Here is a 57,671-nt window from a genome sequence, read left to right as displayed (position 1 = left end):
GCGCGAGCCCGGCTTCGCGCAGGTTTGCGCGGACCGTCTCGTCGCCCATCCCGCCCTCGCCCCAGAGCGGCCAGCCGACGGACACCGTCCGCCCGCGGCGCGCGCCGACGTCGACGAGTTCGTTGCGGTGGGCGGCATAGGCGTCCATGAACGCGTTGGCGGTGGCGTAGTCGCCCTGCCCGGCGTTGCCGAACGCCCCGGCCGTCGAGGAGAAGCAGGCGAACAGCTCGAGAGGCTGGTCGGCGGTTAGCTCGTCCATGTTGACCAGGCCCGCGACCTTGGGCGCGAGCACGCGCTCGACGTCCGCGACGGTCTTGCGGAGCAGGTACCGGTCGTCAACGACGCCGGCGGAGTGCAGGACCCCGGTGAGCGGCCCGTGGGTCGCCGAGATGTGCGCCAGCAGCCTGGCCACCGCGGCCCGGTCCGCGACGTCGGCGCGCTGGTGGTCGACGGTCAGGCCGGCCGCCCGTAGTTCGTCCAGCGCTTGGCGCTGCTCGCCGGTCAGCTCGGACCGGCCGGTGAGGACGACGGTGGCGTGGCCGACCGAGGTGCCGATGTCCCGCGCCACGATCAGGCCGAGACCGCCAACACCGCCGCTTATCAGGTAGACGCCGTTCTCCCGCCACGGCTGGCTGTCCACTGTGGGGGTCAGTTCCGCCCAGCGCTCGACGAGCCGCCGACCGTCGCGGTGCCGGACCACCGGTTCGAGCGCCGTCGTCGCCTCGGCCGCCAGGCGTCCGGCGACGACGGCGGGGAGCGCACCGTCCAGGCAGTCGACGAACTGCGCGTGCAGCAGCGGGTTCTCCAGGCTCGCCGTCTTCAGCAGGCCCGCGAGTCCGGCGAGACAGGCGAGACGCGCGCGGTCGGCGGGTCCGCCGACGACGGCGACCTGCAGTAGCACGGGCCGCCGTACACCCCCGGCCAGGATCCCTCTGACCAGTTCGAAAACCTGCCGGGCCGCGTCGGTGTAGCGGATGTCCAGCGTGCCGTCCGCGAGCTCCGCGAACCGGCAAACGGCACCGGGGGGCAACGCGGCTCGCAGCTCTTCGCGTTCCCGGGCCGCGAGGCGGCCTAAGACGACGACGTGGTGCTCGGCGCGGGCCTCAGCCGGGTCGGCCACGCGGGTCTCCCAGACCGGGCGCAGCAGCACCAGGTCACCGTCGGGGCCGGTGGACGTCTCGGGAAGCACCCTCGGGCCGTCCGTCTCACCGTCGAGGTCGAACCAGCAGCGGTCCTTCGCGAACAGGTACCCCGGCAGACTGATCCGCCGCGCGGCCGGGGCCGTCTCCCAGCGCACCGCGCCGCCGTCGGCCCACTCACGCAGCAGCCGGTCGGGGACGCCGTGGTCGAGCCAGTCGGCCAGTACCGAGTCGGCCACCTGCGCCGAGACTCCGTTCTGGACGGTGCCGCGCACCCACGGACCGGACCGCCGCGGATCGGCGACGAACGACTCCAGCACGTCGCCGGCCTCGGCCAGCGACGTCATCGCGAACGCCAGCCGCTCCCGCAGCGCCACGCGTCCGACCTGGAGCGTCCACGCGACGTCGGCGAGCGCGTCCTCGCCCAGCTCCGCCAGCCGCCCGCGCAGCCGGCGAGCCTGCTCGACCAGCTGCTCCTCGCTCTGCGCGGACAGCACCAGCACCGCCGGACGGCCCGCGGGGACCGTCCGCCGGGGTTCCGGCCCCTGGTACTCGGAAACGATGAGGTGGGCGTTCGAGCCGCCCGCGCCGAACCCGGAAACCCCGGCGATGCGCGGGAAGGTCCGCGCTTCGCCGTCGATCTCCACCGTCGGCCGCTGCCACGGCACCACCCGCTGCTGCACCTCGAGCGACATCCCGGCCACATTGAGGTGCCGGTTCAGGGTGCTCGAATGCAGGCTGGGCACCAGTTCCCCGTGCTTGAGCTGCAGCAGCACCTTGGTGAGCCCGGCGATGCCCGCCGCGCTCTCCGCGTGCCCGATGTTCGACTTGACCGAGCCGATCGCGCAGTGCGGCGGCAGGCCGTGGGGCCCCTGCAGCGCCCGGGTCAGCCCGGTCACCTCGATCGGGTCGCCGAGCGCGGTGCCAGTGCCGTGCGCCTCGACGTAGCTGATCGCGCGGGGGTCGACATCCGCGGCCTCGAGCGCGGCGGTGATGACCTCGCACTGCGCGACCGGCGACGGGACCGAGTAGCCGGAGGTGCGGCCGCCGTGATTGAGCGCGGTGCCCTTGATGACGCCGTAGACATGATCGCCGTCGGCGATCGCACGCTCCAGTGGCTTCAGCAGAACGGCGCCGACGCCCTCGCCGGGCACGTAGCCGTCGCCGCCATCGCCGAAGCTGCGGCAACGCCCGTCACTGGAGAGGAACCGGCGCTGGCTCAGCAGCACGTACTTGTTCGGGTGGGAGGTGATGTTCACCCCGCCGGCGAGCGCCGCGTCGCACTGGCCGCTCTTGATCGCCTCGCAGGCGAGGTGAATGGCCGTCAGCGAGGACGAGCACATCGTGTCCACCGTGATGCTAGGGCCGTGGAAGTCGAAGAAGTACGAGACCCGGTTGGAGACGCTGGAGCCGCTGCCGGACAGCGCGGTGGCGTGGCCGCGGTCCTGCGCCTGCGCGCCGTAGAGTTGGTACTCCTGGTACATCACGCCGACGAATACGCCGACCCGGCTGGCCGCGCGGCTCAGCCGGTCCCCGGTGTACCCGGCGTCTTCGAGCGTGTGGTGGGCGCATTCGAGAAACAGCCGCTCCTGCGGGTCGAGCAGCTCGGCCTCGGCCAGCGAGATCTGGAAGAACAGCGGGTCGAAGCGGTCGATGCCGTCGAGGAACCCGCCCCAGCTGCCCTTCGACGAGCCGCCGATGTCGGCGTAGCGCCGGTGGTTCCAGCGCTCCGCGGGCACCTCCCGGATGCAGTCGCGGCCGGATCGCAGGTTCTGCCAGAACTCCTCCAGGTCCGCCGCTTCCGGGTAGCGGCCACTGACGCCGACGATTGCGATGTCGGTGGGCGCGTGCTCGACGTCGGGAGCCGGCGGCGGCACGCTCGCCAGGACACGGGTGTTCACCCCGTTCAGCTCCGCGAAGACCCGGCCGTGCTCGTCGAACAGGGTGACGTCGAGCCGGGCCGACGACCCGCTTCCCGGCTGGTGCCTGATCCACGCGAAAGCGGTCGCGGGGGTGGCGGAAACCGATGCGACTTCGTGCACGGCGAACGGCAGGGCGGGGTCGGCGGGCAGTTCGCCGGTCCGGTACGCGGCCAGCGTCAGGCCGATTGTGGCCTGCAGAGCGCCATCGAGGATGCTCGGGTGCAACCGGTAGCGGTCCAGCGGTTCGGCCCCAGCCGGCAGGCGCAGCTCGGCCAGTACTTGGGGACCGCCCGCCGCGTCGCGGCCCGCGCCCAGCGACACCACCGACCGCAGAGCCGGGCCATAGTCCATGCCGACGCGGGCGTAGAGGTCGTATACCTCGGCGCCTGTGATCGTCTGCTCGGCGCAGGTCCGGCGCACCTCGGCCAGCGAGGGCGCCGTCGTCCCGGCAGAGTCCGCCGTCCGCGCGCGGCCGCTGCCGCACAGCGTGCCGTCACCGGCTTCCAACCGGTACTCCCAGCGGCCGTCGCCCCGCGACTCGACCGTCACCCGCACGTCCAGCCCGTCCGGGCCGCACACCGCCGGCCGCAGCCAGACGACGTCGTACAGCCGCACGCGGTCCGCGTGCTCCGCACCGGCGGCGGCCACCACCGCCGCATGCGCCATCTCCAACTGCGCGACCGCAGGGAGCAGCCGGTCGTCGCGGATCCGGTGGTCCCGCAGGAACGGCTCGTCGCCGCTGAACCGCGCATGGCCGACGACGCCGCCGGCGCCGGTTTCGACCCGGTGCACCATCGGGTGCGTCGCCGGTACCCGGTCCAGGGTGGCGAGCCACCCGGCGGCCGCCTGCACGGTCCGGCGTTCGAGCAGGGCGGCGGCCGTCACCGACGGCCCGTGGCGGTCGGCGAGCCGGGCGGCCAGCCGGGCGAGACCGGTGACGTCGAGCCCGAACTCCGCGAACTCGCCGCGCGGGTCCACCTCTTCGGCCGGGACGCCGAGCTGCGCGGCGATCTCCGCGACCAGCGCGTCGGCTTCGGCTCCGGCTCCGGCTCCGGCGAATTGCGCGGGAACCTGCCCCCGCAGCCACTCGGCGAGATCCGCGATCGACCGGTACTCGAAGACGACTGTCGGCGAGAGCTCCAGGGCCAGCCGGTTCTCCAGCTCGGGCACCAGCGAGACCAGCTGCGCCGAGCTGAGACCCAGCTCGTAGAAGCTGCTGTGCACGTCGACCTGGGCCGCAGGCAGCTCCAGCCGCGTCCCGGTCAGTTCGCGCAGCACGATCAGGGGGTCCTGCGCCGTTGTGACCGGGGCGGACACCGGTCCGCCCGAGGTCACGCCGACCGGGGCCGGGCCACCCCGGACGTCGAGGGACTCCACCGCCCGGACTCGCTTGGCCACCAGCTGCTTGATCTCGGCGATCTGCCGACCGGTCTCGTCGTAGAACTCGACGGCCAGCCGGAACAGCTCGTCGTCACGGCGCGCCGAAGCCGCCGGCACGCGCACGAAGCAGCGTGAGCCCAGCGGTGCGATCGTAGCGAAGGACTCGAACACCAGCGGCAGGTAGAGGTCGTCGCCCTGGTGCTGCTCGTGCAGCATGTGGATGCCCACGCCGCCGCCGAGCAGCCCCGCTTCGAATAACGCCGGGTGGAAGAGAAAGCTGGAGCTGCCGCCGGGGTGCGCCGGCGGCAGCTCCAGCGCCGCGACCGAGTCGTCGGTGCGGTGGTGCACTTCACCGGCGACCTTCATCAGTCCGGAGTGGACCAGCTCGCGCTCGCGGAACCAGGCGTAGACCTCGGCCATCGGAAGGAGCCGGTCGGCGCCGGTGAGCGGGAGGGCCAGCCGCCGCCCGGCGAAGTCCGGCGCCTCCTGCCGGTGCGCGGTGACGACCGCGTGGAGGATCTCTTCGCTGTCCTCGGGACGCCGGCTGCGAACCTCGATGCGGCAGCCGCCGGCCAGCGCCGGGCTGCCCTCGACGGTGGTGATGACCCGCTCCCCGGGCGCGGCGACCAGCGGTGCGAGGATGGTGAGGTTACGCAGCTCCACTTCGGCCAGTGCGTGCCCGTTCCGGACCAGTACCTGCAGCACCAGGTCGACGTAGCCGACGCCGGGAAGCAGCGTGCGACCGCGTACGACGTGCCCGCTCAGCAGCGGGTTGTCGGCGGTGACGGTGAAGGTCTCGCGGAAGGTCGACGAGTTGGTCGTACGCATCTCATCCCCAGGAGTCGGAGTCCGTCCCGGAAACAGCGTCGGCGACGTCTCTCGGGTTCTCGGAAACACGAGCAGGCCCGCGGAATTCCGCAGGAGAAATGGTCGGAAAACCAATTCAAGGCATGCTTTTTCACGCCACCTGGCGTCAGCCGACGGCGTCAGTTAATGAAACGGTGACCGCGCCCAGCGGCCACGGGTCAGCTCAGAGAAACTACGCGCTGTACAAGGCGGGAAGTGCCCACCACGCCGAACAGCGCACACACCGATGTCAACATCGAGAAAATCCCCCGTTTGCCTGAGTCATTATTCGCAGTCCGGCAGGCATCAATCACCATCCCCAGTGAGGTGATTGCATCTCAGTATACGGATCTTTAGGCCTGCCGACTATATGAATTCTGTACGGGAAGCTGCCGCCATCATAAGGGATGATGGAGCTCCGCCGAATGACCTTGCAGCGAACCTGACTACCTCTGCAATGACCTTACAGCGAACCTGGCTACCTTTACAAGGCTAACGCCGTCTTGCAGAATCACCGCATCGCATCGCCCAGGTCGCGCGAGGATGAAATAGGTTCACTCATTTCGAGAAGTTCGGAAGCGATACCACTCTGCCACCCCGGGTGCCGAGCGCGACACCGACCGTGATCACCCGGCTCCGTCGACATCGACTCAGGATTTCTTGTATCGACATCAACTCGGGCTTCCTTGTACCATTGCACCGGCGCCGCCAATCAATTGCCTGGCGTTCCTGTGTTCTTACGCACAGTTAACCGGCGCCGCTAATCAATTGCCTGGCGTTCCTGTGTTCTTACGCACAGTTACTCGACACGCCTCCGTCTGGACATCGCATTGCTCAGCGAGAGAAGAAAGAAGCGCGTGGAAAACATCGAAGAATTTGACGTCATCGTGGTAGGAGGCGGCCCTTCGGGCTCGACGCTGGCGGCGCTCGTGGCCCAGCAGGACCATTCGGTGCTCGTGCTCGAGAAGGAGAGCTTCCCGCGGTACCAGATCGGGGAGTCCCTGCTGCCGTCGACGGTCCACGGCATCTGCCGGCTGACCGGCGCGGCGGACGAGCTGGCCAAGGCCGGCTTCCCGCTGAAGCGGGGCGGCACGTTCCGCTGGGGCGCCAACCCGGAGCCCTGGCAGTTCACGTTCTCGGTCTCGTCCAAGATGGCGGGCCCGACGTCCACCGCCTACCAGGTCGAACGGTCCAAGTTCGACAAGATCCTGCTCGACAACGCCCGCCGCGTCGGCGCGCGGGTGCAGGAGCAGTGCGCCGTCCTGGACGTCATCGAGGACGGCGACCGCGTCACCGGCGTGCGGTACACCGACGCCGACGGCGTCGAGCGGCGGGCCATGGCGAAGTTCGTCGTGGACGCCTCGGGCAACAAGAGCCGGTTGTACAACCGCGTCGGCGGCAAGCGTGAATACTCGGAGTTCTTCCGCAGCCTGGCACTGTTCGGGTACTTCGAGGGCGGCAAGCGGATGCCCGAGCCCAGCCGCTTCAACATCCTCTGCGTCGCCTTCGAGAGCGGCTGGTTCTGGTACATCCCGCTGAGCGACACGCTGACCAGCGTCGGCGCCGTGGTCCGCCGCGAGATGGCCGAGAAGGTGCAGGGTGACCCGGAGAAGGCGCTCCAGTCGCTGATCGCCGAGTGCCCGATGATCTCCGATTACCTGTCCCCGGCCGAACGGGTCACCGAGGGCGACTACGGCCAGATCCGCGTCCGCAAGGACTACTCCTACCACCAGACCGAGTTCTGGCGCCCGGGCATGATGCTCGTCGGCGACGCCGCCTGCTTCGTCGACCCGGTGTTCTCCTCGGGCGTGCACCTGGCGACCTACAGCGGCCTGCTGGCCGCCCGGTCGATCAATAGCGTGCTGGCCGGTCAAGTCAAGGAGGAGGCCGCGATGCAGGAGTTCGAGGCGCGCTACCGCCGCGAGTACAGCGTGTTCTACGAGTTCCTGGTCTCCTTCTACGAGATGCACCGCGACGAGAACTCCTACTTCTGGCAGGCGAAGAAGCTCACCAACACCGCCTATCCCGAGCTGGAGTCCTTTGTGAATCTGGTCGGCGGCGTCTCCTCCGGGGAGAGCGCGTTCACCTCGGCCGAGGCGCTGGCTGAGCGGATGCATTCGCATTCTCAGGAGTTCTCCGACGCGGTCGGCAAGATGGCCGACGGCAGCGACGGCGGCTGGGGTGACATGCTGAACTCGTCGGTCGTGCGCGAGTCGATGGCCGAGGGCTCCCGCGTCCAGATGCACGCGCTGCTCGGGGAGGACGCCGAGCAGGAGCTCCCGCTGTTCGCCGGCGGCCTGATCCCATCACCGGACGGCCTGAGCTGGGTGCACGCGCCGACCGAGTGACCTGCATCTGACGTAATCACCTTGCAACAGGGACGAGAGGAGCGGCACGTGCGGATCGGAGGGAACGTTGCCCTGGTCACCGGGGGCACGTCGGGACTGGGCCTGGCGACGGTGCGCACCCTGCACGAGCGGGGTGCCTCGGTGGTCATCCTCGCCCGGTCCGCACAGGGCAAGGAGATCGCGAACGAGCTCGGCGAGCGCGTGGCGTTCTCACCCGGCGACGTGACGCGGGAGGCGGACGTCAACGCCGCGATCAATCTCGCCGATAGCCTGGGCACGCTGCGGATCGTGGTGAACTGCGCGGGCACCGGCAACGCGGTCAAGACCGTGGGCAAGGACGGCCCGTTCCCGCTGGCCGCCTTCGACGACGTCGTCAAGGTCAACCTGATCGGCACCTTCAACGTCATCCGCCTCGCCGCGGCGAGGATCGCGAAGGCCAGCGAACAGGGCGAGGAGCGCGGGGTCATCGTTAACGCCGCCTCGGTGGCCGCGTACGACGGCCAGATCGGGCAGGCCGCCTACGCGGCTTCGAAGGCAGGCGTCATCGGCATGACCCTGCCGATCGCTCGCGACCTCGCGTCGCTGCGGATCCGCGTGGTCACCATCGCCCCGGGGCTGTTCCACACGCCCATGTTCGCGCCGCTGCCCCGGGCCGCGATCGACGCGCTTGGCCGACAGGTGCCGCACCCGGCGCGGCTCGGCGACCCCGCGGAGTTCGCTTCGCTCGCCGCACACGTTGTGGAAAACCCCATGCTCAACGGCGAAACGATTCGGCTCGACGGCGCCCTCCGCATGGCGCCGCGCTGACGTCCGCCCGGGGCCCGGCCGCGCCGGGCCCCGGGGACGTTCACCCCGGCGGCGCGGCGGCCGCTTCCTTGGCCCGCCGCTGGTCCCCGCTCAGCGTCTGCAGCGGCTTCTCCTTGATCAGCACCACGGCGAGCACGGCCACCAGTGCGATCGGCACCGCCACGCGGAACAGGTCCGCAGTGGCCGCGCCATAGGACGCCTGGAAGACCGGCACCATCTCCGGCGGGAGCGAGGCCAGCGCGGGCACCTTCACGCTGCCGTCGCCCGTGACTCCCGCCCCAAGGCGCTCTTGCAGCAGCGTCGTCACCCGGCTGGCGAGCACGGTGCCCAGCGCGCCGACACCGATCGCGCCACCGAGACTGCGGAAGAAGCTCACGGTCGACGTCGCCGCGCCGAGGTTGCGCCCGGCGACCTCAATCTGCGCGGCCAGGACCAGGTTCTGCAGCAGCATGCCGATGCCGACGCCGAACACGATCATGTACATCGCGAGCACCAGGAAGCTGGTCTGGGAATCAATGAAGCTGAACAGCAGCACCCCAGCAGCCATCAGCACCGCGCCCGCCACCAGGAACCGCTTCCACCGGCCGTGCTGGGTGATTTGCCTCCCGGTGACGGTCGAGGAGACCAGCAGGCCGAACACGAGCGGCAGGGTCATCAGCCCGGCGACCATCGGCGACTTACCGAGGCTGATCTGCAGGTACTGCGAAAGGAACGTCCCGCTGCCGAACATCAGGATGCCGACCACGACGGTGGCGACCGTGGCCAGGGTGATCGTGCGGTTGCGGAAGATGCTCAGCGGGATGATCGGCTCGGCCGCCCGCGACTCGACGAACACCGCGAGCGCGAGCAGAACCAGCCCGGCGCCGACCAGGACGGCGGACTGCCAGGAGGCCCAGGCGTACTTGTCTCCGGCCAGCGTCGACCAGATCAGCAGGGCGCTGACCCCGGCGACGATGAGCGCGCCGCCGAACCAGTCGATCTTCACTGGGCGGCGCAGCACCGGCAGGTGCAGGGTTCGCTGCAGTAGGACGGCCGCAGCGACCGCGAGCGGCGCGGAGATGAAAAAGCAGTACCGGGGGTCTAAGGAACATCGGAACCGGATCGTGCGCTAAGCCCTCTCAGAGCAGGTCAGCGCTGCACAGCTTCTCCCAGCCCCCCGTTGGAAGCAGCTAGCCGCAGATACTCCATGATTATCTGCGATAGTGTCGGTGCCGTCCTGGGAAAATGCCTCCGCCGGGCGGGGCCAGACTCCATGGTTATCTGCGATAGAGCGCGAAGGCGTCGTGGGAGGGGTCCACAAGATCGGTGTCGAGCGGTCGGTCCTGGCGCTCAAGGACGCGATCGAGGGGTTTCTCGCCGGGGTGTCCAATCCCCACACGGCGCGGGCCTACGCCACGGCGTTGCGCGCTCTGACCGAGAAGTTCGGTCCCTACACCCCCATGACCGTGTTCGAGGGGGAAACCGCGGCTGATCGAGTCTCCGCCTGGTTCATCGAGCGGTGGGGTTCGGCTTCGGCCGCCACGGTCAACGCCCGGCTCAACGCGCTGTCCTCAGCTGTCGGCTGGTGGCGGGATCAGGGCTGGATCATCGAGGACCCGTTGCGCCGGCTCAAACGTCGGCCGGTCGAGGCCGACCGCACCCGTTCCCTGAATCGCGGCGAGGTCGCCGAACTGCTCGGCCGGGAAGGGATCGCGCTACGCGAGCGAACGCTGTGGCGGCTGCTGTACGAGTCCGCAGCGCGGTCTTCGGAAGTTCTGGGCCTGGATGTCGATGAACTGGACCTGCGCAACCGGCGGGCCCGGGTACGGCGTAAGGGTGGCGCGGTCGACGTCATCGTCTGGCGCACCGGCACCGCCCGGCTGCTACCCCGTCTGCTGGACGGGCGCCGGACGGGGCCGGTGTTCACCACCGACCGGCGGGCCCGGGTGGAACTGCCGCCGGCCGACGTCGACGCTGGCAGCGGGAAGGCGCGGCTGTCCTACCGGCGGGCGGCCGAGCTGTTCGAGGCCGCCACCGGCGGCTGGACACTGCACCAACTCCGGCACTCGGCGCTGACCCACGCGGCCGAGGACGGCGCCAACACCTCCACCCTGCTGGCCTACTCCGGGCATACCTCAGTCGTCTCACTGGCCCGCTATGCCCGGGTCTCCGGAGAAGCACTCGCGCGCTGGCAGGCCGGACGCGATCCCGCCGCCCGCAGGCGCTGAGGAACGCGCACTCTCAGCTGTCGATTCGCCGGATGGGAAGGATGGCCCTGAGCATGAGCGAATGGCTGGGTGCGGAGGACTTCCCCGAGCGCCGGCGCGCGGCGCTGCTTCGGCGCTACGCCTGGCTGGCCCAGAGCGAAGATCTTGTGGTGGTGACTGCTCTGGTGGCAGCCCGCGCGGTGGAGCTGTCCCGATCCTCGCCATCAGCGAGGTCCACAACCTGGAACAGGATCTTCAACAGGTCCTGCGGCGCGTCCCGCATGAGGTTGTGCCCGCTGTCCAGCGCGTACGTCCGCCACGAGGGGTCTTCACGCAACCGCTGGTAGACGGGGGTGAACGGGGATTGGCCGTCCCAGCCCGCGGCGTACACGTAGTCCCTGCGGCGGATGTGCGCGAGGTCGCTGGTGAGCTGGAGTGGCTGGAGCAGCGAGGCCAGTGGGTGGGGCGTGGCCCGTGGGTCGAAGAAGGGCAGCGGCCGTACCGCGTAGCCGGTCTCCACCACGTCCATGTACCATCGGCGCTCCTGGTCGGAGACGAGGGTCCAGGAGGAGTCGCCGGGCTCCGGCACCATGGCGTCCAGGTACACCAGGGCATTCACCCGTTCGGGTGCGCGGTCGGCGGCACCAGTGATCACCATCCCCCCGTAGCTGTGGCCGACCAGCACCGCATCCTGAATGTTTTCAGCGGCTAGCACACTGGTCACGTCCTGGATGTGCGTGTCGAGGTTCACTCCGCCGTGCAGCAGATGGCTGCGCTCGCTGAGCCCGGTCAGCGTCAGCGGGTAGACGGCATGCCCCTGCGCGCGAAGCTCGCCGGTGAGCTCCTCGAAGCACCAGCCGCCGTGGCACATCCCTGGGATGAGCACGAAGTTGCCCATGATCTTTCTCGCTTTCTCTTGTCGGATTTGGTGTCTGGTGGCTCGTGAGGCGCTGCCCGGGAGAACGTCGACCGCATGCGCGGTGTGTGTCGGGTCGCCGGTGTCAGACGCACGTCTCAGTTGTGTGCCGCGCCGGGCCGGGGTGCGCCGGGGCGTGTGCGGCCTCCGGCGATGGCGATCGCGGAGGCCGCGGCGCACAGGATCGCGGTCCACGCCAGGGTGGCCTCGGTCGAGGTGTGATCGGCGACCATGCCGGCGATCCACGGCCCGGCGGTCTGCCCGGCCGCGAACACCGTGGTGAAGGCCGCCAGCGTGGCGGTCCAGTCGGCGGGCGGGACGTTGCCCTTGATGAGGGCGGTGATGGCGGCGGGAACGCCCATGAATGTCGCCCCGTAGATGATCGCGGAGGCGAGGATGACCGGTGGCGTGGGTGCTGCCAGCGCCAGCGCCGCTCCGCCGGCCAGGATCGCGAGCAGGGTGGCCAATGCCCGGGTGGCGGCCCACTCGGCGGTGGGGCGGCTCCACAGCGCGGGCGCCGCAACGACGGCCAGGCCCAGCGCCGTCCAGGTGAGCACCACCTGCCCGAGCGAGGCGTGTTGGTCGGCGAGGTAGGCGGACAGGAAAGTGATGTAGGTGATGTACCCGGCGGCGAACAGCAGGTAGGCCAGGGCGGCCCCCCACAGCGGGCGCACGCGGACCCGGCCGGCCGCGGCGGCATGCGCGTCCTCGCCCGTGCTCGCCGCGCTCCAGCTCGCCACGGTCGCCAGTGCGGCAGCGACGGCCAGGCCGACCCAGGCCAGGCGCCAGTGCTCCCCCAACGCGGGAATGCTCACACCGCTGACAACGATGCCCAGCCCAGTGCCGGCGAAGTACACGGTGATGGGCGCGCTGGAGGCCGCGCGGGCGGCGACGCGCGAGGCGATCACGCCGCCGGCGACGAACACCACCGCCCCCGCCGCTCCGGCTGCGGCCCGCGCGGCCAGCAGCGCCGGGTAGGCGTCGCTCGCCGCGGTGGCAGCCAGCGACACGGCCGTGAGTGCCATCCCGATGCGGAAGGCGGCGGCGGTGCCCCAGCGGCGCACGACCGCGGCGGTCACCAGCGCGCCGAGGAGGTAGCCGAGCCCGTTGGCGGTGCTCATCGCCCCCGCCTCAGCCAGAGTCCAGCGCAGGTCCTCGCGCATGGCCGGCAGGAGCAGGCCGTAGGCGAAGCGCGCGAGCCCGAGCGCCGAGGCGGTGCCGAGCGCCAGCCGGCCCGCCTGCCACACCGCCCAGGGCTCCGCCTTCAGCGCCGTCTGCGTCATCGGTCCCGTCTCTCGGCGGCGCCATCGCCGCGAGGGGTCGCGTCCCGCACGTCCGAGACGTTCCGGATTCGCGGTGAGGCGAAAAGGTCTGGCATGACACTCCAAAGATAGAACCGATCGGTACGAACTCGGATGCTAGCAGCAGAACGAACCGACCGGTACGATCTATGGCATGCCAGTTCCCAAAGGCTCGACGATCGACCCAGAGCGCACCCGAGCGGCCATCCTCGAGACGGCCACCCGAGAGCTGTACCAGCGCGGCCTCGACGGCATCGGCGTTGCCGAGCTGTGCACCCGCATCGGGGTGTCTAAGGAGACGCTCTACCGGCACTTCGGCACCAAGGACGGCCTCGTGGAGGCCATGCTGCAAGCGCGCAGCGAGCGGGTCACGAGCTGGCTGGCCGAAGCCGCCGCAGCCGCCGGGGACGCCCCCGGCGAGCAACTCGCCGCGGTGTTCGACGCCCTCCAGCGGTGGTACGACGACCCGGTCTTCCGTGGCTGCGCGATACTGAACGCGGCCGCCCAGCACCACGTCGACGCCGTTCGCACTATCACCGCGCGCCACCTGGGCCACTACCTCGACCTCCTGACCGGCATCGCCAGCCGTGCCGGAGCCGTCGATCCGCCCGTCCTGGGACGACAGCTGCTCATGCTGGTCGAGGGGGCGACCGTCGTTGCCGCGTATCACGACACAGCCGGCGCCGGCGAGGCCGCCCGCAAGGCCGCGCTCACCCTGCTGTCCGCCGCCGCTCGCCCCAGCCTCCAAGACTGGCCTTCCTAGCTTCCTGTCTCAGCCGCCGATGCCCCGGTCAGGGTGAATGTGAGCTTGTCCCCTGAAGTGTGTAAAGGCCCTTCTTGGTAGATGGAGAGCCTTCTTTACCTGTTTTACTTGATCCTTCCCGGATAGGCGATGTCGAGTTCGATGAGTGCTTCACGCCAGCCGATGGTGCGTTGACCTTCGATGAGACGTGCGGTGCTGGGCGAGTTCTTGATCTTGCCGGTTTTCTCCTTGTGGGCTGCGCGTTCGCGGGCGCGTTTGTCCTCGATGTTGATGATGGCCAGCCAGAGGAGTTTGACCACGGCGTCGTCGCCGGGGAAGTGTCCCCGGGCCTTGGTGACCTTGCGCAGTTGATAGTTCAGGGACTCGATGCCGTTGGTGGTGTAGAGCAGTCGGCGCACTCCGGGGGTGAAGGCGAAGAACGGGGTGAAGCGGTCCCAGGCGGCTTCGAACACGCGGCCCGCCTGCGGGTACCTCTCGCCCCAGATGGAGGCGATGAAGTCGGCCAGGGCCTCGAAGGCCGCCTCCGCGCTGGGCGCGGTGTAGATCTTCTTCAGCTCGGCGGCCACGGCGGCCCGGTCGCGGCGGGCCACCGGCCGCAGTGCGTTTCTGATCAAGTGCACGACGCAGGTCTGCACGATGGTGTAAGGGAAGGCGGCGTGGATGGCGTCTTCGAAGCCGTTCAGGCCGTCGGTGCAGGCGATGAGGATGTCGCGCACGCCGCGGTTGCGCAGGTCGGTCATGACCGCGCTCCAGAACCGGGCGGACTCGCCGGCGGTGGCGTGGTCGAGCGGGGTCTTGGCGAGCCAGATGCCCAGCACGTGTTTGTCGCCGTCGGTGTCGATGCCGACCGCGAGGTAGGCGGGTTTAGCCTGCACCGTGTGGTTGTCGCGCACTTTGACCACGATGGCGTCCAGGAACACCACCGGATAGACCGCCTCCAAGGGCCGGGCCTGCCAGGTGCGGACCTCCTCCAGCACGGCGTCGGTGATGTTGGAGATCGCCTCATGCGATAGTTCGACCTCATAGATCTGGCGCAGGTGGTGCTGGATGTCGCGCACGCTCATGCCGTGCGCGTACAGGCTGATGATCATGTCGTCCAGGCCGCCGGAGACACGCCCGGCCCGCTTGGGCACCAGCACCGGCCCGCTTGGGCACCAGCACCGGCCCGCTTGGGCACCAGCACCGGCCCGCTTGGGCACCAGCACCGGCTCGAAGGTGCCGGCCCGGTCCCGCGGCACGGCCAGCCGCACCGGGCCGACGCCGGTTTGCACGGTCTTGCCGATCCTGCCGTTGCGGGAGTTACCCGTCCCGTTGCCGGCCGGATCGTGCTTGCCATAGCCCAGATGCGTCGACAGCTCGGCCTCCAGCGCGCGTTCCAGCACCGCCTTGACCAGCTCGCCCAGCATCGAGCCCTCGCCGGTCAGCCGCAGCCCGCCCGCTCCGTCACGCGAGCGCGTCAGCAGCAGGTCCAGCACCTGATCGCCGAGCAGCTCCCGCAGTGGCACCTCGCCTTCGAGCAGGGGTTTTTTCCCCGCCGTGACGAGCAGCCCGTGCCGGGCCTCCCGTCTGCTCGTGGTCGAATGTGGTGGTCAGAGCCGATGTTCCCCGTGTGTTCGTCATGATTGACGCTCCCCCCGAAGCGTTAAGATGATCTACCTTGACCATCTACCTACAGTGATCACTTCCACACTTAGAGTGATACCCCCTCATCGCGTCAAGGGCAGGTGGGATCTGCCCGGCGAACGCGCCCCAGGTGAGGATCTCCGGTCGTGTCCAATGCCCGATCTTCACCGCGCCACGCCCGAAAAGCTGGGATAACCACCCCGCAAAGCGCATCAGCCACACACTGGAATTTCACTGTTAGAGCAGGTCGGAGCCACTATTCGGTGAGCTTTGGCTGATCGATGTGGGGTGGTTCGATGAGTTTGTCGAGGCGTGAGATGGTCGCTGGACTGGGGGCGGTGGCGGTCTCCGCTGTTTCACCGCCGGTGATTCCGCCATCACCGGCGCCGCAGTTGCCGGAGGCCGAGCCGCTGATCGTTCCGGCCGGTCGTAGGCCTGACCAGCTCGCCAGGGATGAGAGCTTCTGGGGCACTGTGGCACGGCAGTACCGGGTCAGCCCGGACTTCATCAACCTGGAGAACGGCTACTACGGGATCATGCCTGAGCCGGTGCGTCAGGCATATCACCGCAACGTGGACCAGCTGAACGAGCTGAACTCCCACCTGCTGCGCACCTCCTACACCGATCGGGCCACCCAGGTCAGGAAACGCATCGCGACCGTCCTGGGTGCCTCCCATGAGGAGATCGCCCTGACCCGTGGTGGCACCGAAGCCCTGCAGAACCTGATCGGCGGCTACAACCGGCTGCGGCCGGGCGACGCGGTGATGTACGCCGACCTCGACTACCACAGCGCGCGGTACGCCATGAACTGGCTGCGCGGTCGGCGCGGGGTGAGCGTCGAGCGGATGGCCATCCCCGAGCCGGCGACCCACCAGGTCGCACTGGACACCTACGCCCAGGCGCTACGCGACCATCCACGGGTCAAGTTGCTGCTGCTGAGTCATATGAACAACCGCACCGGACTCGTCCTGCCGGTGGCAGAGATCGTCACGATGGCCCGTGACAAAGGCGTCGACGTGATCGTCGACGCGGCCCACTCCTGGGGGCAGCTCGACTTCACCATCGGTGACCTCAAAGCGGATTTCGCGGTGTTCTCCTTGCACAAGTGGATGGGGGCGCCGCTGGGGTCGGGGTTCCTCTACATTCGCAAGAACCGCCTGGCCGACATCGACCCTGCTTTCGCCGACGAGACCTACTCCGGCCGCGACATCCGCTCGCGGGTCCACTCCGGCACCATGGACGTCGCCCCGATCCTCACCGTGGGCACCGCCCTGGACTTCCACGACACCTTGGGTGCCGCGGTCAAGCAGGCGCGGCTGCGCTTTCTGCGCGACCGCTGGGTGCACCAGATGATCGACATTCCCAACCTGGAGATCCTCACTCCCGAGGAGCCCGCCATGTACGGGACAATGACCGCGTTCCGGATCACCGGACGTACCTCCGAAGCCGACAACGTCGCGATCACCAAGGATCTGATGGACAGGCATCGGATCTTCACGGTGCGCCGCGGCGGGCCGGTGCGGGGCGACTGCGTCCGGGTGACGCCGGCGCTGTTCACCTCCCGCGATCAGGTCGATCTGCTCGCCGTGGCGGTGCGCGAACTGGCCTCGCGGATGCGCCATTGAACGCGCCGACCATAGCCATGTCACGAGCCGGGAGGATCCGTGCTCGCCGGTTCGCGGCACGTTCGGCGGCACCCTGCCGTGATCATGGGTGCCACAGGTGGCGGCCCCGCCATCGGGCGGGACTGCCACCTGCTCGACCACGCCTGTCCGAGGTCCTTTGTCGCGCTCAGGATCTCACCGGGGTTTTCGGTTGAGCCACCGGGAACTCCCGCACGGTACTACGCCGGCGTCGGAGCGGTCTGCGGTGAGGTCGCCAGGCGCCCCGATCGATCCAGGGCCTTGACGGCCACGGCGCAGCCGAGGCCAATCAGGGCCAGGGCCAGCCACGGCAGGCTGGGCAGGCTCACTTGCGTGCCCAGATCAAGTGCCCACCCGGTGAGCAGGTTTCCGATGGCGATGCCGATGCCGGCCAGGGTGCTGTAGAGCCCGTAGTACGTGGCCACCATGCGCGAAGCACCGACGGTGACGATGGTTGCCATCTCGAACGGGTAGATGATCATGGTGGCTAGGCTGAGCAGCACCGTCGTACCGAGGACCGGAAGCAGCAGGAGGGCGTGGGTGATGCCGCCAACCGGTGTGGTGGCTGCGCTCGCCAACGGTGCGGCCAGCGCCAGTGGAGTGAAGGCCAATCCCGTTAGCACGAGTCCCCAGGTGATGGCCTGGGGTGGCCGCCAGCGCCGGGCCGCCCACGCTGTCATCCGTGCCTGGCCGGCAATGGTCATGAGGCCGGAGACCACAAAGATGAGCGTGACGCCGAGTTCGCTGGCCGTCACCCGGCGGATCTCCAGCGGCAGGCTCAGGTAGACCTGAAAGTTCAGCACGTAGGAGCCGATCATGGCCAGGGAAAACAGCAGGAAGGGGCGATTGGTGAGCGCCTCGCGCCAGTCGAGCAGCACCGCTCGCCTTTCCTGCGGCTGCTCCTTGGCCTGCGCCGGCAAGGCCCGCATCTGGGCGATCGTCAAGGCGGCGAACATCAGTCCCGCGACGAGGCAGACGAGCTTGAACGCCATGCCGTTAAGTACCAGGCCAATAAGGGGCCCGATCAGGATGCCGAGCTGGTAGAAGGCGTTGAACGCGGCGAACGCCTCGACCTTGCGCTCGCCCGCCTCCTGGGCCAAGTAGGCCCGTACGGCGGGGTTGAACAGCGCGCCGGCGAACCCGGTCAACGCCGAGGCAACCACCAGAGCGAAGAGGGAATCGGCCATCGCCAGCAGCAGGAACGCAACAGTACGCAGCCCGCATCCGGTGACGATCATGGGTTTGTAGCCGAGCCGGTCGGCGAGGGTGCCGCCGACCAGGAACATGCCCTGCTGGCTGAGGTTGCGGATACCCAGGACCAGGCCGACCAGCGCAGCCGGCAGCGCCAGCGTCCCCGACAGGTGACCGGCCAGATAGGGCATCAGCATGTAGAAGCCGGTGTTGATGGTGAGCTGGTTGACCAGCAGCAGTCTCACCGGCCGGTCGAAGGAGCGGGCCAGGGCCAGCGTGCTTTTCATCGCTGCGCCCCTTCGGTAAGGCGTGCCTCTTCGACGCCGTCTCCCGCGAGGGTGGCCGGGTCGAGCACGGTCACGCATCGGGTCCAGCGCGTCAGCTCACGCTCAGCCGGATGGACGATCTCGTCGGGGTCCATCGCCGGAGGCGCGCCGAGCAGGCCGTGTTCGGCGCAGTAGTCGTCGTTGAACACGGTGTCGAAGTAGCGGTGCGGGCCGTCGGGGAAGATCGCCGCTATCCGGGTGTGGCTGGGCAACGCGCGAGCCAGCCAGGACGCCACCAGCGCCACCGCCCCGACACTCCAGCCGCCGGTGGCGTAGCGCAGCACGGCCAGCCGCCGGCAGGCCCAGACCGCCTCCGCGGGCCCGACCCAGTGGACCTCCCCGAAGGCCTCGTACGCCACATTGCGCGGGAGGATGCTGCTGCCCAGGCCACGCATGAGCCGGACGCGCGCGGGCTGGCCGAAGATGGTCGAGCCGACCGTGTCGACGCCCACCAGCCGCAGGTCGGGGTAGAAACGCCGCAGCGCCCGGTAGACGCCGGCGCTGTGGCCGCCGGTGCCCACGCTGCACACCAGGACGTCGATCCGCCCGAGCTGACCGGCCAGCTCCATGGCCAGCCCCGCGTAGGCGGCGACGTTGTCGGGGTTGTTGTACTGGTCGGGGCAGTAGGCGTCCGGGTACTCGCCGAGCAGTTCCCGCACGCGTTGCCGGCGGGCCTGCTGCCAGCCGCCCACCGGGTGCGGCTCGGTGACGGTGACCACTTGAGCTCCGTAGGCCGACAGCAGCCGGTGCATCAGCGGTTCCATGCCCGGGTCGGTCACCAGCGTCACCGGGTGGCCGTGGACGATACCGGCCAAGGCCAGGCCCAGCCCGAAGGTCCCGCTGGTGGACTCCACGATGGGCGCTCCCGGTCGCAGCAGGCCGCGCTCGCGCGCCCGCTCGACGATGTAGAGGGCGGAGCGGTCCTTGATCCCGCCGGGGTTTCCGCCCTCCAGCTTCGCCCAGAACCCGTGCCCCCGACCCGAGAAGATCTCGGGAACCCACAGCACCGGGGTGTTGCCGACCACGTGCTCGGGAGTGTGGCAGGTGGCCCCGGTGATCAGCCGGCTGAGCGAGGTGATGGCGATCTGCGATGAATTGAGGGTGTGTGTCATGATCCGTTTCCCATGGTTGCGATGTGGTCGACTCGCTTTTGGGCACGCGGAAGCGACGGCTCACGCCGATCGTGTCGAGCTTGAGTCGTTGCCGAGCGGCCCGGTGGGCCGGCTCTATACGCGGGAAACGGATTTGAGAACGAGCAGCACGGCCCCCGGCGGCGGGTCCGCCGGCCGCGAAGATCGCTGGGTGGGCGGTGGTGAGGGTGTCGCGGGAACCTCGGTGCTCATCGGGTCGCCGGCGGCGGGACCGGTCTGCAGCGAAGGACGCACGTCGGTGATCTGCGCCCCGGCGGCCGCGCCACACAGGCGATGATCATGATCGATGGGAAGGCGAGGGCACGGTTCATGCTCGCTCGGCACCGCGGCGGGGGGTTCGGTGTTCGAGCCACCGGCGGAGATCGCCGTCTGCGCGCCGGGCGCGTGGTGGTGCGCCGCGTGAGCGTGAGCGGCGACGTACAGCGCCAGATGGATCAGCACGACGATGCCGAGCACGGTCAGGCACAGCGTGAAGGCGATGCCTCCGCGCTGCGCGACTCGCCGCATCGACCCGATCATGACCACAAACATACATTACTACGAGTGATCGTTCGACTACGGGGTGTGATTCAGCGCTCTTGGGGCGTCCCTGGGCGCGGCAGGCCCGCAGAGCAGCTGCGACGGCCTCGCAGGGGGCAGACCTGCAACGCCCTTCGGTGATAGACGGCGCAAAACACCGGCAGGCATCGATTAGTTATTGAAGCCTGAGCTGGGATTCCCCCTGGTTTTGAGAAGCGAGGGATAAGACGTCGGCGCCTCCGCCGCCTCGGGCCGGGGCGAACATCAATGGCTGGAGGAGGTCAGTGCCGAGCGAAGAAGTCCACGACGAGCGGGGCGGAATCCGTCAAACCGATTGAGACATCAGGCTACTTGTAGCGTCTGTACTGAGGTCTCCGTCTGAAGAGTCATGGATGGCTTGTTGATCCACACGCGGGTGGGCAGTGGCGGAGGGCAGGGCCGACGGCCGCGGAACCGCTCGGGATGGGCCAGGAAGGCAGCGTTCAAGGTGGCGGCCCGCTTGGCGTGGATCTCAACCGCGGAGCCGTCGTGCACCGATGCCGGGGTGTGCATTCCGATACCGGAATGACGGTGCTCGTTGTTGTAATACTGGAAGAACTGGCCACAAAAGACGCCTGCGTCTTCGATGGACCCGAACGTTCCAGGAAAAGCGGGACAATACTTGAGTGTCTTGAACTGCGCTTCCGAATACGGGTTGTCGTTGGAAACGCGTGGCCGTGAATGGGACTGGTCGATCCCCAGCAGGGCGAGCAGGCCGGAGACGGTGTTCGATGTCATCGAGGTACCACGGTCGGCGTGAATAGCGCCCGGAGCGACCCCTCCGTTGGCCTCGATCGCGTGCTCAAGAAATTCCTTGGCAAGGATTCCGGTCTCCGTCGGCCAGATCTCCCACCAGACAGTCTTACGAGAGAAGATATCGATGATGACGTACAGCAGATAATAGACGCCGCGTGAAGGTCAGGGCTCCGGCACATTGACGATTCGGTCTGCCATGGGTCGATTTTCACAGGGCGAATAGGGTGAGCAGACGGTGTGAGGCGTAGCCGTGTCTGCGGCGGGCCTGAGCCATGTTGATGTGACCTTTCTGCCGGAACGCGCCGATCACGAGGTTGCGGATGGCGGCCATCACATGCGGGAGTTGCCCGGTACGCACTTGACTGGCGTCTTCGCGGAAAGTGACGTCACGAACGTAGTGCTCGCGGTTCTCCACGCCCCAGTGCTGTCGGGTGTAGTGGTTGAGGTGGGCCGGTCCGGCCAGGCCGGCGGGCAGGCTGGTGATCCCGAACGTCACCTGTTTGCCGGTGCGGGTTTCGTCCAGGCCACCGCGGTAGCGCAGGATCCGGAAGAACTGGGCCGCACCGGGGAAGTCGATGCCCTCGGCGTCGGCCGTGCGCAGGGTGCGGGTCTCGGTCCGTCCGTGGCCACGATCGGACATGGTGTGGCTGCGCGTGGCGAAGTCGGCATCGACGCCGGTCAGCGCACGCTGGGCCGCCGCCAGGAGCGTCGGTTGATTCGCCTTGAGCGTCAAGATGTAGTGCGCGCCCAGGTCCTGGGTCAGATGGCGGGCCGTCTCTCGAACGGTATGAAGCGCATCGGCGGTCAGTACCATGCCGCTCAGGTCGATTTCGGCCAGTAGCGGTGCCAGTTCGGGCACCTCGGTGGTTTTGGCCCCGATCCGGCGCTGCGCCGGCACGCTCCCGCTGGCGTGGTCGAACAATGACAGCAGGTTGACCCGGCCGCCGCCGGGTAGCCGGGCACCGCGTATGGCCTTGCCGTCCACCGCGGCTGATGGCAGCACTCCGGCCGGGGGCTGTCGGCGGTCGCGCTGAGCGGCTCGGCGTGCCTCGCGTTCACGCGCTTGCCCTTGGCCACTGTCATGGCCGCGGGTCGGTCGTCGGCCGTCGGGCTCGCGCGACTGGGCCAGGTACGCGGCGGTTTGCCGGTCGACATCGTTGCCGTTGACGTCGGCCGGTACCCGGCGGATGGTCCGCTCGCTGGGTGGGTGACATAGCCCGGTGAACGGGTCGCGCCGGCAGCCCAGGGAGGCGAGCAGATGTTGCGGCGCTTCGGCGGCCCAGTCGCAGATCGCGGTGATGGAGTCGCCGCCGACCGCGGCGGTACCGAAGGTCATCACCGCCAAGATCGTCTCCAGGGGGTGCCGGATCTTGTACGCGCATCGGCTGTCTTCGATCACGCGAAAGCGGATCAAAAGTCCCGGCTGTGGTGAGTCCAGCGGGGCTTCATCGATAATCTGGCCCTCGCTGGAAGCGGTGATCGGCGATGATGGGGCGAGGGGCACGGTTCCTCCGAGGATCGCACGGCTTAAGACACCGCTGATCTTCGGGAATCGTGCCCTTCTCCGTGCCGTGGTTTGGGCAGTTATTACCCGGCCTGCAGGCCGACTTCGACCTCACGTCCGCCGCGGGCAAGAATCAAACCCGGTCAAAACCTCGATGTGCCGGGGCCCTGCTTCCACAGGAGCTTACGATGCGAATCCAGGTTGAAGGAATAATCGCTGGCGTCTACGCCATCCTAGTCCTTGCCGCAGCGGCCCATGCTCTTCCTCATCTCGGAAAGCGTGGAGGACTGGAGTTCGCTATCATCCTCTTCGTTGCGGCACCAGCGAGCTTTCTAGTCAGCTGGCTGTTCGAAAGATTCCGACTGTCCCTCAGCCCAGGACCCGTACTCGAATGGGTGCTCGCCAACGGCGACAAGGTGCTTTGGCTCTTAATGACCGTAGCGGGTCTCCTCCAGGCCATATTGCTGCTCTTCGCCATCCGATGGCTGCGCGGGATCGTGGCCGGTTGACCGATTCGGCAGGCCGGTCGAGCATGACTATTGCAAGTCGGCCTGTCGGTAAGAGTGCTGCAATGAAGTACATTCCGGAGCCGTCGTCCCAGGTCACGCAGGGTTTGTGTGTCGAGCGGTCAGGGGGCAGACCAAGTACGCCGGAAAGGGCTAATAGGGCTGGTCAGGCGGTGGAGGCGGAAACCGGGGTTTCGGCTGTGGATAGCCGTGCCCGGCGTGGGGCCGGATTGGTTCCCGCAGCGGTCTGGCTGCGCTGACCTGGTCAGACGCCGTCTCGGGAACCGGACAGAGTTCGAGTTCTGATCGGTCAGAACTGTCGCGTGTACCAGGTAGCAAGATCCTTACTGACAGGCCTACGCACAGGCGCGCGAGACCCGCCGTGGCCCGGCCGGTCCCGGGAGGGGAGCCCGGCCGGGCCACAGGTCTCGTGTTCTCAGCCGAGGGCCGTGTCGATGCCGGTAAGCAGGCGGCCGGCGGTCTTGACCCACTCGCGGCGGTGGCCGCTCCCGTGGGGGTCGGAGGCGACATCGTCGTGGTCGGCCTCCTGCCGCTGTCGGGCGGCGAACTCACGCAGAGCCTCGGTCAGTACGAAGTAGGCGTGCTCGTCCTCGTCGAGGTCGAACGTGACGGTGTGCGGCCGGGCAGGCGGATCGGTGGGCTGCCGGTCAAGGCCCCGCGCCCACCGCTCGCCGTCGGAGATCTCGCGCTCGGCCAGCGCTGCGACGCGGGTCGATGCGGTCGACCGGGCCACGCCCATCGCCTCGGCGAGCTGGCCGTGCGAGCCCTCCAGGTCGCGGTGCTGGCGCACGGCGGCGTCCCGTAGCCCCTCCAGGCGCGGCAGGATGCGCTGATCCAGGGCGCGGATCAGGCCGCGCAGCGCGGCCTGCTGGTCCTCGGTCTCCTCCTCGTCGACCGGGGGGTGACTCTCCAGCCGGGCCAGCAGCAGCAGCCCCCAGGCCGCGGCGTGGGTGATCTCGCTGGCGTCGCGCAGTCGGGGCCGCCCCACCTGTTGGGGTGTCAGTAACAACCACGCCACGAACACCGCTAAAGTGTCCAGTTCCCTGAACGGTTCCGGGCTTCGCGAACGGGGTTGTACGCCTCCCAGGAGCCTCGGTCGGTCTCGCCTCGCTCGTATCGTTCGGCGTTCCAGGCGTCGTAGGCCCGTTCGAGCTGTGGGGTGGACTGGTGCGGGACCTTGCGGCGACGGCAGAACGCAATGAAGTCCAGAGCGGGCTCGGCCGCTCGTCGGCGCCGCTCAGCGCGTGGATCCTCGGCGACCGCGGCCTGGTCGAGGTCCTCGATCCGGCGGGATCGGGCCAGTTCGTGGATGTCGTAGGCGATGCGCCGCAGGATGGCCACGACGCGGGACAGGTCCGCGGCGACCTGGAACCGCCGGGGCCAGTCCGACTCCGGACGCAGGTTCACCACCGTCGGGTACGGCTCGCGGTCCAGGTGCTCCAGCCAGTCGGCACATTGGCGGATCCACTCCACCTCATCATCCAGACGTCCGGCGATATCGGCACGACCCGCCAGATCGCCATCGTCGACGCCGGGATCCTCCGGCGCGGGCCAGCCCGCCGAACGCAGGGCACCCAGCGCTGTGTCGAGGGCGTCGATATCGGCGTCGGTGACGACCTGGTGGACTCGTGATGATGACAGTCCCGCCGCTGTGGCGATCTCCCTGATCGACGCGCCCTCGGTTTTCGCCGCCGCCAACGCCCAAGCCCGTTCCCGTTCGGCCTGCTCCAACCGCCATGCCGCCCGGGTCACCCGAGCCAGCACCCGACGTTTCCGCCGCCACGACACCATGTCCACGACCAGAGACCCCCGCAACCAGAGCGTTCAGGAAACTGGACACTTTAGCGGTGTTCGTGGCGCGGTTGTTACCGACACCCCTACTTCGGCAAGGTGTTGCGAGACGCCAAGCCCTCCACTCGCACCGGACGAGCGGCGGCTCTGACGGTGTTCTTCCGGTTTCTTGAGCTCCGGCACAGGGTTGAGCTGCACAGTCTCACTGGCAGGGTCGTCGAGTGCCCGCTCGATGAGGTCAACCGGCCGCGGTTGTCCGTGGATCCGCAGCTGCGGGTCCCACCAACCGTCGAGGAGATCGAGCAGTTGTTCGCCGGGTGGCGCGAAGAGCTGCTGAGCTGCCGCAAGTTCGCCCCGGCGGCTCGCAACTACGCCGTGGCCCGGCTGGTCGCCGACGTCGGGTTACGGATCAACGAGGCCCGGATGCTCGACCTGGATGACGTGCGCTGGGAGCTGGGCCGGTTCGGCAAGCTGAACGTCCGCCATGGGAAGGGGTCTCGCCGCAAAGGGCCCAAGCCGCGGCTGGTGCCCCTAATCAACGGCGCCGACCGCAGCATGCGCTGGTTCATCGAAGATGTCCTCGGGCTGTTCGAGCTCGACCTGTCCAGCCATAGCACGCCCTTGTTCCCCTCCGAGCGGAAGAACGCCGAGGGCACCTGCACCCGAGCCACGGCCGATGTGTTTCGCCGAGCCTTGATCGACGCTGTCGACCGGTATCTGCCGACCTGGTCGGGACGGCTAACACCGCACGTGCTGCGGCACTTTTGCGCCTCCCGGCTCTACCTGGCCGGGATGAACCTGTTCGCGATCCAGGAGCTGCTCGGCCACGCCTGGACCGGCACCACGGCCAGATACATCCACGTCCATGCCACCCATGTCGAAGACGCTTGGGTCACCGGACAGCGCCGCGTCGCCGACCGATGGAAAGGACTCACCCGATGAAATGGAATCTGCGCCTGGCGGCCGCGAACCGCGGAATCTGGAAGGCCAGCGAGTTCCAGCGGATGCTCGCCGAACGTGGCCTGGTCATCAGTGCCGGCAAGATGTCGGGACTGTGGTCGGGAAGCCCCAACGTGGTCAAGCTCGACGAGCTCGACGTCATCTGCACCGTGCTGGGCTGCGGCGTCGACGAACTGCTGATCCCCGAACCCGAGGCTGTCGCCCAGCCGCGGCACCACGACGACGACCAGACGGCGGCGGTCGGCCAAGATCGGCCGGTCGCTCCGCGCACCGGGGGCGGGCGGTCGCTACCGCCTCGATGAACTGCGCCCACTGCGGCACCCTGTTGCCTGAGAAGCGGCGCCGCGACCAGGTCTACTGCAGCAACGCGTGCTCGGCGCGAGCATCAGAGCGTCGGCGCAAGGACGGCCAGCCGGTCCCGCCTCGCTGGCGGCACCCGGCGCTGACGGCAGACGATCCGGTGCTGCGGGCAGCGGCACGTCACGCTCAGGAACTCGGCCAAGTCGGTGGCTGGAACCCCTCGACTACCAGATGCGTGCTGGATGGGCTCGTTACGGTGCTGACTAGCCTCCCGGCAGGTGAGCGCGTCCCGCTTAGCGAGGTCCGAGCCCGGCCGCCCCGCTGGGTGTCGCGGCCTCGCCTCATCGAAGTACTCACCGATCTGGACCTGCTCCACGACGACTCCGCTCCAGCGATCAGATTCTGGATCGACCGCGTCACAAGCCATCTCGCACCCGGCTTCATCACTCCCGTCCGGCAGTGGCTGCTGGTCCTCCTCAATGGCGACACCAGGTCACGGCTCCGGTCCGCATCCAGTATCTATGTCTACTTCGGATGCATCCGGCCATTCCTCGACGACTGGGCGGCGGGCTACGACCACTTGCGAGAGGTCACCCGCTCCGACATCAGAACAGCGCTTGGACCGCTCAGCGGTTCACGACGAGCCACCGCGACTAGCGCGATGCGATCGCTGTTCGGATTCGCCAAGAAGCGCGGCCTGATCTTCTCCAACCCGACGACCGGGTTGAAGGGCCGCCCGGCGGACTTCGCCCTGCTCCCGATGGCCGATGAGGAGATTCGGGCCATCGAGCAACAGGCCGATGACCTTGCCGGACGAGTCATCATCGCACTGGCCGCCGAGAACGCGGCTCGCACCGGAGCCATCCGCCACCTGACACTCGACGATCTCGATCTGGCCAACCGGCGAATCACCCTCGCCGGCCGCCGCCAGCGACTCGGTGACCTCAGTCATCGCGTACTCCGCCGCTGGCTCCGCCACCGTCGCGCAACCTGGCCGCACACCACCAACCCCCACGTCCTCATCAGCGACAAGACCGCCCACGGCGCCGGTCCGATCAGCCAAAAATTCGTGACGTCGCGGATGAACCGCGCCGGATGCAGTGTCGACCGGATACGCAAGGACCGCATCCTGCACGAAGCTCTTGCCGGAGGGGCGGACCCGCTTCATCTGTCGCTGGTCTTTGGGATCTCCCACAGCACCGCCGCCAGATACTCCGCCGTCGCCGAGCACCTACTTGCCGACGAGCTCGATCAGACACCCCGACCGTGATCCCTTTGGGTCATGACGCCGGCGTCAACGACGAACTCCCCGCGTTTTCAGATCTCACCCAGCGAACTCGCGTGTGTTCCCGATGAATGTCCTTCAGTCTGGCTGAACTCACGGCGGACGTGTCGGTAAGAGTCGTGCAGCCAGGTACACGCGATTGAGTCCGCCCAGGTCAACGGTGCCCTAATGATCAGTGGGGAGGTGGCTGACGGCGTCTTCGAGGTCGGCGTGGGTGGGCAGGGTGTACCGGCGCGTGGTGTCGAGTCGGGCATGGCCGAGGAGTTCGGCGACGACGACGACGTCGACGCCCGCGCGCAGCAGGTTGGTCGCCAAGGTGTGCCGCAGGATGTGGGCGCACCGCGAGCTGTTCGCCTACTTCGTCCACCTGGTACGGGAACGCGCCCGCAAACCGGGCGACGACCTGATCAGCCTGATGCTGTCGCCGGACGGCGGCCGGATGGACCCCGGCACGGCCGTCTCCAACTGCTACAGCCTGCTGCTCGGGCCGGCGTCACGCTGCCCCACGTGGCCGGTACGACGGTGTTCGAGCTGGCCCGCGGCGGTGGCTACCGCGCCTAGGCGAGCCGTCCCGACCTGCTGCGCGGCGGCGTGGAGGAGGCGCTGCGGTGGGCGTCGCCCGGCAGCCACTTCATGCGGCACACGACCCGGCCGGTGCGGCTGTCGGGCGTGCAGCTCGCGGCGGGCGAGCCCGTGGTCGCCTGGATCGGCTCGGCCAACCGCGACCCTGCCGTCTTCGCCGGCCCCGACACGTTCGACCCGGCCCGCACGCCCAACCGCCATCTCGCCTTCGGCAGCGGACACCACTACTGCATCGGATCCCACCTGGCCCGGCTGACGCTGCGGCTGTTCTTCGCGACGCTCTTCGCGACGTTCGCCGACGTCGAGGTGGCCGGCGAACCGGTCCGGGTGCGATCGACCTTCCTCACCGGTTTCAAGAAGCTGATCATCTCGGGGACGCCCAGGAGAGGCCAATGACGACAGAGATCCCGTTCACTTACGCCCAGCAACTGCTGCTCGGGCTGGAGCAGGCCGTGCCGGGGAGCGTGCTCAACTCGACGTTCATCGTGCGGGCGGCCTACCGCGTGGCGCACGAGGTGGACGCCGGCGCGGGTGCACGAGAGCGCGTGACCTCGGCGCGGCTCGCCTGCACCTGCGTCACCAGCGGCTCGACCGGCACGCCGAAGCCCGTCACCGTCTCGCGCGCCGCCCTTGCATGGTCGACCGGGGCCCGGCCCACTGCGCAGCGCCGGTCACCGGGGTCCTGCTCTGCTCGTCCAACTCGTTCGACGGCTCGGCTGCCGGGATCTACTGGACGCCGGCCCGCGGCGGCAGGCTGGTCACTGGCCGACGCGTTCGGGGCGCTCGGCACGGTGATCTTCGCGGGCGAGACGTGCCCGCCCGCGCTGGTCGGGGAGCACTACGGGTGAGCGAAGCCGGCAGGGCTCGCTCACATCGTGGGACCTCTGCCGCCCGATGCCGTGACCGGAATGCCCGCTCACACGTCGCGACAGGTACCGCCTTCCTGCAGCACCTGCCCCAGGCCCCATGGGAGACGGCCCGGCCGGCGCTGACCGAGACGTCTCCCATCAGCCGACGTCCCCATCGCGAGGTGTGACGTCACTCTCGCCGGCGCCGGAGGAGTGTCGCCGCTCAAGGGCGGTGAGCACACTCCCGATGACCGCCAGAAGGGATCCGCCGATCAGGAGCGGGACCGCCCAGGACTTCGGGTCGGACAGCATGGTGGCGACGATGAGGGTGGCGGCGCTCCAGAAGGAGAACGCGGACGCCATCACCACCACCCTGCGAAGAATTCGTATTCCACGCCCCGACGTCGACCTACTGCGATCCAATATTCAGTTCCTTGATCATCGGCATGAACATTCCGGACTGCTGATCATAGTACGTGCCCGTTTTGAACTTGAACCAGATCCCGTTCCCCTTGTTGTTGTTCAGGATCACCACTGTCGCCACGCCGAGGATTCCGGCCGCCGCCCCGCAGACAACTCCCAGCGGTATGCCGATGATTGTGGCGGCGCTTACCCCGCACAATGCCTCCGCGAACCCGGTGATCGAACCGAGGCCGGCTGCGAGGAGGTTCGCGGCGGAGTTGCTCAGGTAGTAGACGCAGTCGCCGCCCTTCGCATTGCATTTCTTCCCGGTGAAGCCGCCCCCTTGCGTGCAGGGCTGCTCGCCCTTCATCTTCTTCGCGCACTCCAGGTAGACGTCGTCGACCCAGTTGCAGTCCTTGACGCGGTCCGTCTTCATGCACGTCATCTGCGAGTCGTACGCGGTGTTGCAGAACTGCGCCGAATGGTTGCCGTACTGCTTGGAGGACATGCAGTCGGAATAGCTGCCGGCGAAGGATTTGCAGTCGTTGTGATTGGCGTCCTTCGCCTGATCCCGGCATTTGACGTAGTAATCACTCTCCGCGGCGCAGACGGGCTGGCTGGTCTTGTTGCCGTAACGGCAGCCGCGATACATGTCCGAAGCGTTGCCGCACATCTCCTTGGAGTTGGGATGGCCGGCCCGGCAGGTTCGATAGTTGCCGGCATCCTCGATGCAGACTTTTCTCGTGCTTCCTTCGGCGCGACAGGCGATGTAGTTGTCCTTCGCGTCGAGACAGGTCGGCCGATCGATCACCGCGGCCCGGCACTCCGCGTACGTCGAGGCCGCGTCCCTGCACGACCCCAGGCTGCCGCCCTTCGAGACCACTCCCATGTGGGACTTCGCGTCAGCGCGGCAGTCCCCGTAGACGTCCTTGGTCGCGCTGCAGTAGCTCTTGCCGTTCTCCTTGCGGCAGGTCGTGTACTCCTTCTCGGACTCCTTGCAGTACGACTTTCCGTAGTCCTTGACGCACCGATTGTGGTCGGAGATGATCTCTCCGCACGTCTTGCTCTTCTTCTTCTGCCCCTTGCATTCCTCATAGGTGTCGACCGGGTTCTTCTTCGACGTGCTCTTGTGCCCGTCCAGGTCGACGTTGGTGAGGGGGTTGTTGTTGGCGTAGGCGTAGCGGTTGAGCTGGACCGACGGGTCGGGGTTCTGCGTGAGGGTGTCGCGCGAGACGAAGCTGCCGGTGGTCGGCTGGTACCAGCGGGCCGCCATGTTGATCATGCGGGTCGTGGGGTCGGTGTAGCCGCCCTGATAGCCGAGCGCGTGCTCGGGGCCGGTGCGCGTGATGACCTCGCCGAAGGGGTCGTAGGCCACCGAATCAGCCAGAGCGGTCGCGTTGGCGGCGAAGGCCCCGACCAGGTCGCCGCGTAGGTCGGAGAAGGCCAGCTGGGCTCCGGTGCCGTCGTTGATGCCGAGAGTGCGGCCGAGCGCGTCGCGGCCGAAGGTGGCCCGCTTGGCGCCGTTGGCGTCGGTGACGGCCACCAGGTTGTTGCTGACCCCCTCGTAGGCGAAGGACAAGGTCTGCCCGCTCTGTGTGCGGGTCTCCATACGATCGAGAGCGTCGTAGCCGTAGGTGACGGCGTCGTCGTTGATGAGCCGGTCGAAGGCGTCGAACTTGGTGCGCCGGACGATCCCGGCCGAATCCTCCAGCAGGGTGCCGCGTGCGGTGTACGTGTAGGTGTGTCCGTCGCCCGAGGTCAGGCGGTTGCGTTCGTCGTAGGTGAAGGTCTTGTCGCCGGCCTTGACCCGGTTGCCCGAGGCGTCCCACTCGTAGGCGGTCTTCGTGCCGCCCGGGGCGGTCCAGGAGATGAGTCGGTTGGACTGGTCGTAGGCGTAGGTGTTGGTGCCGGCCCCGGCCGTGCCGGTGGTGGTCTTGGAGGTGAGGTTGTCGTTGAGGTCGTAGCCGTACTCGATGGAGGCGATCGCGCCACCCGCGGCAGTGGTGAGCTGGTCCTTGGTCAGCCGGTTCAGCGCGTCGTAGGTGTAGCTGCGCCGCGCGCCCGAGGTCCCGTAGGCCATGGACGTCAGCCGGTTGGCCTTGTCGTAGCCGTAGTCTATGGCGGTGTTGCTGACCGGGTCGATCGACTGGGTCAGCCGGTCGGCCCCGTCCCAGGTGAAGGTGGACGTGCCGGTCACGTCGACGCGCTGGGCCAGACGGCCGTTGGCGTCGTAGGCGTAGGCGTTGAGGTCGCCGCCCGCGCCTGCCGTCTTGAGCAGCAGGCCGCGGTCGTTGAGGGTGAAGTTGAGATCACCGGCGGCGGTCAGGCGGCCCGCCGCGTCGTAGCCGAACGTCTTGTCCTCGGTGTTCGCCTCGGCGCCGGTGCCGGTCTGCTTCACCAGGCGGTTCAGCTCGTCGAAGATCCGGTCTACGCGCACTCCGCCGGGGAGGAGGCTGGTCACCGAGTTACCGCCGGCGTCGTAGAGGGTGGTCCAGGTCCGGTCTGCGGGGTCGGGGTGGGCGGCGGTGCTCGGCTCGATCATCGACTCGAGGAGGCCCAGGCTGTTGTAGGTGGCGTAGGTGGCGTTCCCGCGGCCGTCGGTCGAGCGGGTCTGCGCACCCGCGGCGTCGTAGCCGAACGTGGTGGTGATCTTCTCGGTCGCCGAGATCGGTTCGCGCTGTTCGATCAGCCGGTTCGCGGCGTCGAACAACCGCTCGGTGGTGTGCCCCTCACCGGAGGTCTGACTGGTGGCGTTGCCCGCCAGGTCGTAGCCGATGGTGTGGGTGCGCAGCACCGCACCGGCGTCGTCCAGTTCCTGGATCCGGGTCTTGCGGCCGGCCAGGTCGTAGCCGGCCTTGCTGGTCAGGCCCAGCGCGTTGGTGGTCGTCGTCGGGCGGCCGGCGAGGTCGTAGCCGAAGGTCGTGGTGTTGCCCAGCGCGTCGGTCTGCCCGGCCAGCGCGCCGGTGGCGTCGTACGTGCGGATGGAGGTGTCGCCGGTCGGCCGGGTCGTCTTGGTCACCCGACCGGCGTCGTCATACTCCATCTTCGTCACGTACACCGCCTGCGACGGCTTGCGCTCGATTGTGGTCAAGGTGATCTGCCGGCCGAGATCATCGTACGTGGACTCCGCACGCGCCCCGGTCGGATCCGTCGTCCACAGCGCCTCGCCCAGCAGGTCATAGCCGTAGTTCCACACTCCGGCCGCGGCCGAGCCCGTCCTGGGCACGGTGACCTGCACCTTGTGACCGAGCCCGTCGTAGACCGCGGTCGTGGTCTGGCCGCGTGGGTCGGTCACGCTGACCGCATCACCGGCGGCGTTGTAGACGGTGGTGGCCTTGGGCGAGACCGGCTGTCCGCCGGGAGGCGTGTAGGTGGGGAGGTTCTGCTCCACGACCCGCCCGACCCGGTCCAGGGTCGAGCTGACGAGCCGGCCCTCAGGGTCAACCTGCTGCGTGGGCTCGCCGAAGGTGTTGTAGCCGATCTTGGCCGTGGGCCGCTGCGTCGCCGGAGCGGCGCCCGCCCGCTCCACCTGCACCGACGGCAGTCGTACCTGCGTCTTCTGGCCCCTGCTGTCGTAGGTGACGTCGGTGGTGTAGGCGGCCGGGTCGGCCCCGGCGGCGTTGCCGCGCGGGTCGGTCGTCGCCGTGACCAGGCCACGGTCGTCCACGGTGAGCGTGGTCACCAGGTCCTGCCCGTCGTTGTGCACGGTTTGCCGGACGGGGTGGTCGCCTGCGTCGTAGGCGTACTCGACGGACTCGACGCGGTCGGTGCCCGCCGCGGACAGGCTGATCTTGGTGATGTTGCCGTTGGCGTCGTAGACGGGTGTGGTGACCCGGTTCAACTTGCCCGGGTCCACGATTTGAGAGACGACCCGTCCGGCCGCGTCGTAGGCGGCCTCCACCCGCAGTGTGCCGTTGCCGGTGGTCTGGCGGATGAGGTGGTTCGCGGCGTCATACACCTTCGAGCCCACCACCACGTCCAGCACGGCATCCGACCCGTTCAACCTGGCGCCCTTGGCCGTCGTCTCCGCCGGCAGGTTGTCGGCGTAGTAGGTGTAGGCGGTGGTGCGGCCCATGGCGTCGGTCTGCGAGGCCAGCCGTCCAGCCGGGTCGTAGGCGTTCGAGGTCAGCACGATGTCCGTGGCCGCCTGCGGCGCGGTGGGGCTGCCGGTCCAGCCCTTCAGCACCGTCGTGGCCGGCTCGCCACGCGGGGTGTAGGTGTACGCCAGCGTCGTGCCCCGTGCGTCGGTGGCGGAGATCTTCTGACCCTTGTGGTCGTAGGCGAACGTCTCCACGCTCCCCTCGGGCCCGGTGATCGTCGCCTGCCTGCCGTAGGCGTCGTAGGTGTAGACGGTCCTGCGCGGCGCGTCCCCTCCGGTCAGGTCCTCATTGGTCTCCGTCATCGGCAGGCCGTCCTCGTTGTAACCCGCCGACCAGCGCAGCGTGTGCGTCTTGCCGTCCACCTCGTTCTTGACGGCAGGGCCGGTCCTGGACAGCACTCGTCCCATCCCGTCGTAGGCGACCGTGGTCGTGACCCCCTCGGGGAACGCCTCGGAGATCTCCGTCGTGGCGGTCACCCTCCCAAGGGCGTCATGGGTGTACTTCTTGACCAGCCCGGACGGCAGCGTCTCCGTCGCGAGGTCGCCGGCGGCGGTGAAGGCGTACGTGGTCTCGTAGCCCTTATAGTCTTTGTCCGACTTCACCATGCCCGCGGGCGTCGTGCCGCCGCCGACGGCCGGCTCGGTACCGTCGGTGTAGGTCTTGACCGTGCTGCGCCCGGCCGGGAAGTCCGCCGTCGCCGGAGTCGTGGTCCTGGTCTCCTCTCCGAACGAGTTGTACGTCCACGAGGTCATGTAGGTCTCGTCGGCGGCTGAGGCGGACCGGCCGTCCCGCTCACCGATCTTCACGTCGTTGCGGGCGTCGAACGGCTTGTCGACGTCGACGAAGTAGTCGTAGTACTCGGTCGAGCAGTTCGCGCCCGCCGTTCTGCAGGTCTTCTTCGCCAGCAGGTTCCCACGGGCGTTGAACGCCAGCTCGACCACGTTGCCGTTCGGGTCGATCACCTTGGCCGGGTATCCGCCCACGTCATAGGCCCACTTCGTGGTCGCTCCGACCTGGTCGGTCACCGACACCTGCCGGTAGCCACGCTGCGCGTCGGCGACGTAGGTGACGACGCCGTCGTGCGGGTCGGTCACCGTCACGGTCGCGAAGGTGGAGAGGGTGGTCTGCTTGGTGTACACCGGGTCCGACAGCTTCCAGGTGCCGCCGTTGGAGTCGGTGTGCGTCACCAGCCGGCCGCCGTCCGGGTTGTAGACGTTGACCGCCCACACGCGGCCCGACGGCTGGGTTACCTTGGTGAGCTGCGGCTGCGGCTTGCCTGCCGCGAAGTGCCGCTGCACGGCCGCCTTGCTCAGGGGCCTGCCGTAGACCGCGACCTCGTCGATGTCGCCGTTGAACGGGAACGGCGCGGTGCTGGTGGTGCTCGACGGCCAGGCCGGGGAGCCGTACCCGGACCCGATCCGGGTCTCCGCCATCTCGTCGTGCTGGACCTCGCCGGCCAGCGTGCCCACTGCGGCGCCGTCCAGGTAGAGGGTCTGCGTGTGTTCGGCGGGCCTCGTGCTCGAGGCGGGCCTGGTCTCCACCGACGACAGCACCGCATGGTGCCAGTTGCCGTCGTTCACCGCACCGGTGGAGGTGAGCGGGGTGTGCGCGGTGGTGGAAGTGCCGGTGCCGAACTGGCCGCGCAGCTTGCCGTCGGTGCCCACGTACATCACCGGCACGAACGACGGAGGCGTGCCGTTGTCCGCGCCCTGCATCCCGATGACCGTGCCGGACGTGGTGGTCCTGAACCACGCCTCCACCGCCGGCTCGCCGCCCTGACCGCTGATCGCATCGGCCGGGAGCTGCACGTACGTCGAGGTCGCCGCCCCCTTGAAACGCATCGCGGTGTCCGGCGAGCCGGCCAGCGCGCCCGGCACCCGCGCGCCGAGGTCCGCCGGGGTGGTCCCGTTCAGCTTGGCCTGCTGCTCGGTGATGTTCCAGCCCGCTGCGCTGGCGACGACGGTGCCGGTACGGGTCTCGCCCTCGTTCAGCCGGTAGTAGTACTTCGGCCCGGAGTCGGTGACCACGCTCTTGTACCGCGAGCCTGTCCCGTACTCGTAGGTCGTGCAGGCCGTCGCCGAGGTCGGCGGGCACACCTTGACCAGCAGGTCGCCCTCGTAGGCGTAGGTCCAGGTGAGCGGGTTGCCGTCCACCGGGTCGGTGGAGACGCTCGCGACGTGATTGCCGGCCCAGGTGAACGTCAGCGACCTGCCGCCCGTCGCGGCCACCTTGGCCAGCTTGCCGTCGGCGCCGCGGGTCAGCTCCTGCGCCCGCCCCCGATGATCGGTGATCTTCGAGAGGAGGCCCGAGGCGTCGAACCAGTAGGAGGTGGCCGACTTGTCCATCAGGCGCCAGCCACCGGTCTGCTCGGCGGCCATCGTCGCGAACGTCCCCGACGGCGGCGCGTAGGCGCCGTTGCCCATGGACGCGAACCGCAGCTGCTCGCCGCCCGGATAGGTCACCAGCAGGCTCCCGGTCGGCTCCTCCTCGATGCGCATGTCCCAGCGGGTCGTCCACCCGGCGCCGAAGATGCCGTCGGTCCGCGGGTCCAGGCTGTTGTACGTACGGTTCACCGACAGCGGCGGCCCCACCGTCGTCACCGAGGCGTCCGTCGCCGTGGACGCGTAGTTGCCAGAGACATGGTTGAACTCGCGACCTTGCGTGCCGGCGGCCAGCAGGCCGTTGATGTTGCCCTGCTCGGGAACGGGGGTGAAGGTCCGCCACGACGAGGTGACCGTGGTGTACGTGGTGGCGGCCTTCGCCATCCACGAGTACGTCTCGCCCCACTTCAGCCGGGCATCGACCACCTGCCAGACGCCTTCCTTGGTCCAGTCCTCGGTCTTCTCCGCCGAGTCCTTGCACCAGCGCCAGTTGGGCGCGCTGCCCGCGCAGAGCTGGAACCAGTACTTGACCTCGCCCTTGTTGTAGGGGCGGGCGTTGACCGACAGCACCGGCGTCAGGGTGCCGACCTGGCTGTTGTGGGCCGGGGAGAACGACTCGAACGGCAGGGCCGTCACGGTCGCGTACACCCAGTCCGACCAGGGCCCGGAGACGCCGGAGGCGGTGGTGGCGCGGGCGCGCCAGCGGATCTGCCAGCCGTCGGTCAGCTTGTCGGCGGGGACGGCCGCCCAGGCGCTGGTGCCGGAGGCGTACTCCTTGTCCGAGGTGCCGGTCCAGATCAGGCCGGTGCCCTGCTCGCTCTTGGCCGGGTCGTGCTCGACCTCGACGTTCAGCCTGCTGAGCCGGTTGTCCGGGTCGGTCACCCTGGCGTACATCGACGGAGTGAGCGACTCGGCGGTCCAGGAGGTGGTGCCGCGGATGGCCGGGTTCATGCCCAGGCCGTCCACGCTGGGCTTGCGCAGGTCCACGGTGGCGGCCTGCCACGCCGACCACTCGCCTTCGGCGCCCGCGGTGGTGACGCCGCGGACCCGCCAGCGGATCTTCATGCCGTCGGTCAGCTTGCCTGCCGGCACCTGCACCCAGGCGTTGCCGCTGGAGGCGTAGCTCGTGGCGCCCTTGCCGGACCAGATCACGCCGGTGCCCTGGCCGGTCGCGGGGTTGTGCTCGATCTCCGCGCCCAGCACCAGCCTCGCCCCACCGGCGTCGGTCACCTTCGCGTACAGCCATGGGGTGGCCGAGGAGAGCGTCCACGTGTCGCTGCCGCGCGTGGCCGGGACGGCGCCCAAGCCGTTCCCCGCGGTGCCGCTCACCTGGATCGTCGCCGTCTGCCATTCCGACCACGGACTGGCCACGCCGGACGACGTCGACGCCCGGACGCGCCAGCGGACCAGCCAGCCGTCCTTCAGCTTGCCGGACGTCACCGTGGAGGTCTGCAGCGAGCAGCGGCTCCAGGTCGAGCACGAACCGCTCGACACCTGCCCGCTGTCGCTCCAGATCAGCCCGGTGCCCTGCCCGGCGGCGGACGGGTCATGCTCGACCTCCGCGTCCAGCTTCAACGACCGCGACTCCGGGTCGGCGCCGTAGGCCGAGAAATATGGGGTCGTGGACGACAACGTCCACAACCCGGAGGCGAGCTGCCCCGTCGAGACGGACAGGTCCGACACGACCGGCTTCGAGGTGTCCACCCGCGCCATCTGCCACTCCGACCACGGTCCCGCCACGTTGGCAGAGGTGGAGACGCGGACGCGCCAGCGGACCAGCCACCCGTCCTTGAGTTTCCCGGCCGGGATGGCGGGAGTCTGCAGCGAGCAGCGGCTCCAGGTCGAGCACGAACCGCTCGACACCTGCCCGCTGTCGCTCCAGATCAGCCCGCTGCGCTGCCCGGCGGCGGACGGGTCATGCTCGACCTGCGCCTCCAGCTTCAACGACCGCGACTCCGGGTCGGCGCCGTAGGCCGAGAAATATGGGGTCGTGGACGACAACGTCCATAACCCGGAGGCGAGCTGCCCCGTCGAGACGGACAGGTCCGACACGACCGGCTTGGAGATGTCCACCCGGGCGGCCTGCCATTCCGACCACGGGCTCGCCACACCGGCCGAGGTGGCGACGCGGACGCGCCAGCGAATCAACCAGCCGTCCTTCAGCTTCCCGGCCGTGACGGCAGGAGTCTGCAACGAGCAGCGGCTCCAGGTCGAGCACGAACCGCTCGACACCTGCCCGCTGTCGCTCCAGATCAGCCCGGTGCCCTGCCCGGCGGCGGACGGGTCATGCTCGACCTGCGCCTCCAGCTTCAACGACCGCGACTCCGGGTCGGCGCCGTAGGCCGAGAAATATGGGGTCGTGGACGACAACGTCCATAACCCGGAGGCGAGCTGCCCCGTCGAGACGGACAGGTCCGACACGACCGGCTTCGAGGTGTCCACCCGCGCCATCTGCCACTCCGACCACGGTCCCGCCACGTTGGCAGAGGTGGAGACGCGGACGCGCCAGCGGACCAGCCACCCGTCCTTGAGCTTGCCCGCGGTCACGGCAGGGGTCTGCAGCGAGCAGGCGCTCCAGGTCGAGCACGATCCGCTCGACATCGAGCCGTTTCCGGACCAGATCAGCCCGCTCCCCTGGGCGGTGGCCGACGGGTCGTGCTCGACCTGCGCCTCCAGCTTCAACGACCGCGTCTGAGGGTCGGTGCCGTAGGCGGAGAAGTACGGGGTTGTGGACGACAACGTCCACAACCCGGAGGTGAGCTGTCCCGTCGAGGCCGACACCCCCGTCACGAGCGGCTTGGCGGTGTCCACCCGCGCCAGTTGCCAGTCCGACCACGGACCCGCCACCACCGCGCCGGGAGAAGCGGTGGACTGCACCACGGCCCGCACGCGCCAGCGTATCGACCAGCCGTTCTGGATCCCCTCCGCCGCGGGTGCCGTGTGCGAGGCCGCACACGGCTGGCCCGTGAAGCAGGTCTCCCCGAACGTGGTGCTCTGCCCCGACCAGATCAGCCCACTGCCCTGACCCGCCACAGCCGGATCGTGCTCGACCTCGGCCTCCAGCACACCAGGCCGACGATCAACATCCGAGATCGCCGCCGTGAACACCGGATACTCACTCGGCAACGTCCACACACCCGACACCGACTGACCCAGCGAAGGCGCCACCTCACTCGTCACCGGACCAGGCGGAACCGTCCGGAACACCGTCGTGTCCACCCGCGCCGACACCCACGCCGACCACGGACCCGACACCCCCGACACCGTCGTCGCCCGCGCCCGCCACCGAACCTGCCAACCATCGGACAACTTCCCCGACGGCACAGCCACCCAGGCGATCGCCCCCGTCGCATAATCCTTCGACGACGAACCCGCCCAGATCAGCCCCGTCCCCTGAGCCGCGGCGGCCGGATCATGCTCCACCTCCACGCTCAGCTTGCTCGACCGGTTGTCAGGATCGCTCACCTTCGCATACAGCCACGGCGTCACCGACCCTGCCGTCCACGACGCCGAACCCGGCAGCGCCGGATCCATGCCCAGCGATTCGACCACCGGCTTGCCGAGGTCGATGCGTGTCTGCACCCAGTCGGTCCAGGCTCCCGTGATGCCCTTGGCGGTTTCGCCGCGGGCACGCCAGCGGATCTTCATGCCGTCGGTCAGCTTCGCCGCCGGCACCTGCACCCAGGCGTTCTCGCCGGAGCGGGACGGCTGCGCGCTCGTGCCGGACCAGATCAGGCCGGCCCCTTGACCGGTGGCGGCCGGGTCGTGCTCGATCTCGACCGCGAGCCGGGAGTCGCCGTTCTCCGGGTCGGTGACCTTGGCATAGAGCCAGGGCGTCGCCGCGGCCGCGGTCCATGCTCCGGAGTCCCAGGTCGCCGGGGTCATCGACAAGCCCGCCACGGACGGCTTGCGCAGGTCGATGACGGTGGCGGACCAGTCCGACCACGGGCCGACCACGCCCGTGGCGGTCTCTCCGCGCACCCGCCAGCGCACCTTCATGCCGTCGGCCAGCTTGCCCGCCGGGACCTGCACCCAGGCGTTGCCGCCGGAGGCGTAGGTCGTGGCGCCCTTGCCGGACCAGATGACGCCCGTGCCCTGCCCGGTCGCGGTGGGATCGTGCTCGATCTCCGCCTCCAGCTTCGAGGCGCGCGAGTCCGGATCGGTGACCTTGGCGTAGACCCACGGCGTGGTCGAGGACACCGTCCAGGACAACGCACCCCTGGTCGCCGGGGTCCACCCGCCGTCCGACACCGCGGGCTTGCTCACATCGACCGTCGCCGCCTGCCACGCCGACCACTCACCCTCGACGCCCGCGGTCGTGACACCCCGAACCCGCCAGCGCACCTTCATACCGTCGGCCAGCTTCGCCGCCGGCACCTGCACCCAGGCGTTGCCACCGGAGGCGTAGCTCGTGGTGCCCTTGCCTGCCCAGATCACGCCCGTGCCCTGAGCCGGCACGGCCGGATCGTGCTCGACCTCCGCGCCCAGCACCAGCCTCGCCCCACCGGCGTCGGACACCTTCCCGAACAACCACGGCGTGACCGACGCCAACGTCCACGCATCGGTGCCCCGCGTCGCCGGAACGGCGCCCAGACCGTTGCCCGCCATGCCGCTGACCTGGACCGTGGCCGTCTGCCACTCGGACCACGGGCCTGACACCTGTCCAGAGGTGGACGCCCGGACGCGCCAGCGGACCAGCCAGCCGTCCTTCAACTTCCCCGCCGTCACGGTGGGGCTCTGCAGGGAACACCTGCTCCACGTCGAGCACGAACCGCTCGACACCTGACCACTGTCGGACCAGATCAGACCCGAACCCTGAACGGGAACCGACGGGTCATGCTCGACCTGCGCCTCCAACTTCAACGACCGCGACTCCGGATCAGCGCCGTAGGCCGAGAAGGACGGCGTCGTGGACGACAACGTCCACAACCCCGACGACAACTGACCCGCCGACACCGACAGATCCGACACCACCGGCTTGGAGATGTCCACCCGCGCCGACTGCCACTCCGACCACGGGCTCGACACCTGCCCAGAGGTGGACGCGCGCACCCGCCAGCGGACCAGCCAGCCGTCCTTGAGCTTGCCGGACGTCACGATGGGGGTCTGCAGGGAGCACCTGCTCCAGGTCGAGCACGAACCGCTCGACACCTGACCACTGTCGGACCAGATCAGACCCGAACCCTGAACGGGAACCGACGGATCGTGCTCGACCTGCGCCTCCAACTTCAACGACCGCGACTCCGGATCAGCACCCGACGCCGAGAAATACGGCGTCGTGGACGACAACGTCCACAACCCCGACGACAACTGACCCGCCGACACCGACAGATCCGACACCACCGGCTTGGAGGCGTCGATCCGCGCCGACTGCCACTCCGACCACGGGCTCGACACCTGCCCAGAGGTGGACGCCCGGACCCGCCAGCGGACCAGCCACCCGTCCTTCAACTCGCCCGCCGCCACTGTCGGCGTCTGCAACGAGCAGGGGCTCCAGGTGGAGCACGATCCGCTCGACACCCCACCGGCGGCCCACCAGATCAGCCCGCTGCCCTGCACGGCGGCCGACGGGTCGTGCTCGATCTGCGCCTCCAGCCGCAGCGACCGCGACTCCGGGTCCGTGCCGTAGGCGGAGAAGGACGGCTGCGTCGACGACAGCGTCCACAGCCCCGACACCGACTGGCCTGGAAAGACCGATGCCTCGGACACGATCGGCTTGGAGGTGTCCACCCGCGCCGACTGCCACTCCGACCACGGTCCCGCCACCTGCCCAGAGGTGGCGGCCCGGACCCGCCAGCGGACCAGCCACCCGTCCTTGAGCTTGCCCGCGGTCACGGCAGGGGTCTGCAACGAGCAGGGACTCCAGGTCGAGCACGATCCGCTCGACACCTGGCCGCTGTCGGACCAGATCAGGCCGCTGCCCTGCCCGGCGGCGGACGGGTCGTGCTCGACCTGCGCCTCCAGCTTCAACGACCGCGACTCCGGGTCGGCGCCGTAGGCGGAGAACGACGGCTGCGTGGACGGCAGCGTCCACAGTTTCGACGCGAGCTGGCCCGCCGACACCGACAGATCCGACACCACCGGCTTGGAGGTGTCCACCCGCCCGAGCTGCCAGCCCGACCACGGCCCCGCGACCAGCGCACCGGAGGCATCCGTCGACTGCACCACGGCCCGCACGCGCCAGCGTATCGACCAGCCGTTCTGGATCCCCTCCGCCGCGGGTGCCGTGTGCGAGGCCGCACACGGCTGGCCCGTGAAGCAGGTCTCCCCGAACGTGGTGCTCTGCCCCGACCAGATCAGCCCACTGCCCTGACCCGCCACAGCCGGATCGTGCTCGACCTCGGCCTCCAGCACACCAGGCCGACGATCAACATCCGAGATCGCCGCCGTGAACACCGGATACTCACTCGGCAACGTCCACACACCCGACACCGACTGACCCAGCGAAGGCGCCACCTCACTCGTCACCGGACCAGGCGGAACCGTCCGGAACACCGTCGTGTCCACCCGCGCCGACACCCACGCCGACCACGGACCCGACACCCCCGACACCGTCGTCGCCCGCGCCCGCCACCGAACCTGCCAACCATCGGACAACTTCCCCGACGGCACAGCCACCCAGGCGATCGCCCCCGTCGCATAATCCTTCGACGACGAACCCGCCCAGATCAGCCCCGTCCCCTGAGCCGCGGCGGCCGGATCATGCTCCACCTCCACGCTCAGCTTGCTCGACCGGTTGTCAGGATCGCTCACCTTCGCATACAGCCACGGCGTCACCGACCCTGCCGTCCACGACGCCGAACCCGGCAGCGCCGGATCCATGCCCAGCGACTCCACGGACGGCTTACGCAGGTCGATGACGGTGGTGGACCAGTCCGACCACGGGCCGACCACGTTCGTGGTGGTCTCTCCGCGCACCCGCCAGCGCACCTTCATGCCGTCGGTCAGCTTCGCGGCCGGCACCTGCACCCAGGCGTTGCCGCCGGAGGCGTAGGTCGTGGCGCCCTTGCCCTCCCAGATCACCCCGGAGCCCTGTTCGGCCGCGTCGTGCTCGATCTGGACCCACAACCGCGAGGCGCGCGAGTCCGGATCGGTGACCTTGGCGTAGACCCACGGCGTGGTCGAGGACGCCGTCCAGGACAACGCACCCCTGGTCGCCGGGGTCCACCCGCCGTCCGACACCGCGGGCTTGCTCACATCGACCGTCGCCGCCTGCCACGCCGACCACTCACCCTCGACGCCCGCGGTCGTGACACCCCGAACCCGCCAGCGCACCTTCATACCGTCGGCCAGCTTCGCCGCCGGCACCTGCACCCAGGCGTTGCCACCGGAGGCGTAGCTCGTGGTGCCCTTGCCTGCCCAGATCACGCCCGTGCCCTGAGCCGGCACGGCCGGATCGTGCTCGACCTCCGCGCCCAGCACCAGCCTCGCCCCACCGGCGTCGGACACCTTCCCGAACAACCACGGCGTGACCGACGCCAACGTCCACGCATCGGTGCCCCGCGTCGCCGGAACGGCGCCCAGACCGTTGCCCGCCATGCCGCTGACCTGGACCGTGGCCGTCTGCCACTCGGACCACGGGCCTGACACCTGTCCAGAGGTGGACGCCCGGACGCGCCAGCGGACCAGCCAGCCGTCCTTCAACTTCCCCGCCGTCACGGTGGGGCTCTGCAGGGAACACCTGCTCCACGTCGAGCACGAACCGCTCGACACCTGACCACTGTCGGACCAGATCAGACCCGAACCCTGAACGGGAACCGACGGGTCATGCTCGACCTGCGCCTCCAGCTTCAACGACCGCGACTCCGGATCAGCGCCGTAGGCCGAGAAGGACGGCGTCGTGGACGACAACGTCCACAGACCCGACGACAACTGACCCGCCGACACCGACAGATCCGACACCACCGGCTTGGAGATGTCCACCCGCGCCGACTGCCACTCCGACCACGGGCTCGACACCTGCCCAGAGGTGGACGCGCGCACCCGCCAGCGGACCAGCCAGCCGTCCTTGAGCTTGCCGGACGTCACGATGGGGGTCTGCAGGGAGCACTTGCTCCAGGTCGAGCACGAACCGCTCGACACCTGACCACTGTCGGACCAGATCAGACCCGAACCCTGAACGGGAACCGACGGATCGTGCTCGACCTGCGCCTCCAGCTTCAACGACCGCGACTCCGGATCAGCACCCGACGCCGAGAAATACGGCGTCGTGGACGACAACGTCCACAACCCCGACGACAACTGACCCGCCGACACCGACAGGTCGGACAGCACCGGCTTGGCGAGATCCACCCGCGCGGCCTGCCACTGCGTCCAGGCCCCCACCACGCCGGACGAGGTCGACGCCCGCACGCGCCAGCGGACCAGCCAGCCGTCCTTCAACTCGCCCGCCCCCACGGTGGGGGTCTGCAGGGAGCACTTGCTCCAGGTCGAGCACGAACCGCTCGACACCTGACCACTGTCGGACCAGATCAGACCCGAACCCTGAACGGGAACCGACGGGTCATGCTCGACCTGCGCCTCCAACTTCAACGACCGCGACTCCGGATCAGCACCCGACGCCGAGAAATACGGCGTCGTGGACGACAACGTCCACAACCCCGACGACAACTGACCCGCCGACACCGACAGATCCGACACCACGGGAAGTGCGGCGGCGGCGACGGCCGACACGGTCCGCGCCCTGGGGACAGCCGTCTCGGCGGCCTTCGCCCCGCTCCCCTGACGTCCGTCGAGCGCCGTCGGGGATGCCTTGCCGACGCCTGCGCCCTCGGCGCTTCCACGGGAGGGGCGGCCGTCGTTCGTCGCCGGCTGCGACGGGGTGTCGGCGGGAGTCGGTTCCCACTTCAGCGGCGGCGGGCTGTTCAGCCCGTCCGTGGCCGGCTCGTCCGGCAGCTCGCGCGGTTTCTCCACCGGCAGCGAGCCCTTGGGGCGCTTGACGTCGTCAGTGGCTTTGCCCTTGCTCCGCGGCTGAGTGGCGCCCGGATCGACGAGGTGCGGCAGGTTCTCCGCCGATCCGGCGCGCTGCACGGGGGCCTTGCCGGCGTTACCGGAAGAGGGAGAGCCGGGAATGTCCAGCCGCGTTGGAGAGGGGGCGACAACGGCCGCCTGCGCCTCCAGGGTGAGAATCCCCGGCAGGAGAGCCACGGTCGCGGCCAGCGCGAGGCGGCTGACCCACTTCGACGGCGCACCCCGTCCGAGCCATAACCCGCTCTGCCCCAGCACTTTCGCACTTTTCTGAGCACGCCGCACAGTCACGCCCACACTCCCCGTGGAAACAGAAAACACAAGGGCATCCGGGCGCACCCCTGCAAGCTCCCCATAAATAACGCCTCAGATATACACAGATAGTGCGACCAGGAATAGATATTGACAAGGCGCCCCACGATGGAGCAGGAGGCATGGAATTGAGCCGGTTCAGGGGTTTGAGCAGCTCACTAGCTTTCCGCGCGGGCGACCGGCCGCGATGGTGTGACGCGATTCACACAGGAAGACTTTATTACCAGAATTGCGGCGCGCACTTCGCCGTCGCGCACCCGACCGGGCTCACCGCATGCGTTTCGGCGCGTTCCATAGTCGGCTGCTCACCGGCGCCACAAACGTTTATCGGCCTGTTATTGAAAAGTGGACCGCCAGGTTCTTCGAAGGTGTAATCATTATCCGGCGTCCCGGACGTTCCTCTCGGATTTCCCGATGTTCGCGCCGACCAGTTCTTCGACGGCTTCCTGCGCGGGCAGCTCGACGGCGGGCCGGCACGCCTTCGAGGCGTACGATCGCCTGTCGATCTCCTGAGGCTCATCGATCCGTACCGCGCCGGGATCGCGGCTCCCGCTCGGGGTGAGGAGGATGCCGAGGGCCGCGCCGAGGATGAGTGTCAGGTCATCGTTAATGTGGCCGATTCCGAGGAGATCTGGCCAAGTAGGTGGCCAGTCCGCGGAGATGTGGCCACGATGACTAAGTGAGTGCGGATTCGCTGGATGTGGCCAGCAGGTTCGATGTGGCCTATGTGGATGCGGACGGCGTCGAACGGTCGGTGAAGCTGGAGGAGCTGAGCCGGGTGAAGCTGGAGGCGGCTCGTCCGGTCCGGTCGTTTCCGTCATACGCGGGGCAGCGGAACTATCCGGGCTGGTACTGGTCGGCAACGATGGGCCGCCTGGTTGGGTTCGAGTCGTGGGTTGAGCGGGACCACCTGATCGCGATCGACTTCGATCCTGTGGTGACAGCGGTTGCGTCACAGCCGTTTTGGCTGCGATGGAGCGTCGATGGCCGACTACGCAGACATGCTCCTGATTTCTTCGTCCGGGTGGCCGGGGGCGGGGTGCTGGTGCTGGAGTCACGGCCGCTGGACCGGATCGGTGAGAGTGACCGGGAGGCGTTCCAGGCCACGCAGTAGGCGTGTGACCTGCTGGGATGGCGGTATGCGGTGTGGGGCACGATGAATGGGGTGGTGGTGGCCAACCAGCGGTGGTTGGCGGGTTACCGGCATCCGCGGTGCATGGATGAGGCGGTCGCGGCCCAGTTGCGTGAGGTGTTCGCCCAACCGCTTGCCCTGATGGACGGGGCCGAGCTGGTCGGGGATCCGATCGCGACGCTGCCGGTGCTGTTTCACCTGATGTGGCGGCACGAGCTGGAGGCGGATCTGTCTTTGGTGCTCAGCGACCGCAGCATCGTGAAGACGGCCATGGGGGCAGGGGGCCGTCGTGGTTGACCGGCCGGTGCTGCGCATCGGCGACCGGGTGCGGTTCGAGGGCGCCGAGCACCAGGTGGTGGCATTGTCCGGCAACGCGGTGCGGTTGTTGTCGACGGCGAACGAGGCCAGTGTGGTGCTGGCGCCGTATCTGCAGGCTGCGCCGGACTTCGCCGTCTTGGGCGGGGGAGATCAGGGTGACGGGCGCGTGGCGCGGGTGCCGCCGCTGGGGTTGTTGGCCACCTTGCCAGAACAGGTGCTGACGGCTGCCCGGGAATGGGAGCGGCATCTGGTGGAGGTGGAGACCGGGCTCCCGCTGGGCGCACCCGAGGGAACACAGCCTCGTCCGGAGTACGACCCGGTGCTGCATTCTCTGGTCGAGCGGGAGCGCGCCAAGGCAGAGGAGTTGTGCAGGGCGGGGACGAAGGCGAGTGTCCGGACGGTCCGGCGGATGCGTGCTCGCTACCGTGATCAGGGGTTATGGGGGCTGGTCGACACCCGATACGCACGGCGGGCCAAGCCGACCGGGAACGTGGATGCCCGTGTGGTCGAGGCCGCGGCCCGGGTGATCGACGCGCAGACCAGCACGTCGACGGGCACCAAGGGCAGGGTGATCAGCCAGATCAAGCAGGGTCTGGAAGAGGAGTATGGGCCCGGGACAGTGCCATTGCCGGGGAAGACGACCTTTTACAAGCTGGTGGATGTGCTGGCGGCGGGGAAGCACACTTTCGGGTCGGCGACCACCCGCCGCCAGATGGCCAACCGCCCTGAGGGCGCGTTTACCGCGACCACCGCGTCCCGGCCCGGCGAGCAGGTCCAGATGGATGGCACTTTGCTGGATGTGATGGCGGTGATGGACGATGGGGTGATCGGCCGTCCCGAGCTGGTCGCCGCGGTTGATGTCGCCACCCGGACCATCTGCGCTGCGGTGTTACGCCCGGTCGGTGCGAAGGCGGTGGACGCGGCGTTGCTCCTGGCGCGGATGATGACGCCGGAGCCGATGCGGCCCGGCTGGGATGAAGCGCTGGCGATGAAGGCCTCCAGGATCCCGCATCAGCGGCTGGTGAGCATCGACACGCGGCTGGAGTTGGCGGCGGCCAAGCCGGTCATAGCGGCTGACACCGTGGTGATTGACCACGGCAGGGTGTTCGTGTCGGAGGTGTTCCTACGTGCCTGCGACACCCTCGGCATCTCGGTGCAGCCCGCCCATCAGCAGACCGGCACCGACAAGGCGATCATGGAGCGGACGTTCGAGTCGATCAACACTCTGTTCTGCCAGCACGTGGCCGGCTACACCGGCCGGGATGTCACCCACCGCGGCGCCGATGTCGATGAGCGAGCGGTGTGGTCACTACCTGACCTGCAGGAACAACTGGACGAGTGGGTTGTTGCCGGGTGGCAGTCGCGACCGCATGAAGGCTTGCGCCACCCATTCACCCCTGACCAGCCCACCTCCCCCAACGACGCATACGCTGCCCTGGTCACGGCTGCGGGCTACATCCCGATCGCGTTGTCGGGTGAGGACTACATCGAGTTGCTGCCGGCGGAGTGGCGGGCGATTGGGGATGGCGGAGTGCAGATCAACTACCGCACCTATACCTGCCCCGAGCTGCGCACCTACAGCCACTACCCGTCGCCGATCACGGCCAAGGGCGGTCGGTGGGAGGTTCATTACGATCCTTACGACGTCACCCGGGTCTGGATTCGCAACCACTACCGGGGCGGGTGGATCATGGCGCCGTGGCGTCACGCGTCCCTGGTGGCGCAGCCCTTCGCCGACTTCACCTGGAGGCACGCCCGCAAGATCGCCGCGCAGCGCGGGGTAGACGCCACCAACGAAACCGCCGTCGCGGTGGTGCTGGCCGCGTTGCTGCGGCGGGCTGGGCAGGGCCCCGATCCGACTGAGCGGGCCTTGGCTCGCACCCGGGCCGCCGCGGCGGTCCGCAATCACCTGCCGCCTGACCTGCTGCCCACGCTCACGGCCAGCACCATCACGGCCGATGAGATCATTGAGCAGGCCGATGCGGAATCCGTAACAACCGCAGAGTCATCGGCCGCTGGACACCCTGCCAACCGGAAGGCCCGGCGAGCGCTGTGAGGTCTCAGCCGAAGTGGCGAGTTCTCAAGTGATCTGGCGAAGTCGGTGGCGAGGTCTCATCTGATGTGGCGAGGATGGCTTCGTGTATCCCGTCTCGTTGGAAGGGAGGCAGTCTCATCGATCATGAGGCATGAACGGTCACGGGCCGGGAGGATGTTCGGCTGGTTGCCCGGCGGGCCGGTCCTCTGGGCGAGCTGCGAAAGCGTTCTCGCATGTGCGGCAATTCGTCAGGGTATCCTGACCAGCATGACGTTCACATGCCCGGACATTCCCGACCACGAGGGCTTCGCCGCTCCGGTGCTCCCCACCGGCGAGCTGGCCTCATCTGCCAGCGCCTTCACCAGGACCTTCGTCGGCCACCAGGCCGCATGTTCCTGCGGGTGGGTCGACCGGCGTCGGTTCCCGGCCACACCGGAAGGGGCCAAAGAGACGGAGTACCAGTGGTGGAGCCGACACGCCGCCTCCCTGATCGCCGCGGCACCGCCCGGCGAGCTGGTGATCAAGTCGAACCTTCTGTGCGAGCGAATCGTCGCTCTCGCCGCCGAACGTCCTCTGGCCGCCCTCACCCTGCTGTCTCAGGTGGAGAGCTGGCAACGCACCCTGCTCGACCAGGCCGTCGCCGGGGCACGGGAGGCCAGCGTCTCCTGGGCACAGATAGGTGAGGCGATGGGAATCTCCAAGCAGAGCGCTCACGAGCGGTTCAGGGCGCATGTGAGCTCATGATTCAGCCCGCCGGACGCCTTCTGGTTCATCAGCTGCAGACGCTGTCGTCTCGATCCTGCGGACATCGGGAGACCGCTTCTATGGCGAGGAAGCCGTCTACCCGGAGGCGCGTGGCCATCCAGCCAAGCACCTCGTGCCCGCCGGTCAGGAGTTCCCGGTGACTGCACACGCCCTGGAGAATCGTCATGACCACGCCTGAGCACAGCACGACCTGGCACGACGCTCGCTACGACATGCCCGTCAGTCGGCAACTGGAGCGCTACAACGAGTTAGCCGCCAAGAACGCATCGGCTCGTGCCCGGATTGAGCTGGTAGCCCGAGGAGTCTATGACCCCGCCCGGCATGGAGCCGACGACCGGCCGCCGCTCACCGTGGCCGAACACATCGAACTACTGGCACTGGCGGAGAGCATCGCGCGCACCGTGCGCCATCCCTCCAACGTCCACCACGCGCTACTGGCCGGGGTCACCTGGGCCGATATCGCCCGCATCACCGACTCCGACGACCTGACCGTCCGGCGGAACTATCAGCAGTGGGCTGACGACCAGCACGACCTCAACCAGCGCTACCCTGACCTCGGCATGACCGCCGACGAGCACGCCGCCGCGACCGCCAGAACTGCGGAGGGTGTTAGAGACACCTTCTCGCGGACCGAGACATCCACAGATCTGCCTCGTGATCAATGAGACAGGACATCGTGCAGCGGATGGTGAGGACACCGCCGGAGGATGTGACCGAGACTGGCCTGGTAGCTCCTGAGTTCGAAGCGATCTACGTAGCCGAGGACGGGACTGAGCTGCAGGGTCCGTGGAGTCATCTGGCCGGAGTAGCTCTGGAGCAGTGCCGACCGGTGCGGTCGTTTCCGTCGTACCGGGGCCAGCTGAACTATCCGGGCTGGTACTGGTCGGCGACGATGGGCCGACGGGTGGGATTCGAGTCGTGGGTTGAGCGTGATCACCTTGTGGCGTTGGACTTCGATCCCATGGTGACCGCGATCGTATCTCAGCCGTTCTGGCTGTTGTGGAAAGGGCCGTCGGGCAGGGCGCGTAGACACGCGCCGGACTTCTTCGCGCGCATCGCCGACGGCGCGGTGCTGGTGTTGGACTCGCGTCCGCTGGAGCGGATCGGTGCACGTGATCGTGAGGCATTCGAGATCACGGAGCGGGCATGTGATTTGCTGGGGTGGCGGTATGCGGTCTGGGGCTGCATGGACGAGGTCCTGGTTGCCAATCAACGCTGGCTGGCCGGCTACCGGCATCCGCGCTGCTTCGATGCGGTGATGGCGGAGCGGCTGCGCGAGGTGTTCACGCAGCCGCAGGCGCTGATGGCGGGGGCGGAACAGGCCGGAGACCCCATCGCGACGTTGCCGGTGCTTTACCACCTGATGTGGCGGCACGAGCTGGTGGCGGATCTTTCGCTGGTGCTGAGCGACCGGAGTGTGGTCTGCACCGCCGTTGTTGCCGAGAGCGGAGCGGGTGCGCATGGCGGTTGAACGGCCGCAAGTCATCCGGGTCGGCGACCGGGTGATCTTCGATGGTGTCGAGCAGCAAGTCGTGGCCTTGTCCGGCGGTGCGGTGCGGCTGGTGGCCTCTTCCGGGGCAACCAGTGTGGTGGCGTTGCCGTATCTGCTGGCCGCCCCGGACTTCGCCGTCGTCGGGGTGACGGCGCCGACACCGCGGATCGCGCCGGTGGGATTGCTGGAGGCGCTGCCCGAGCCGGTCGTGCAGGCCGCTCGTGACTGGGAACGGCATCTGGTCGAGATGGAGACCGGGCTGGCCCCGGATGCGCCGGAAGGGACACGAGCACGACCGGAGTACGACCCGCTGCTGCATCCCCTGCATGAGCGGGAACAGGCCAAGGCGGCCGAGCTGTCGGCGATGGGAATCAAAGCGAGTGTCCGCACGGTGCAGCGAATGCGCCACCGCTACCGCGAGCAGGGTCTGTGGGGGCTGGTGGACACCCGCTACACCCGGCGCGCCAAACCGACGGGGAACGTGGACGCGCGGGTGGTGGCGGCCGCGTCCGCGGTGATCGACGCGCAGACCACCACCTCAACGGGCACCCGGTCCCGGGTGATCGAGCAGATCAAGCGACTGCTGGATGACGAGCACGGGCCGGGGGTGGTGCCGGTTCCGTCGAAGGCGACGTTCTACCGGCTGCTGGAGGTGCTGTCGGTCGGGAGGCATACGTTCGGATCGGCGGTGACCCGTCGCCAGATTGCGAACCGGCCGGATGGGGTGTTCACCGCGACGATCGCGGCCCGGCCCGGTGAGCAGGTGCAGATGGACGGCACGCCGCTGGATGTGATGGCGGTGATGGACGACGGGAGGATCGATCGGCCCGAGCTGGTCGCGGCCATCGATGTCGCGACCCGGACGATCTGCGCGGCGGTGCTGCGGCCGGTCGGCGCCAAGGCGATGGACGCGGCGTTGCTGCTGGCCCGGATGATGGTGCCCGAGCCGATGCGGCCGGGTTGGAGTCAGGCGCTGGCAATGTCGGCGTCGCGGATTCCCCACCGGCGGCTGGTGGATGTCGATACCCGGCTGGAGCTGGCGGCGGCTAAGCCGGTCATCGTCCCGGACACGGTCGTGATCGACCATGGCAGGGTGTTCTTGTCGGAGGTGTTCCTGCGAGCCGCCGACACCCTCGGGATCTCGGTGCAGCCCGCCCATCAGCAGACCGGCACCGACAAGGCGATCATCGAGCGGACGTTCAAGTCGATCAACACGCTGTTCTGCCAGCACGTGGCTGGTTACACCGGCCCGGACGTGACCCATCGCGGAAGCGACGTCGCTGACCGGGCGGTGTGGTCGATGGCCGATTTGCAGGAGATGCTGGATGAGTGGGTGATCGCCGGCTGGCAGAGCCGGCCGCATGAAGGCCTTCGCCATCCGTTTACGCCGGACCGGCCCGCCTCGCCCAACGACGCGTATGCGGCGTTGGTGGCGGCTGCGGGATACGTCCCGGTGGCGCTGTCGGGCGAGGACTACATCGAGCTGCTGCCGGTGAAGTGGCGGGCGATCGTGGACGGCGGAGTCCAGATCGACTACCGCACCTACACCTGCCCTGAGCTGCGCTCCTACAGCGGGTATCCGTCTCCGGTCGCTACCAGGCAGCATCAGTGGGAGGTTCACTACGACCCCTACGACGTCACTCGGGTCTGGGTCCGTGACCACTATCAGGGCGGATGGATCATGGCGCCGTGGAGTCACCTGTCGGTGGTGGTCCAGCCGTTTGCCGACTTCACCTGGCGGCATGCTCGAAAGATCGCCGCTCAGCGGGGAGTCGATGCGACCAACGAGACCGCCGTCGCGGTGGTGCTGGCCGCGTTGCTGCAGCGGGCTGGCCAAGGCCCCGGCCCCACGGATCGGGCGTTGGCCCGCACCCGGGCCGCCACGACGATGCGCAACCATCTGCCTCCTGGCCTGCTACCGGCCGTCGCGTTCAGCAGCGAAAGCGCCGAATTCGACAGCCCTGGCGAGCAGGCCAGCGACCCGGAGGTGGTGGCCGAAGCCAGCGTCACGAGCGACCAGCATGCACACGAGCCGCCCGAGGAGGAAGGCGGCGATGAGCCAGAACCGTTGGAGGGGACCGTGGTCGGGTTCGGGCTGTTCGATCCGTTCTCCGATGATCAGGAAGGTCTAGTGCGGTGAGCGCCGGCTACCTGCCCGCGGACATAGAAGCGGCCGATGATCTGGGGCGGCATCCGCTGACGACCAGGGAGGGCTGGACGGCGTTCGCCTCCCAGGGCGGCATCGAACCCCCGCGGCTGCTGTCTCAGCAGGACATAGCCCGGCTCACCGTCACCGAACGGGAGATCTACAACGATGCCCGGCAGCGATATCACAGCCAGTTGCTCCTGGTCGCCACCCCCGACATCGTGCGTGTCACCACGATCGGCCTGAAGCTGATCACCAACAACCGGGGCAAGCAGCTCGGCCGCAAGGGCCTGATCGTGGCCGGTGCCAGCGGCACCGGCAAGTCCACTTCGATCACCCAGCTCGGCAAGAAGCACCAGATCGACCTGCAGCGCCGTACTCCCGCGGTTCAAGGCCGGATCCCGGTGGTCTACATCGTGGTCCCCTACGACGCGACACCGGCGAAGCTGTCGTTGGAACTGGCGGCGTTCCTCGGCCTGCCCGTCGCCAAGAACGATGGCGAGCACTTCGTCACCCACGCCGTCCTATAGGTGCTGCGCAAGGTCGGCTGCAGCCTGGTCCTGGTCGACGAGGTCCATCGGCTGGACCTGAACACCCGCAGCGGCGCCAACGCCTCCGATCACCTCAAATACCTGTTCGACAGCGTCCCGGCGACCTTCGTATACGCGGGCCTGCCCGAGCATGGCCTGTTTTCGGGGATGCGCGGACGGCAGATCGCCGGTCGCTTCAAGACCGTTCACACTGCCCCGTTCGGCTACGGCCTCAAGACGCAACGCGAGCACTGGGACAAGCTGATCGTGAGCATGGAAGAGCCCCTGCGGCTGCACCGCCACCGCCCCGGGATGCTCTTGGAACACGCCCACTACCTGCATCGGCGCACCGGAGGCATGATCGGCAGCCTGGACCAGCTCATCCACGATGCGGCCAACGACGCGATCGCCGACGGCACCGAGAAGATTGCGAAGAAGCATCTGAACGAGGTTCTCCTGGACACCGCCGCCGAACAGCAATACGACCCCGGCCCTCAGCCGCGGGCCTCCACCACGACCAAAGTCGCTGGCCGCAGGCCCCGCTCATGAAACTATGGCAAGCCCAAGCCCGGCCTCTGCCCGTGAGGGTCCGCCCGATCGGCGGAGAGACCGTCCCCTCCTACGCCCGCCGCCTGGCCGAGGCCAACGACCTACTCCCCACCGCTATCTTGCGCGCCATCGGTGAACACCGCTACGGCACCGGCTACCACCTGTTCACCCGCGATGCCTGCCTCAATGACCACGCCATCGACCGCCTCGCGACCTACGCCGGCATCTCACTCGACCGCCTTCACAAGGCCCTGCCCGCGCTGAGCATGGGGATGCCCTTTCACCGCTCACATCGGCTGCCGGCTGATCGTCCAGCCGTCTACTACTACGTCCCCTTTCCCCGGCCCCGACCCGCTTGCCGACTCTGCCTGCTCCGCAGAGCCAGCGGCCCCACCCCGGGGACGGCCCTGATCCGCGCACCAGATGATCCACTTCTTTGCCGTCGTCACCGGCGCTGGTTGGGGACCTTCTCCGAGACCACCCAGTACGACTTGTCCCGCGCCAGCGACATCATCGCCGCCGATCACCGCTACAAGCGGCTCCTGGCAGACGACCCCGACCCGGGCCGGGTCACCAAGATCCTGCATGAGGCATGGCATATCACCCGAGACTGGGCAGAACATCCTGCGGGGCAGCTACCCGCGACCATCAAGCGATGGCACGTCAGAGCCGAAGCCCTCGGCATCCCCGGGGCCATCCGACAGCCCGTTGTGAGCTTCCCCGAAGCCGTCGCACTCACCGAGATCCTCACCGATCTGTCCTGGCGTCGCCATGTCGCCATGGTCAACAAATGGGAACTCGACAGTTTCTATCGCCGCGTCGCTCACCACCTGGGCGATACACCTCAGCCAAGCGCTCGATCCGACTACCGACTTCTCTGGGGACACCGCGACGCGCTTACCAGGTGGGTCGATGCCCATAGGCGCAGATTCGCCACCATCCGACGCAACCACCAAGTTGAGCAGCAGAAGCAGTGGTTCCCTAAGCCGTTCCCGGAAACTCGCCACTTCAGATGAGAAGCAGCGTCAGCTGGTCAGACGAACACAACTGGCGAGCCACAGGTCAGTGAGGTCGCTCTCGCCAGATCAAATGAGAACCCACACCGGTGAGGAGCTTGACGCCTCTCCGCGATGCTGCGGCCGAGAGCCCGTAGCGCTCGCCCCGGGGTGCGGTGAACATCAGTCTGCTGTTCAGCACCGCTGGCGGCACCCCGGGGCGATGCACTCATCGCCGACGTCAACGACCACCTGGCCCCAGCCGGAGCCCGGTGACTGAGCTCACCCGGCCTCCGGCTGTCCGAATCCTGCTCCGATATCCGGATTGCAGGCAGCCGGAGCGCTGAGCGGTGCTCTCCGGGCCGCACGCCCGCGAACATCCTCTTACACCGGCACTGCGCTGTTCGTCCGCCAGCGGCTCTCTCAGAGCGTCGCCCTCGCGCCGACACGACATATGATCATGGATTTCTCGCGGCGTCCGAAACGTAGCCGTCAGAAAACGATCAGGTCTCTGTAGCCGTCAAACAGCTCTGAAGCCCCGCCGAAATAAACTCGGCGGGGCTTCAGGGTTACCACCCTTCAAGACTTAAGTCTGGTCTTGCCAGACTTCGAACTCTCGCGGCGTCTTTTGAGTAAGGATATTCATAATTGAAGCTCGGTTCACGGACTCCAGCCATGCATCGAGAGATATCCCATCCTCTGGGAACCACCATTCAGTGTGACTCCCGGCAGACTCGAGTTCATTATCCAATGGGTATCCGAATTCGAACTGTATCTGAACGTAGTACTCGTGCTCTCCAGACGAGTCGATAACTTCGAGCTGGCGAACCAGGCTGAGAACAAAGGTTGGCTCGGAAAACCAGCTCACCTTTCCGTATTGAAAGAGGTACTCGTCTACATCTGGCAATCCAGGTATATCGAACTCGATCGCCGAGTAACGACGCACCAGTCCTATCAAATCCGAGACCTGAGAGGTGAACAAAGGTGGCTCGTCGAGGAGCCCTCTGGCGAGGTCCAAAGCCGCTTCTACCTGCTGCTTGTTGGACATGAGTACCTTCTGTGTTCGATACCTGCGCCTCAGCGTTGCCACGGATGCTCGCCGATCTGGTCGAGGATGCCGTTACCCCCCAGCTCCAAACGCCGCATCGCCCTGCCACACGAGGCCATCGCTTCCCTGAGGCGCGCCGAATCTACCGCGGCGGGGATTCGGAATCATTAATTCAGGCCTCGTAATACGCTTCGGATTTGTTCCAGCGAGTCTTGGATCTGAGCTTTTTCTGAAGCATCTATCCAGCTCTCCCACCACCAACCATCGGAAGGAAGCGCTGCGTCTAGTGCGCGAAGTGCAGTTTCAACTACAGCGGCCGGGACCGGCTTGGGTAGCCATTCAGAAATACCTGAAACTTCACCGTTCCACGGGAAGGACTCCCCGCTCGGCAAATTTGCCGCAACTATTGATGCTGCCGCTATTACCTCTTCTGGAGTCACTGAAGATATGGCAGAAGGGCCCTCCGACATGCCAGAATTCAGTGTACCTACGATAGATTCAAGCCGTTCGCTTTGAGGGAGTCCGCTAACCGCATCTAGCAGATCTAGTGCCGTGTCGCTGTCGAACGGGCCTGCGCCCCACGTTCCCATGTCAGCCTCCGATCACGAGTGGCGCAGCAGCGCCTACGGCGAACCCGGCTCATGCTGTTGTACTCAGCATGAGCCGGGTCATCTCTTGCCCTAAGGGATATAACCCCCGAACGGCACGTAGAACTCTGGGTCTCTTCGGTTAAGAAGTGTAACGCCTTGCGACTTCCAGCCTTCCATCACGCTCTGCTCAATGCGTCGCGCCGTTACGGATGTTACTCCCGGCGGCAGTTCGAACCATGTCACGTTCGCCACATCATTTGGGCCGTAACCTTTAGATCCAACTGCGTGATACGGCTTCATAGAAGCCGTGACCCGGGTATTAATATTTGTCGTCGACATTCCGACGTTTTTCGGGACTGTACGGTTTTCGGTGTAACTCCTGATCAAGGAGATACACCTGATGAGTACTGTGATTCAGGCATCCGCAGACATGGACCTGGAGGAAGCCGCGGTGACGCGGAAAGACAAGGCGTCGGATCGCGAGCTGGTCGGCCGGCTGGTCGACCAGGCCCGCGCCGAGGGCCTGGACCTGGTGGGCGAGAACGGGCTGCTGGGCCGGCTGACGAAGCTGGTGCTGGAATCGGCGCTGGAAGGCGAGATCACCGATCACCTCGGCTATGACAAGCACGAGCGGGCCGGCAGTCAGACGGGCAACTCCCGCAACGGCACTCGGTCCAAGACCGTGCTGACCGATGTCGGGCCGGTGGAGATCACCGTTCCACGAGACCGGGACGGCAGCTTCGAGCCGAAGATCGTGCGCAAGTGGCAGCGGCGGCTCTCAGGCGTCGACGAGATGGTCATCTCGCCGGCCGCCAAGGGGCTGACCACCGGGGAGATCTCCGCGCATCTGGCCGAGGTCTACGGCGCCGAGGTCTCCAGGCAGACCATCTCCACCATCACCGACAAGGTCTTGGAGGGGATGGCCGAGTGGCAGAACCGGCCACTCGATGCCGTCTATCCGGTGATCTTCATCGATGCGATCCACGTGAAGATCCGTGACGGCCAGGTCGCCAACAGGCCCGTCTACGTGGCGTTGGCGGTCACCGTCGACGGCGAGCGCGACATCCTCGGTTTGTGGGCCGGGGAGGGCGGTGAGGGTGCGAAATTCTGGCTGCACGTGCTCACCGAGATCAAGAATCGCGGCGCCGGCGATGCGCTGATGGTGGTCTGCGACGGGCTTAAGGGCCTGCCGCAGGCGATCGAGCAGGTCTGGCCCCGGGCTGTCGTGCAGACCTGTGTGGTGCACCTGCTGCGAG

Annotated in this window: 37 protein-coding genes and 1 pseudogene (2 of these 38 running past the window's edge); 21 read left to right on the top strand and 17 right to left on the bottom strand. The window is 68.1% G+C overall.

Annotation, left to right across the window (positions count from 1 at the left end; translation table 11 throughout):
* Positions 1–5,269: the 5' portion of an amino acid adenylation domain-containing protein gene (locus ACQP0P_RS24780; protein WP_433381550.1), read on the bottom strand. 6,611 nt of this gene lie to the left of the window's left edge; the window shows 5,269 of its 11,880 coding nt (coding positions 1–5,269); its start codon is at positions 5,267–5,269; the stop codon falls past the left edge of the window.
* An 875-nt stretch (positions 5,270–6,144) separates the two neighbouring features.
* Here ACQP0P_RS24780 and ACQP0P_RS24775 point away from each other — a divergent pair.
* Complete coding sequence (locus ACQP0P_RS24775) at positions 6,145–7,635, top strand: tryptophan 7-halogenase (protein ID WP_433381547.1); 1,491 nt, start codon at positions 6,145–6,147, stop codon at positions 7,633–7,635.
* A 48-nt stretch (positions 7,636–7,683) separates the two neighbouring features.
* Positions 7,684–8,442, top strand: coding sequence for an SDR family NAD(P)-dependent oxidoreductase (locus tag ACQP0P_RS24770; protein ID WP_433381544.1), 759 nt, complete (start codon positions 7,684–7,686; stop codon positions 8,440–8,442).
* 40 nt (positions 8,443–8,482) lie between these two features.
* On the opposite strand, the gene ACQP0P_RS24765 is transcribed toward ACQP0P_RS24770, so the two are convergent.
* Complete coding sequence (locus ACQP0P_RS24765; RefSeq protein ID WP_433381541.1) at positions 8,483–9,442, bottom strand: MFS transporter; 960 nt, start codon at positions 9,440–9,442, stop codon at positions 8,483–8,485.
* A gap of 283 nt (positions 9,443–9,725) precedes the next feature.
* On the opposite strand from ACQP0P_RS24765, the gene ACQP0P_RS24760 reads away from it, so the two are divergent.
* The gene (locus ACQP0P_RS24760) at positions 9,726–10,649 is read left to right on the top strand and encodes a tyrosine-type recombinase/integrase (protein ID WP_433381538.1); all 924 of its coding nucleotides are present in this window, start codon (positions 9,726–9,728) and stop codon (positions 10,647–10,649) included.
* 115 nt (positions 10,650–10,764) lie between these two features.
* Here ACQP0P_RS24760 and ACQP0P_RS24755 read toward each other — a convergent pair whose 3' ends face one another.
* Positions 10,765–11,526, bottom strand: coding sequence for an alpha/beta fold hydrolase (locus tag ACQP0P_RS24755; RefSeq protein ID WP_433381536.1), 762 nt, complete (start codon positions 11,524–11,526; stop codon positions 10,765–10,767).
* A gap of 116 nt (positions 11,527–11,642) precedes the next feature.
* Complete coding sequence (locus ACQP0P_RS24750) at positions 11,643–12,827, bottom strand: YbfB/YjiJ family MFS transporter (RefSeq protein WP_433381533.1); 1,185 nt, start codon at positions 12,825–12,827, stop codon at positions 11,643–11,645.
* Between the two features lie 172 nt (positions 12,828–12,999).
* Here ACQP0P_RS24750 and ACQP0P_RS24745 point away from each other — a divergent pair, with 172 nt between their 5' ends.
* Positions 13,000–13,608 carry a TetR/AcrR family transcriptional regulator gene (locus ACQP0P_RS24745; RefSeq protein ID WP_433381530.1) on the top strand — a complete coding sequence of 203 codons (609 nt, stop codon included), beginning with the start codon at positions 13,000–13,002 and terminating at the stop codon, positions 13,606–13,608.
* 104 nt (positions 13,609–13,712) lie between these two features.
* Here ACQP0P_RS24745 and ACQP0P_RS24740 read toward each other — a convergent pair whose 3' ends face one another.
* Positions 13,713–15,098, bottom strand: coding sequence for an IS256 family transposase (locus ACQP0P_RS24740; RefSeq protein WP_433382070.1), 1,386 nt, complete (start codon positions 15,096–15,098; stop codon positions 13,713–13,715).
* A 429-nt stretch (positions 15,099–15,527) separates the two neighbouring features.
* Here ACQP0P_RS24740 and ACQP0P_RS24735 point away from each other — a divergent pair, with 429 nt between their 5' ends.
* Positions 15,528–16,856, top strand: a complete 1,329-nt coding sequence (locus ACQP0P_RS24735) for an aminotransferase class V-fold PLP-dependent enzyme (protein ID WP_433381527.1) — start codon at positions 15,528–15,530, stop codon at positions 16,854–16,856.
* Between the two features lie 218 nt (positions 16,857–17,074).
* On the opposite strand, the gene ACQP0P_RS24730 is transcribed toward ACQP0P_RS24735, so the two are convergent.
* The 5 genes from ACQP0P_RS24730 to ACQP0P_RS24710 all read right to left on the bottom strand — a co-directional run bounded on the left by ACQP0P_RS24730 (position 17,075) and on the right by ACQP0P_RS24710 (position 22,360).
* A complete protein-coding gene (locus tag ACQP0P_RS24730; RefSeq protein WP_433381524.1) occupies positions 17,075–18,352 on the bottom strand; it encodes an MFS transporter in 1,278 nt (425 codons plus the stop codon).
* On the bottom strand, positions 18,349–19,503 hold the full coding sequence (locus ACQP0P_RS24725; RefSeq protein WP_433381521.1) for a PLP-dependent cysteine synthase family protein: 1,155 nt from the start codon (positions 19,501–19,503) through the stop codon (positions 18,349–18,351). Before ACQP0P_RS24725 ends, ACQP0P_RS24730 begins: the two co-directional genes overlap by 4 nt.
* A 114-nt stretch (positions 19,504–19,617) precedes the next feature.
* On the bottom strand, positions 19,618–20,049 hold the full coding sequence (locus tag ACQP0P_RS24720) for a hypothetical protein (RefSeq protein WP_433381518.1): 432 nt from the start codon (positions 20,047–20,049) through the stop codon (positions 19,618–19,620).
* Positions 20,050–20,403: 354 nt separating this feature from the next.
* Positions 20,404–20,946, bottom strand: coding sequence for a transposase (locus ACQP0P_RS24715; protein ID WP_433382067.1), 543 nt, complete (start codon positions 20,944–20,946; stop codon positions 20,404–20,406).
* 118 nt (positions 20,947–21,064) lie between these two features.
* Entirely contained in the window at positions 21,065–22,360 is a 1,296-nt protein-coding gene (locus ACQP0P_RS24710; RefSeq protein ID WP_433381515.1) for an ISAs1 family transposase, read from the bottom strand.
* 188 nt (positions 22,361–22,548) lie between these two features.
* Here ACQP0P_RS24710 and ACQP0P_RS24705 point away from each other — a divergent pair, with 188 nt between their 5' ends.
* Positions 22,549–22,869 carry a hypothetical protein gene (locus tag ACQP0P_RS24705; RefSeq protein WP_433381512.1) on the top strand — a complete coding sequence of 107 codons (321 nt, stop codon included), beginning with the start codon at positions 22,549–22,551 and terminating at the stop codon, positions 22,867–22,869.
* 433 nt (positions 22,870–23,302) lie between these two features.
* Here the strand turns inward: ACQP0P_RS24705 and ACQP0P_RS24700 are convergent, their stop codons facing one another.
* Both ACQP0P_RS24700 and ACQP0P_RS24695 read right to left on the bottom strand, forming a co-directional pair.
* A complete protein-coding gene (locus ACQP0P_RS24700) occupies positions 23,303–23,875 on the bottom strand; it encodes a hypothetical protein (protein WP_433381509.1) in 573 nt (190 codons plus the stop codon).
* Between the two features lie 38 nt (positions 23,876–23,913).
* Positions 23,914–24,651 carry a hypothetical protein gene (locus ACQP0P_RS24695; RefSeq protein ID WP_433381506.1) on the bottom strand — a complete coding sequence of 246 codons (738 nt, stop codon included), beginning with the start codon at positions 24,649–24,651 and terminating at the stop codon, positions 23,914–23,916.
* A gap of 129 nt (positions 24,652–24,780) precedes the next feature.
* Between ACQP0P_RS24695 and ACQP0P_RS24690 the strand changes: the two genes are divergently transcribed.
* The 3 genes from ACQP0P_RS24690 (at position 24,781) to ACQP0P_RS24680 (ending at position 27,208) form a co-directional block, all read left to right on the top strand.
* Complete coding sequence (locus tag ACQP0P_RS24690; RefSeq protein ID WP_433381503.1) at positions 24,781–25,620, top strand: tyrosine-type recombinase/integrase; 840 nt, start codon at positions 24,781–24,783, stop codon at positions 25,618–25,620.
* Positions 25,617–25,940 carry a helix-turn-helix domain-containing protein gene (locus tag ACQP0P_RS24685; protein ID WP_433381500.1) on the top strand — a complete coding sequence of 108 codons (324 nt, stop codon included), beginning with the start codon at positions 25,617–25,619 and terminating at the stop codon, positions 25,938–25,940. The genes ACQP0P_RS24690 and ACQP0P_RS24685 overlap by 4 nt, the downstream gene beginning before the upstream one ends.
* A gap of 254 nt (positions 25,941–26,194) precedes the next feature.
* Positions 26,195–27,208, top strand: a complete 1,014-nt coding sequence (locus ACQP0P_RS24680; protein ID WP_433381497.1) for a tyrosine-type recombinase/integrase — start codon at positions 26,195–26,197, stop codon at positions 27,206–27,208.
* A gap of 180 nt (positions 27,209–27,388) precedes the next feature.
* Here the strand turns inward: ACQP0P_RS24680 and ACQP0P_RS24675 are convergent, their stop codons facing one another.
* The gene (locus ACQP0P_RS24675; protein WP_433381494.1) at positions 27,389–27,538 is read right to left on the bottom strand and encodes a tyrosine-type recombinase/integrase; all 150 of its coding nucleotides are present in this window, start codon (positions 27,536–27,538) and stop codon (positions 27,389–27,391) included.
* Positions 27,539–27,814: 276 nt separating this feature from the next.
* Between ACQP0P_RS24675 and ACQP0P_RS24670 the strand changes: the two genes are divergently transcribed.
* Together ACQP0P_RS24670 and ACQP0P_RS24665 are read left to right on the top strand one after the other, a co-directional pair.
* The gene (locus ACQP0P_RS24670) at positions 27,815–28,201 is read left to right on the top strand and encodes a cytochrome P450 (RefSeq protein WP_433381491.1); all 387 of its coding nucleotides are present in this window, start codon (positions 27,815–27,817) and stop codon (positions 28,199–28,201) included.
* A complete protein-coding gene (locus ACQP0P_RS24665; protein ID WP_184758757.1) occupies positions 28,198–28,653 on the top strand; it encodes a hypothetical protein in 456 nt (151 codons plus the stop codon). The genes ACQP0P_RS24670 and ACQP0P_RS24665 overlap by 4 nt, the downstream gene beginning before the upstream one ends.
* Before the next feature lie 159 nt (positions 28,654–28,812).
* Here ACQP0P_RS24665 and ACQP0P_RS24660 read toward each other — a convergent pair whose 3' ends face one another.
* Together ACQP0P_RS24660 and ACQP0P_RS24655 are read right to left on the bottom strand one after the other, a co-directional pair.
* Positions 28,813–29,016 (bottom strand): hypothetical protein, encoded by a 204-nt coding sequence (locus tag ACQP0P_RS24660; RefSeq protein WP_184758756.1) that lies wholly within the window; start codon positions 29,014–29,016, stop codon positions 28,813–28,815.
* Between the two features lie 46 nt (positions 29,017–29,062).
* Positions 29,063–44,794 carry an RHS repeat-associated core domain-containing protein gene (locus ACQP0P_RS24655; protein WP_433381487.1) on the bottom strand — a complete coding sequence of 5,244 codons (15,732 nt, stop codon included), beginning with the start codon at positions 44,792–44,794 and terminating at the stop codon, positions 29,063–29,065.
* Between the two features lie 700 nt (positions 44,795–45,494).
* On the opposite strand from ACQP0P_RS24655, the pseudogene ACQP0P_RS24650 reads away from it, so the two are divergent.
* From ACQP0P_RS24650 to ACQP0P_RS24610, 9 genes and pseudogenes are all read left to right on the top strand, one after another.
* A pseudogene (locus tag ACQP0P_RS24650) lies at positions 45,495–46,244 on the top strand (TnsA-like heteromeric transposase endonuclease subunit).
* The gene (locus tag ACQP0P_RS24645; RefSeq protein WP_433381484.1) at positions 46,237–48,321 is read left to right on the top strand and encodes a Mu transposase C-terminal domain-containing protein; all 2,085 of its coding nucleotides are present in this window, start codon (positions 46,237–46,239) and stop codon (positions 48,319–48,321) included. Before ACQP0P_RS24650 ends, ACQP0P_RS24645 begins: the two are co-directional and overlap by 8 nt.
* A 246-nt stretch (positions 48,322–48,567) precedes the next feature.
* Entirely contained in the window at positions 48,568–49,044 is a 477-nt protein-coding gene (locus ACQP0P_RS24640) for a hypothetical protein (RefSeq protein ID WP_433381482.1), read from the top strand.
* 185 nt (positions 49,045–49,229) lie between these two features.
* Positions 49,230–49,730, top strand: a complete 501-nt coding sequence (locus ACQP0P_RS24635; protein WP_433381479.1) for a hypothetical protein — start codon at positions 49,230–49,232, stop codon at positions 49,728–49,730.
* Entirely contained in the window at positions 49,727–50,536 is an 810-nt protein-coding gene (locus ACQP0P_RS24630; RefSeq protein ID WP_433381476.1) for a TnsA-like heteromeric transposase endonuclease subunit, read from the top strand. The genes ACQP0P_RS24635 and ACQP0P_RS24630 overlap by 4 nt, the downstream gene beginning before the upstream one ends.
* The gene (locus tag ACQP0P_RS24625) at positions 50,526–52,697 is read left to right on the top strand and encodes a Mu transposase C-terminal domain-containing protein (protein ID WP_433381473.1); all 2,172 of its coding nucleotides are present in this window, start codon (positions 50,526–50,528) and stop codon (positions 52,695–52,697) included. Before ACQP0P_RS24630 ends, ACQP0P_RS24625 begins: the two co-directional genes overlap by 11 nt.
* Complete coding sequence (locus ACQP0P_RS24620; protein ID WP_433381472.1) at positions 52,694–53,233, top strand: ATP-binding protein; 540 nt, start codon at positions 52,694–52,696, stop codon at positions 53,231–53,233. Before ACQP0P_RS24625 ends, ACQP0P_RS24620 begins: the two co-directional genes overlap by 4 nt.
* Positions 53,234–53,782 (top strand): hypothetical protein, encoded by a 549-nt coding sequence (locus ACQP0P_RS24615; RefSeq protein ID WP_433381470.1) that lies wholly within the window; start codon positions 53,234–53,236, stop codon positions 53,780–53,782. It abuts the gene before it with no gap.
* A gap of 32 nt (positions 53,783–53,814) precedes the next feature.
* On the top strand, positions 53,815–54,798 hold the full coding sequence (locus ACQP0P_RS24610) for a hypothetical protein (RefSeq protein ID WP_433381467.1): 984 nt from the start codon (positions 53,815–53,817) through the stop codon (positions 54,796–54,798).
* A gap of 565 nt (positions 54,799–55,363) precedes the next feature.
* On the opposite strand, the gene ACQP0P_RS24605 is transcribed toward ACQP0P_RS24610, so the two are convergent.
* Positions 55,364–55,825 (bottom strand): hypothetical protein, encoded by a 462-nt coding sequence (locus ACQP0P_RS24605; protein WP_433381464.1) that lies wholly within the window; start codon positions 55,823–55,825, stop codon positions 55,364–55,366.
* A gap of 167 nt (positions 55,826–55,992) precedes the next feature.
* Positions 55,993–56,415 carry a DUF4259 domain-containing protein gene (locus ACQP0P_RS24600; RefSeq protein WP_433381461.1) on the bottom strand — a complete coding sequence of 141 codons (423 nt, stop codon included), beginning with the start codon at positions 56,413–56,415 and terminating at the stop codon, positions 55,993–55,995.
* Positions 56,416–56,845: 430 nt separating this feature from the next.
* On the opposite strand from ACQP0P_RS24600, the gene ACQP0P_RS24595 reads away from it, so the two are divergent.
* Positions 56,846–57,671: the 5' portion of an IS256 family transposase gene (locus tag ACQP0P_RS24595; RefSeq protein ID WP_433382064.1), read on the top strand. Its footprint extends 443 nt past the window's final position; the window shows 826 of its 1,269 coding nt (coding positions 1–826); it begins with the start codon at positions 56,846–56,848; the stop codon falls past the right edge of the window.

It is taken from the genome of Streptosporangium sp. CA-115845 (genome assembly GCF_050943795.1).
GTDB lineage: Bacteria > Actinomycetota > Actinomycetes > Streptosporangiales > Streptosporangiaceae > Streptosporangium.
The sequence above is the reverse complement of the archived record's forward strand: the minus strand, read 5'-3'. Positions and strand labels throughout refer to the sequence as shown.

Excerpts from the sequence above, each read along its gene's own strand:
- ACQP0P_RS24725 (WP_433381521.1), bottom strand. The coding sequence starts at position 19,503 with ATGACACACACCCTCAATTCATCGCAGATCGCCATCACCTCGCTCAGC.
- ACQP0P_RS24720 (WP_433381518.1), bottom strand. The coding sequence starts at position 20,049 with ATGCGGCGAGTCGCGCAGCGCGGAGGCATCGCCTTCACGCTGTGCCTG.
- ACQP0P_RS24660 (WP_184758756.1), bottom strand. The coding sequence starts at position 29,016 with ATGGCGTCCGCGTTCTCCTTCTGGAGCGCCGCCACCCTCATCGTCGCC.
- ACQP0P_RS24685 (WP_433381500.1), top strand. The coding sequence starts at position 25,617 with ATGAAATGGAATCTGCGCCTGGCGGCCGCGAACCGCGGAATCTGGAAG.
- ACQP0P_RS24600 (WP_433381461.1), bottom strand. The coding sequence starts at position 56,415 with ATGGGAACGTGGGGCGCAGGCCCGTTCGACAGCGACACGGCACTAGAT.
- ACQP0P_RS24625 (WP_433381473.1), top strand. The coding sequence starts at position 50,526 with ATGGCGGTTGAACGGCCGCAAGTCATCCGGGTCGGCGACCGGGTGATC.
- ACQP0P_RS24745 (WP_433381530.1), top strand. The coding sequence starts at position 13,000 with ATGCCAGTTCCCAAAGGCTCGACGATCGACCCAGAGCGCACCCGAGCG.
- ACQP0P_RS24635 (WP_433381479.1), top strand. The coding sequence starts at position 49,230 with ATGACCACGCCTGAGCACAGCACGACCTGGCACGACGCTCGCTACGAC.
- ACQP0P_RS24665 (WP_184758757.1), top strand. The coding sequence starts at position 28,198 with ATGACGACAGAGATCCCGTTCACTTACGCCCAGCAACTGCTGCTCGGG.
- ACQP0P_RS24605 (WP_433381464.1), bottom strand. The coding sequence starts at position 55,825 with ATGTCCAACAAGCAGCAGGTAGAAGCGGCTTTGGACCTCGCCAGAGGG.
- ACQP0P_RS24755 (WP_433381536.1), bottom strand. The coding sequence starts at position 11,526 with ATGGGCAACTTCGTGCTCATCCCAGGGATGTGCCACGGCGGCTGGTGC.
- ACQP0P_RS24735 (WP_433381527.1), top strand. The coding sequence starts at position 15,528 with ATGAGTTTGTCGAGGCGTGAGATGGTCGCTGGACTGGGGGCGGTGGCG.
- ACQP0P_RS24640 (WP_433381482.1), top strand. The coding sequence starts at position 48,568 with ATGACGTTCACATGCCCGGACATTCCCGACCACGAGGGCTTCGCCGCT.
- ACQP0P_RS24730 (WP_433381524.1), bottom strand. The coding sequence starts at position 18,352 with ATGAAAAGCACGCTGGCCCTGGCCCGCTCCTTCGACCGGCCGGTGAGA.
- ACQP0P_RS24750 (WP_433381533.1), bottom strand. The coding sequence starts at position 12,827 with ATGACGCAGACGGCGCTGAAGGCGGAGCCCTGGGCGGTGTGGCAGGCG.
- ACQP0P_RS24630 (WP_433381476.1), top strand. The coding sequence starts at position 49,727 with ATGAGACAGGACATCGTGCAGCGGATGGTGAGGACACCGCCGGAGGAT.
- ACQP0P_RS24705 (WP_433381512.1), top strand. The coding sequence starts at position 22,549 with ATGCGAATCCAGGTTGAAGGAATAATCGCTGGCGTCTACGCCATCCTA.